At 64.4% G+C, this 46799-nt stretch carries 39 protein-coding genes and 1 pseudogene (1 of these 40 running past the window's edge); 21 read left to right on the top strand and 19 right to left on the bottom strand.

The genetic code is table 11. The features are described from left to right. The 5 genes from BLS48_RS16775 to BLS48_RS16795 form a co-directional block, all read left to right on the top strand. On the top strand, positions 1–763 hold the 3' portion of the coding sequence (locus BLS48_RS16775) for a YihY/virulence factor BrkB family protein (RefSeq protein ID WP_244529635.1). It extends 191 nt beyond the left edge of the window; only the last 763 of its 954 coding nucleotides appear in the window; its start codon lies beyond the left edge, outside the window; the stop codon is at positions 761–763. Between the two features lie 201 nt (positions 764–964). After that, positions 965–1429, top strand: coding sequence for a cupin domain-containing protein (locus tag BLS48_RS16780; RefSeq protein ID WP_091579326.1), 465 nt, complete (start codon positions 965–967; stop codon positions 1427–1429). A gap of 266 nt (positions 1430–1695) precedes the next feature. After that, positions 1696–2088 (top strand): RidA family protein, encoded by a 393-nt coding sequence (locus tag BLS48_RS16785; RefSeq protein WP_091579329.1) that lies wholly within the window; start codon positions 1696–1698, stop codon positions 2086–2088. 276 nt (positions 2089–2364) lie between these two features. After that, positions 2365–2757, top strand: coding sequence for a RidA family protein (locus BLS48_RS16790; protein ID WP_091579332.1), 393 nt, complete (start codon positions 2365–2367; stop codon positions 2755–2757). Positions 2758–2938: 181 nt separating this feature from the next. Further along, on the top strand, positions 2939–4114 hold the full coding sequence (locus BLS48_RS16795; RefSeq protein WP_091579335.1) for an FAD-dependent monooxygenase: 1176 nt from the start codon (positions 2939–2941) through the stop codon (positions 4112–4114). A 97-nt stretch (positions 4115–4211) separates the two neighbouring features. Here the strand turns inward: BLS48_RS16795 and carB are convergent, their stop codons facing one another. From carB to BLS48_RS16815, 4 genes are all read right to left on the bottom strand, one after another. Beyond that, the gene (gene carB / locus BLS48_RS16800; protein WP_091579498.1) at positions 4212–7715 is read right to left on the bottom strand and encodes a carbamoyl-phosphate synthase large subunit; all 3504 of its coding nucleotides are present in this window, start codon (positions 7713–7715) and stop codon (positions 4212–4214) included. Positions 7716–7956: 241 nt separating this feature from the next. After that, complete coding sequence (locus BLS48_RS16805; RefSeq protein WP_091579501.1) at positions 7957–8856, bottom strand: SH3 domain-containing protein; 900 nt, start codon at positions 8854–8856, stop codon at positions 7957–7959. 267 nt (positions 8857–9123) lie between these two features. After that, on the bottom strand, positions 9124–9882 hold the full coding sequence (locus BLS48_RS16810; protein ID WP_091579338.1) for a metallophosphoesterase family protein: 759 nt from the start codon (positions 9880–9882) through the stop codon (positions 9124–9126). A gap of 91 nt (positions 9883–9973) precedes the next feature. Beyond that, positions 9974–10330 (bottom strand): ArsR/SmtB family transcription factor, encoded by a 357-nt coding sequence (locus tag BLS48_RS16815; protein ID WP_091579340.1) that lies wholly within the window; start codon positions 10328–10330, stop codon positions 9974–9976. 195 nt (positions 10331–10525) lie between these two features. On the opposite strand from BLS48_RS16815, the gene BLS48_RS16820 reads away from it, so the two are divergent. Beyond that, positions 10526–11704, top strand: coding sequence for an MFS transporter (locus BLS48_RS16820; RefSeq protein ID WP_091579343.1), 1179 nt, complete (start codon positions 10526–10528; stop codon positions 11702–11704). A 24-nt stretch (positions 11705–11728) separates the two neighbouring features. Here the strand turns inward: BLS48_RS16820 and BLS48_RS16825 are convergent, their stop codons facing one another. Then, positions 11729–12184 (bottom strand): MarR family winged helix-turn-helix transcriptional regulator, encoded by a 456-nt coding sequence (locus BLS48_RS16825; RefSeq protein ID WP_091579345.1) that lies wholly within the window; start codon positions 12182–12184, stop codon positions 11729–11731. Between the two features lie 208 nt (positions 12185–12392). Between BLS48_RS16825 and BLS48_RS16830 the strand changes: the two genes are divergently transcribed. After that, positions 12393–13187 (top strand): SDR family NAD(P)-dependent oxidoreductase, encoded by a 795-nt coding sequence (locus BLS48_RS16830; protein WP_091579348.1) that lies wholly within the window; start codon positions 12393–12395, stop codon positions 13185–13187. Positions 13188–13256: 69 nt separating this feature from the next. Here the strand turns inward: BLS48_RS16830 and BLS48_RS16835 are convergent, their stop codons facing one another. Continuing rightward, positions 13257–13856, bottom strand: a complete 600-nt coding sequence (locus tag BLS48_RS16835) for a LysE family translocator (protein WP_091579351.1) — start codon at positions 13854–13856, stop codon at positions 13257–13259. 97 nt (positions 13857–13953) lie between these two features. Between BLS48_RS16835 and BLS48_RS16840 the strand changes: the two genes are divergently transcribed. After that, positions 13954–14823, top strand: a complete 870-nt coding sequence (locus tag BLS48_RS16840) for a LysR family transcriptional regulator (RefSeq protein ID WP_091579353.1) — start codon at positions 13954–13956, stop codon at positions 14821–14823. Positions 14824–14891: 68 nt separating this feature from the next. Here the strand turns inward: BLS48_RS16840 and BLS48_RS16845 are convergent, their stop codons facing one another. From BLS48_RS16845 to BLS48_RS16855, 3 genes are all read right to left on the bottom strand, one after another. Further along, positions 14892–15542 carry a dihydrofolate reductase family protein gene (locus BLS48_RS16845; RefSeq protein ID WP_091579356.1) on the bottom strand — a complete coding sequence of 217 codons (651 nt, stop codon included), beginning with the start codon at positions 15540–15542 and terminating at the stop codon, positions 14892–14894. Between the two features lie 119 nt (positions 15543–15661). Continuing rightward, on the bottom strand, positions 15662–16504 hold the full coding sequence (locus BLS48_RS16850; protein ID WP_091579358.1) for a protein-L-isoaspartate O-methyltransferase family protein: 843 nt from the start codon (positions 16502–16504) through the stop codon (positions 15662–15664). Between the two features lie 84 nt (positions 16505–16588). After that, positions 16589–17947, bottom strand: coding sequence for an Nramp family divalent metal transporter (locus BLS48_RS16855; RefSeq protein ID WP_091579361.1), 1359 nt, complete (start codon positions 17945–17947; stop codon positions 16589–16591). Between the two features lie 234 nt (positions 17948–18181). Here BLS48_RS16855 and mntR point away from each other — a divergent pair, with 234 nt between their 5' ends. Both mntR and BLS48_RS16865 read left to right on the top strand, forming a co-directional pair. Next, a complete protein-coding gene (gene mntR / locus BLS48_RS16860) occupies positions 18182–18637 on the top strand; it encodes a manganese-binding transcriptional regulator MntR (RefSeq protein ID WP_167365116.1) in 456 nt (151 codons plus the stop codon). Positions 18638–18737: 100 nt separating this feature from the next. Continuing rightward, positions 18738–18926, top strand: coding sequence for a hypothetical protein (locus tag BLS48_RS16865; protein WP_091579367.1), 189 nt, complete (start codon positions 18738–18740; stop codon positions 18924–18926). A gap of 183 nt (positions 18927–19109) precedes the next feature. Here BLS48_RS16865 and BLS48_RS16870 read toward each other — a convergent pair whose 3' ends face one another. Next, complete coding sequence (locus BLS48_RS16870; protein WP_244529636.1) at positions 19110–21176, bottom strand: hypothetical protein; 2067 nt, start codon at positions 21174–21176, stop codon at positions 19110–19112. Positions 21177–21371: 195 nt separating this feature from the next. Here BLS48_RS16870 and ypfJ point away from each other — a divergent pair, with 195 nt between their 5' ends. Together ypfJ and BLS48_RS16880 are read left to right on the top strand one after the other, a co-directional pair. After that, a complete protein-coding gene (gene ypfJ, locus BLS48_RS16875; RefSeq protein WP_091579373.1) occupies positions 21372–22295 on the top strand; it encodes a KPN_02809 family neutral zinc metallopeptidase in 924 nt (307 codons plus the stop codon). 299 nt (positions 22296–22594) lie between these two features. After that, positions 22595–23860, top strand: a complete 1266-nt coding sequence (locus BLS48_RS16880) for a TCR/Tet family MFS transporter (RefSeq protein WP_091579375.1) — start codon at positions 22595–22597, stop codon at positions 23858–23860. 31 nt (positions 23861–23891) lie between these two features. On the opposite strand, the gene carA is transcribed toward BLS48_RS16880, so the two are convergent. Further along, the gene (gene carA, locus BLS48_RS16885; protein WP_091579378.1) at positions 23892–25097 is read right to left on the bottom strand and encodes a glutamine-hydrolyzing carbamoyl-phosphate synthase small subunit; all 1206 of its coding nucleotides are present in this window, start codon (positions 25095–25097) and stop codon (positions 23892–23894) included. Positions 25098–25374: 277 nt separating this feature from the next. On the opposite strand from carA, the gene BLS48_RS16890 reads away from it, so the two are divergent. Then, positions 25375–25824, top strand: coding sequence for a GatB/YqeY domain-containing protein (locus tag BLS48_RS16890; RefSeq protein ID WP_091579503.1), 450 nt, complete (start codon positions 25375–25377; stop codon positions 25822–25824). A 144-nt stretch (positions 25825–25968) separates the two neighbouring features. On the opposite strand, the gene BLS48_RS16895 is transcribed toward BLS48_RS16890, so the two are convergent. Then, positions 25969–26970, bottom strand: coding sequence for a hypothetical protein (locus tag BLS48_RS16895; protein ID WP_091579380.1), 1002 nt, complete (start codon positions 26968–26970; stop codon positions 25969–25971). 317 nt (positions 26971–27287) lie between these two features. Between BLS48_RS16895 and BLS48_RS16900 the strand changes: the two are divergent. Continuing rightward, positions 27288–28002, top strand: a pseudogene (locus tag BLS48_RS16900) (DNA helicase). A 19-nt stretch (positions 28003–28021) separates the two neighbouring features. Here the strand turns inward: BLS48_RS16900 and BLS48_RS16905 are convergent. Then, positions 28022–28975: a hydrogen peroxide-inducible genes activator gene (locus BLS48_RS16905; protein ID WP_091579383.1), complete on the bottom strand. Its 954-nt coding sequence runs from the start codon at positions 28973–28975 to the stop codon at positions 28022–28024. Between the two features lie 315 nt (positions 28976–29290). On the opposite strand from BLS48_RS16905, the gene katG reads away from it, so the two are divergent. Both katG and BLS48_RS16915 read left to right on the top strand, forming a co-directional pair. Further along, positions 29291–31486: a catalase/peroxidase HPI gene (katG, locus tag BLS48_RS16910; protein ID WP_091579386.1), complete on the top strand. Its 2196-nt coding sequence runs from the start codon at positions 29291–29293 to the stop codon at positions 31484–31486. A 186-nt stretch (positions 31487–31672) separates the two neighbouring features. Then, positions 31673–32230 (top strand): GNAT family N-acetyltransferase, encoded by a 558-nt coding sequence (locus BLS48_RS16915; protein ID WP_091579388.1) that lies wholly within the window; start codon positions 31673–31675, stop codon positions 32228–32230. Positions 32231–32236: 6 nt separating this feature from the next. Here the strand turns inward: BLS48_RS16915 and BLS48_RS16920 are convergent, their stop codons facing one another. Further along, positions 32237–33274, bottom strand: coding sequence for a DmpA family aminopeptidase (locus BLS48_RS16920; protein ID WP_091579391.1), 1038 nt, complete (start codon positions 33272–33274; stop codon positions 32237–32239). A gap of 3 nt (positions 33275–33277) precedes the next feature. Then, positions 33278–33694: a MerR family transcriptional regulator gene (locus BLS48_RS16925; RefSeq protein WP_091579394.1), complete on the bottom strand. Its 417-nt coding sequence runs from the start codon at positions 33692–33694 to the stop codon at positions 33278–33280. 107 nt (positions 33695–33801) lie between these two features. Here BLS48_RS16925 and BLS48_RS16930 point away from each other — a divergent pair, with 107 nt between their 5' ends. Further along, on the top strand, positions 33802–36057 hold the full coding sequence (locus BLS48_RS16930) for a heavy metal translocating P-type ATPase (protein WP_091579506.1): 2256 nt from the start codon (positions 33802–33804) through the stop codon (positions 36055–36057). 163 nt (positions 36058–36220) lie between these two features. Then, a complete protein-coding gene (locus BLS48_RS16935) occupies positions 36221–37762 on the top strand; it encodes a hypothetical protein (protein WP_143019439.1) in 1542 nt (513 codons plus the stop codon). Positions 37763–37785: 23 nt separating this feature from the next. On the opposite strand, the gene BLS48_RS16940 is transcribed toward BLS48_RS16935, so the two are convergent. The 3 genes from BLS48_RS16940 to BLS48_RS16950 form a co-directional block, all read right to left on the bottom strand. Further along, positions 37786–38970 carry an MFS transporter gene (locus tag BLS48_RS16940; protein WP_091579400.1) on the bottom strand — a complete coding sequence of 395 codons (1185 nt, stop codon included), beginning with the start codon at positions 38968–38970 and terminating at the stop codon, positions 37786–37788. Between the two features lie 155 nt (positions 38971–39125). Then, on the bottom strand, positions 39126–39335 hold the full coding sequence (locus BLS48_RS16945; RefSeq protein ID WP_091579402.1) for a DUF2061 domain-containing protein: 210 nt from the start codon (positions 39333–39335) through the stop codon (positions 39126–39128). Between the two features lie 106 nt (positions 39336–39441). After that, positions 39442–41106 (bottom strand): Na/Pi cotransporter family protein, encoded by a 1665-nt coding sequence (locus BLS48_RS16950; protein ID WP_091579405.1) that lies wholly within the window; start codon positions 41104–41106, stop codon positions 39442–39444. Between the two features lie 387 nt (positions 41107–41493). Here BLS48_RS16950 and BLS48_RS16955 point away from each other — a divergent pair, with 387 nt between their 5' ends. The 3 genes from BLS48_RS16955 (at position 41494) to rpoD (ending at position 46453) form a co-directional block, all read left to right on the top strand. Further along, positions 41494–41862, top strand: a complete 369-nt coding sequence (locus BLS48_RS16955; RefSeq protein WP_091579408.1) for an RcnB family protein — start codon at positions 41494–41496, stop codon at positions 41860–41862. 155 nt (positions 41863–42017) lie between these two features. Continuing rightward, complete coding sequence (dnaG, locus tag BLS48_RS16960; RefSeq protein ID WP_091579410.1) at positions 42018–43979, top strand: DNA primase; 1962 nt, start codon at positions 42018–42020, stop codon at positions 43977–43979. A 452-nt stretch (positions 43980–44431) separates the two neighbouring features. After that, positions 44432–46453: an RNA polymerase sigma factor RpoD gene (rpoD, locus tag BLS48_RS16965; protein ID WP_091579413.1), complete on the top strand. Its 2022-nt coding sequence runs from the start codon at positions 44432–44434 to the stop codon at positions 46451–46453. Positions 46454–46509: 56 nt separating this feature from the next. Here rpoD and BLS48_RS16970 read toward each other — a convergent pair. Further along, positions 46510–46799, bottom strand: a 290-nt coding sequence (locus BLS48_RS16970) for an IS30 family transposase (RefSeq protein WP_143019440.1), incomplete at its 5' end; no start/stop codon positions are given.

The following is a 46799-nucleotide window of genomic DNA, read 5'->3' on the forward strand; positions in this document are numbered from 1 at the left end:
TCAGACAGCCCTCGAAGGGGCATCCAGCAAATCATCGGGGACCCTGGCGGCCATCGTTGGCGTGGCCACCTTGCTCGTCACCGCCTCTGCGGTCTTTGGCGAGATGCAGCAGGCCCTGAATGCAATATGGAAGGTTGAAACGAAGGGGAGTTCGCTGTCGCGTCTCTTGCGTGCGCGTGCAGCAAGTCTCGGCTTGGTCGCCGCACTCGGCTTTATGTTGCTGGTGTCCCTGGTGGCGAGCGCCGCGATCTCGGCTCTGGGCAACATGATCAGCGCTCAATTGCCGTTCGGCGAATTTGTTCTGAGCGCGATCAACACCTTAATTTCCTTTTCCCTGATCTCCGTGATGTTCGCCGCTATCTACAAAGTCTTGCCGGATCGTGTCTTGGAATGGCGGGATGTCGGGATCGGTGCTGTCGTGACCGCCGCACTGTTCACATTGGGGAAGTCGCTTATCGGTTGGTATATCGGCACAAGTGCGATCGCATCGTCATATGGTGCGGCCGGAGGGTTGCTCGTCATACTGCTCTGGGTCTACTATTCATCGGAAATCTTTCTGCTCGGTGCAGAGTTGACCCGCGCCTATTCCGTTCGACATGGCAGTAGGTCCGACCTGAACGGTCTGGTTCAAAATGCGTCCACTTCAGAAAAAACTGTTTCAATTCGCCAAAAGCCCAGCTCTTCGGGTGCCGTTGCGTTGTTGGCGGTGGCGTGCGCGAGTGCAACGATGACAGCCTTTCTGCTGGGGCCTCGTCGCCCATAGCGTCAACATCGACAGACCATGCGTGTGATGGTGCGCTGTGGGACGGCGAGGAGGAGGGCGAGGTGACGCTGCAGTCATGAGGTTGCTCCTTCAAGGGCAGCGGGTGCTCCAACGCGGCCTGGCAAACCCAGTACCGCAAGGTGGCTCTGTGCCTGCGCCTGCCGTGAACTAGACTGCGGCCATCAATCCGAGGGAGCAGCAATGCCCAAGATCGACCTGTCAGCCGTGCCCGTGCGCAAGGGCTCGGGCTATCCCGCGCCCTTCGATCAACCCTGTGCGACCCGCACGCGGCGGCGGTTAGGCGATGCCGGTGGCCTCACCGATTTCGGCGTCAACCTGATGACATTGCCGCCCGGCGGCTGGTCGAGCCAGCGGCACTGGCACAGCCATGAGGACGAGTTCGTCTATGTGCTGGAAGGCGAACTGACGCTGGTCGAGGACGGCGGCGAGACGCTGCTGCGCGCCGGCGATTGCGCGACCTTTGCCAGGAACAGCGGCAATGGCCATCACATGATCAACAGGTCTTCCACGACGGCGCGCTATCTGGAGGTCGGCTCACGCAACCCGGACGATGTCATCACCTGTTCCGACATCGACATGATGAGCCCGAGTTCCGACGGACGTTTTTTGCACAAGGATGGCACGCCCTATCCGGGGCAGGGGTGACTGGAGCCATGCCTTTCCTTCTCCCCTTGTGGGAGAAGGTGGCCTCGCAAAGCGAGGTCGGATGAGGGGTGTTCCAGCTTGGCAATACGGTCATTTGTGAAAGTAGTTCAGGGCGAGAATCAGCAACGCCCCATTTCTTCCAACACCCCTCATCCGACCCGGCGCTAGCGCGCCGTGCCACCTTCTCCCACAAGGGGAGAAGGGAGAACGGCGCTGGCGTTCGGCTGGCGGCGCGATAAGCTGCCCTGAAACTCGGGGAGATCACTATGAAGAAGGAAGTCATCGAAGTGCCGGTGCTGTCGGCGGCCGTGCGTGCGCTGGGCGTGCCGCTGTCGCTGGTGACCAGGGCCGCGGGGCTGGTCTTCGTGTCCGGCACGCCGCCGCTCGATATCTTCACCGGCAGGCTGGTCAAGGGCGACATCGAAACGCAGACCGAAGCGTCGCTGACGGCGCTGAAACATTGCCTGGAAGCGGCCGATACCTCGCCGGAAAACGTGGTGATGGTGCGCATCTACGCCGTCAATTCCGGCTTCTACAACGCCATCAACCGCGTCTATGCCAGGCATTTTCCCGAAAATCCGCCGTCGCGGACCTTCGTGCCGGTGGCGTCATGGCCGATGGAGTTCGACATCGAGATCGAGTGCGTGGCGGTGGCGTGAGCGCTGGACCATGCGTCGGCGCTGGCGTTCCGCCAGTGCCGGGATAAGCTCCCTAAAATCAGAGGTTATCGCAAAGACCCCCTCATCCGGCCGCTTCGCGGCCACCCGTGCCGGGGCGAGTCACTTGCCTCGCCCGTCCTTCGGACCCCCGCTGGGGAGAAGAGACTGGCGCCCGCGCTGGCAATCTCCTCTCCCCTCGGGGAGAGGTCAGCCGAGCGAAGCGGAGGCTGGGTGAGGGGGTCTTTGCGCCAGCCTGACCAACAAAGGAAGATTGCCATGAAGAAGGAAGTCATAGAGGTGCCGGTCATGTCGGCCAAGGTGCGGGCGCTCGGCCTTCCCTGTTCGACAGCGGTGAGGGCCAACGGCTTCGTGTTCATCTCGGCGACGCCGCCGGTGGACATGGTGACCGGCGAGATGGTGCGCGGCGACATCGAAACGCAGACCGAGGCGTCGCTGAAGGCGCTGAAACATTGCCTGGAGGCGGCCGGCACCTCACTGGAGAACGTGGTGATGGTGCGCATCTATGCCGTCAATTCCGGCTTCTACAACGCCATCAACCGGGTTTATGCGAAGTATTTTTCGACCAACCCGCCGGCGCGCAGCTTCGTGCCGGTGGCGTCGTGGCCGATGGAGTTCGATATCGAGATTGAGTGTGTGGCTGTGGCGTGAGGGTAGGTTCTCGCCCCCTGATTTCAGCATCGTTAGTGGTCGCGGATGGCGTGCTCGTTATGCGGGCGGCCTTCCAGCATGTTGCTGATTTTGCCTGCCTTGTGCGCCGGCGCCAGGGCGCCCATAGTCAAGGGCGGCCGGATTGCCGGCTAGGACTGACAATGCCTGAGCAGCCGGAGCCATGAGCACGAGCCCGCTACGCGTGGCGGTCGTTGGCGGCGGCATTGGTGGCGCCGCCACGGCTTTCGCCCTGCATCAACGCGGCATGGAGGTTCGTCTCTATGAGCAGGCGGCGGCCCTGGCCGAGGTCGGCGCCGGCGTCGCCATCCAACCGAACGGTGTGCGGATGCTTCGGCGCCTCGGCCTTGGCGACGAGCTGATCCGTTTGGGGGCGAGATGGGTCGACCCACAGTTTCGGCGCGCCGATGGCGCCTATGCCGCGGCGATGTGGCCGCCCGAGCTTGCCGGCAAAATCGAGTTCCAAGGCATGCACCGCGCCGATCTGCTGGCCATGTTCGTCGACCGGCTGCCTGCTGATCGTGTGAAGGCTGGCCACAGATGCATCGGCTTCGAGCAGGATGACGGGCAGGCCGTGATCACTTTCGCCAATGGTTTGCGCGCCACGGCTGACGTCGTGATCGCGGCCGACGGCATCCATTCGACCCTTCAGCAGTTCGTCGTCGCCCCGTCCGCCCCGCTCTATTCGGGATCGGTCGCCTATCGCGGCGTGATCCCGGCGGGGAGCGTCTCGTGGCCGCCGGGAGCGATGCGCAACTGGCTCGGTGCAGGCAGGCATTTTCTTGTCTTTCCCGTGCGCGCCGGCCTGCTCGTCAACTATGTCGGCTTTGTCACGACCGATGAGCCGTTGAAGGAGTCGTGGTCGGCGCGGGGCGATCCCTCCGCGCTTGCCCGGGAGTTCGCCGGCTGGGACCCGATGGTCGAGACGATTATCGCCCAGGTGAAGACGACGTTTCGGTGGGGCCTGTTCGATCGCGAGCCGCTCGCAAACTGGACTCGCGGGCGCCTGACCCTGCTGGGTGACGCCGCCCACCCGATGCTGCCGCACATCGGACAGGGAGCCAATCAGGCCATCGAAGACGCCGTTGCACTGGCGACGGTGCTGAGCCATGCGGACCGCAAGTCAGCCCCCCAGGCGCTGCTGGTCTACGAACAGCTGCGACGCGAGCGGACTGCCGGCGTCCAGCGCATGTCGCGCGTGAGTGGTGCCCGCTATGACGCAGCCAGCGGCGACTTGCATGCCCGCGACCGCAAGCTTGACGCCCAGCGGCAGGAACGCGCCTGGGTCTGGAATTACGACGCTTATGCGGAAGCCGAGACCGCCGCCGCTTCGCTCTAGAGCATGATCCCGAAAAGTGGAATCCGGTTTTCGGGAAAGATCATGCTCAAACAAAGAGATAGAGCCCCATCCCGATTCCATCGGGATGGAACAGGCTCTAGGCAAAATACTCCTGCAGCGGCCTGACCTCCAGGCTCCCCGCCTTCAGCGCCGCAATCGCTTCCGCAACCGCGGCCGCGCCCGACAACGTCGTGTAATACGGCACCTTCTGCATCAGCGTTGCGCGGCGCAGCGACTTGGAGTCCGACACCGCCTTCTGGCCGTCCGTGGTGTTGAAGACGATCTGCACCTGGCGGTTGCGGATGGCGTCCTCGATGTGGGGGCGGCCTTCCAGCACCTTGTTGATCTTTTCCGCGACGACGTCGTTTTCGGCGAGGAAGCGCTGCGTGCCTGAGGTGGCCAGCACCTTGAAGCCAAGGCCAGCCAGGCGCTTGACCGCCGGCAGGATGCCCTTCTTGTCCTCGTCGCGCACCGAGACGAACAGAGTGCCGGAGCGGGGCAGGTCGACGCCGGCGCCGAGCTGGCTCTTGGCGAAGGCGAGGGCAAAATCGCGGTCGAGGCCCATGACCTCGCCGGTCGAGCGCATTTCCGGGCCGAGCAGGATGTCGACGCCGGGGAAGCGGGCGAAGGGGAACACCGCTTCCTTGACCGCGATGTGGCCGGGGTTCCTGGGGTCGGGCATGGCGCCGTAATGGGCGAAGGCGTCTTCTAGGGTCTCGCCGGCCATGATGCGGGCGGCGATCTTCGCTATGGGACGGCCGATGGTCTTGGCGACGAAGGGCACGGTGCGCGACGCGCGCGGGTTGACCTCCAGCACATAGACCGTGCCGTCCTTGATCGCATATTGCACGTTCATCAAGCCGCCGACATTGAGCGCGCGGGCGAGCGCGGCCGTCTGGCGTTCCAGTTCGTCGACCAGCTCCGAGGGCAGCGAGTGCACCGGCAGCGAGCAGGCACTGTCGCCCGAATGGATGCCGGCCTCCTCGATGTGCTCCAGGATGCCGGAGACGAAGGTTGACTTGCCGTCGCAGAGGCAGTCGACATCGACCTCGATGGCGCCACTGAGATAGGTGTCGAACAAAAGCGGGTTCTTGCCCAGCAGCGTGTTGATCTGGCCGGTCTTGTCGTTGGGATATTTCTGCTTGATGTCCTCCGGCACCAGGCCGGGCACGGTGTCGAGCAGGTAGGACTGCAGCATGCTCTCGTCATGGATGATCTGCATGGCGCGGCCGCCGAGCACATAGGAGGGGCGAACCACCAGCGGGAAGCCGAGTTCGCCGGCGACGAGGCGGGCCTGCTCGACCGAATAGGCGATGCCGTTCTTCGGCTGGGTCAGGCCGAGCTTGTGCAGCAGCTTCTGGAAGCGATCGCGGTCCTCGGCCAGATCGATCATGTCGGGCGAGGTGCCGAGGATCGGGATGCCGGCCTTCTCCAGCGCGTCGGCGAGCTTCAGCGGCGTCTGGCCGCCGAACTGGACGATGACGCCGACCAGCTCTCCAGAGGCCTGCTCGGCGCGCAGGATCTCCAGCACGTCCTCCGCCGTCAGCGGCTCGAAGTAGAGACGGTCCGAGGTGTCGTAGTCGGTCGACACGGTCTCCGGGTTGCAGTTGATCATGATCGCTTCATAGCCGGCGTCGCGCAGCGCGAAGGCGGCATGGCAGCAGCAATAGTCGAACTCGATGCCCTGGCCGATGCGGTTGGGGCCACCGCCGAGGATGACGACCTTCTTGCGCGACGACACTTTCGCCTCGTTGGCGAGGTGGCCGGCAAACGGCACTTCATAGGTCGAGTACATGTAGGCGGTGGGCGAGGCGAACTCGGCCGCGCAGGTGTCGATGCGCTTATAAACCGGATGAACGTCGAGCTTTTCGCGAATCTTTGCAATCACTTCGGCGTCGGTCTTCGTCAGCGACGCGAGGCGGGCATCGGAGAAGCCCATCGCCTTCAGCATGCGCAGATTGACGGCATCCTGCGGAATGCCATGCTCGCGGATGCGCGCTTCCATGGCCAGGATGCCGGCGATCTGTTCGAGGAACCACGGGTCGATCTTGCACATGGCGTGCACGTCTTCGAGCGACGTGCCCATGCGGATCGCCTGCGCCACCATGCGCAGCCGGTCGGGCGTCGGCGTGCCCAGGGCAGCGCGGATGGCGTTGCGGTCGTCGGCATGGTTGGCCGCCATGGCACCGTGGCCGATGCCGGGGATCTCGATCTCGTCGAGGCCGGTCAGGCCGGTTTCGAGACCACGAAGCGCCTTCTGCAGCGATTCCTGGAAGGTGCGGCCGATGGCCATGACCTCGCCGACCGACTTCATGGCGGTGGTCAGCACCGGCTCGGCGCCGGGGAATTTCTCGAAGGCGAAACGCGGGATCTTGGTGACGACGTAATCGATCGACGGCTCGAAGGAAGCCGGCGTGGCACCGCCGGTGATGTCGTTCTCCAGCTCGTCCAGCGTGTAGCCGACGGCAAGCTTGGCGGCGATCTTGGCGATCGGGAAACCGGTCGCCTTCGAAGCGAGCGCGGAGGAGCGCGAGACGCGCGGGTTCATCTCGATGACGACCAGGCGGCCATCGGCCGGGTTGACGGCGAACTGCACGTTGGAGCCGCCGGTCTCGACGCCGATCTCGCGCAGCACCGCGATCGAGGCGTTGCGCATCATCTGGTATTCCTTGTCGGTCAGCGTCAGCGCCGGGGCGACGGTGATCGAGTCGCCGGTATGCACGCCCATCGGATCGATGTTCTCGATCGAGCAGACGATGATGCAATTGTCCGCCTTGTCGCGGACGACCTCCATCTCGTACTCCTTCCAGCCGAGCACGCTTTCCTCGATCAGCACTTCGGTGGTCGGCGAGGCGTCGAGGCCGGACTGGACGATGTCGTAGAATTCGGCGCGGTTGTAGGCGATGCCGCCGCCGGTGCCGCCCATGGTGAAGGACGGGCGGATGATGGCGGGCAGGCCGACATGGTCGAGCGCCTGGGCGGCGATCGCCATGGCATGGCTGATGTAGCGCTGCTTGCGGTCGCCTTCGCCGAGGTTCCAGCGGGTTTCCAGCGCGTCGAGCGCGGCGTCGAGGTTCTCGGGCTTCTCGGCCTTCAGCGCCGCGCGCTCGGCCTCATGCGTCTTGCGGTCGGCGTTCTTGACGTCGGTGGCGTTGGCCAGCATCGACTTCGGCGTTTCCAGCCCGATCTTCTTCATCGCCTCGCGAAACAGCGCGCGGTCCTCGGCCTTGTCGATTGCCGTGGCGTCGGCGCCGATCATCTCGACATTGTAGCGGTCGAGCACGCCCATGCGGCGCAGCGACAGCGCGGTGTTGAGCGCGGTCTGGCCGCCCATGGTCGGCAGCAGGGCGTCGGGCCGTTCCTTGGCGATGATCTTGGCCACCACTTCAGGCGTGATCGGCTCGATATAGGTGGCGTCGGCCAGTTCCGGGTCGGTCATGATGGTGGCCGGGTTGGAATTGACCAGGATGACGCGGAAGCCTTCTTCCTTCAGCGCCTTGCAGGCCTGGGTGCCGGAATAGTCGAACTCGCAGGCCTGGCCGATGACGATGGGGCCGGCCCCGATGATCAGGATCGACTTGATGTCGGTGCGTCTTGGCATGGCGTAGGTCCGTTCGGCGGGCGGCTTGCACAAAAAACCGGGACGGGAAGACCCGGCCGGTTGTGCTCGCGATTCTGGTATCAGGCTAGGAGGGCCTTATAGGGAAGAGTTTGCCCGATGTAACCCCGAAAATGCGAGCGGAGGCAGTGGGATTAGGCAGTAGGGATTGGGCAGTAGGCAGTAGGGCTTTTCAAGCGCCTTGAACGTACACCCCTACTGCCTATTGCCTACTGCCTAATCCCTAGTCTCCGAACGCCACTGCATCCGGGATCTCAAAGCGTTCGGACACGCCGACGCGGATCATGTTCAGGCTGCCCTCGCGGGTGAAGCGGAAATCGCTGTCCGCGTTCGAGCCGGCGGGCAGGCCGGCGGAGAAGGAGATGATGCGCGTGCCGCCATCGGGCCAGGTCACGGTCACGTCGGCCTTGTCGGTGCCGTTGCGGGTGACGCTCGCTTGGCAGCCGGTCATCGGCTGGCCGACATAGCGCGCGCAGGGGATTTCCACGGCTCCGGAGGCGGCCGCCTCCTGGAGGGGAGGCTGGGCTGGCGTGGGGTCCTGGATCTCTCCGGTCGGCGGGGTTTCATTCGCCGCCAGCGCCAGGCCGTAGGCATCCTGCATGGCGGTGATGGCGGCGGATTCCATTGGCGATTCAGAGGCGGCCTGCCCGTCGCCACCCAGCCGCGCCGAGAGGTCTGGCGGTAGTGCCGGCGCCGACTGGTTGGAGGCGGCGGACCCGGCGGCGACTTCGCCGTTTGCTGCCGGAGCGGCCTCCATTGTCCCGGTCGTGCCTTCGACATAGGCAGCCGGATTGAGGGGGATCAGGTAGCGCGCGGGCGCCCATCCGCTTAGCTTCGGGTTGTCGGTGGCCGCGATCTTGCACCATTTGTGGCCGTTGACGTCGTTGCAGCCGAGATTGGTGACGCTGGCGCCAGCGTCCAGCCGCATCTGGACCTTGGCGATTGCCGATGCGGCGACGCGGACGTTAAGGAGATCGTTCGGCGCCAGGCCAGTCACGATGGAGATGACGATGTCCTGCGCTTCTTCGGCCAGCGCGGGGGCAATGATCGGCGATGCCGCCATCAGCAGCGGGGCGGCAATCAGCGCATGCAGGGTTGTTCGGAGCGTAACTGTGCGCCTCATCATGTGGCCGTGCGCTGATACTCAAGTCACCATGCGGCGGCAGGGTCGAACCGCGCCACATGCCCGGCCGATTTTATAAGGGACGAGGCGGCGCCATGTAAGCCCGAAAATTCAGGGGTCTGTGTGAGCTCGGCCTGTTCCCGATCAGCCTGGGGCATGGGTAGGTTCAGCCGGGGCGGCATGAACGCAAGAGCGTTCAGCCCGGCATGAGCTTCGCTCAGCCTGGCGGCATGAATGCAAGGGCATTCAGCCTGGCATGAGCTTCGCTCAGCCTGGCATGAACCCGGTCCTGAGCGCGTGTGCCCATTCCGGCCGTCCCGCCTGTTCGGCCTGGCGCGCCGCCGCTTCGTGATCGTAGTCGACGGCGATGGAATCGAAGCGGTCGGGCTGGCCGGCGCCACCCAATGTGACAATGCCGTAGCGCGCATGCGGTGAGCCTTGCTCGGAAACATGCGCCGGGGGCGTCGCATCGTCATAAGCGGGGCAACCGATGCTGCCCGGATTGAAGATGATGGGACCGTTGGGGACGCGGATCAGCTCCGCGCGGTGGCTGTGGCCGCACAGCGCGATGCGGCAGGCGGGGTCGAGCGCCTTCAGCCGCCGGCGGATCGCCGCCAGCGGCGCGCGCACCAGTCGGCCATCGACGACCGTGTCGGCGAGGTATTTCTCGTCATGGTCGGGACGGGCGTGGAAGGCGATGACGCCGGGCGCGATCTCCAAGGTGAGGGGCTGCGCAAAAAGCACCTGGCGCTGCGCCTGCGTCAACCGCTCCTGCGCATAGGCGTCCGAAGCCCACATTTCTTCGTCGGCCGGATCGGCGGCGACGCGGCGGTCGTGGTTGCCGCGCACCGTCGGCAGGTTGAGCGCCTGCAGCCGCTCAAACGTCTCGCGCGGCCACAGCGGGCCGGAAACGCTGTCGCCGAGATTGACGGTCAGCTCGGCGCCGCCACGCCGCTTGAGATCGTCGAGCACGGCCTCCAGCGCCAGGACATTGCCGTGGATATCGGCGAGGACGGCGATGCGCATTTGGGGAGCTCCGTGGGGTGACTGGTCACGGGAAGGGGACCTTCCAGGACTTGGGTTCCTCGCCCCCACTCCGTGAGGGAGAGGAAAACCCTCAGGCAGAAATCTCGATGTCGTGGCCGCCGACCGCCGGCAGGGCTGGATCATCTCCGGCCGCCGCGATGACGCTGTCGAGCAGGCCGGGGAAGCGGGCGTCGAGGTCGGCGCGGCGCAGCGTGATCATCCGGCTGGTGCCGACCACTTCGGCGCGGGTGACGCCGGCCTCGCGCAATTTGGCGAGGTGATAGCTCAGATTGGTCTTCGAGCCGAGATCGAGGAACTGGCTGCAGTTCAACGGCACGCCTTCCTTGCTGGCGAGATAGCGCACGATGGCGAGCCGCGTCGGGTCGCCGAGCACGCCAAGCACGATGGGCAGGCTGATCTGGTCGGTATTGGGGTGAGGCAAGGTCATGGCTGGAACCTAAGCACAGTTCCGGCCGATTTCAACGCGTCTGTCCCGCCGTGGCCGCACACACTGTTTCTCCGTTTTGCGATCCATGCTGACACAGGGCTGTCAGGACGGTTCAGCTATTTTTCCCTGGCTTCATTGACAACATGCCCTGTTATGTCCAATTGTTCAATAACTTTTGAACTAAGGATATCAGCCATGGACAAGCGCCTCTTCTGGCTTGCGCTCGGATCGTTCACGATCTCGACCGAAGGCTTCGTCATCTCCAGCCTTCTGCCCGACATCGCCCGGGATGCCGGCATTTCCATCCCGCTGGCCGGCACGCTGATCACCGCCTTCGCGCTCGCCTATGCGGTCGGTACGCCGATCCTGGCGACGCTGACCGGCGAATGGGACCGGCGGCGCGTCATCCTGTGGACGCTGGTGTTCTTCGTCATCGGCAACATTGCCGCGGCCATGAGCTCTTCCTTCGAACTGCTGCTGACCGCGCGCGTCGTCATGGCGCTGTCGTCGGGCCTGTTCGCGGCGACCGCGCAGGGCACGGCGGTGGCGCTCGTCGATGACCACCACCGCGCCCGCGCCATCGCCGTCGTCGTCGGCGGCACCACGGTGGCCGTCGCCGTCGGGGCGCCGCTCGGTGCGCTGGTTGCGACGATCGCCGGCTGGCGCGGTACGTTCTACGCCATCGCCGGGCTTGGCGCGCTTGCGGGCGCCATCCTATGGTACCGGCTGCCGCGCGGCATCGTCGGCACCCGGCTGCCGCTCAGGCGGCGGCTTGCCGCGGCCATGCGTCCCGGCGTGATGCCAATCCTTGTGACGACATTGCTGGCGCTGACCGGTGCCTTCACCGTCTTTGCCTATGTCGCGCCGCTTGCCATCGAGGGCGGCGGGCTCAGCCAGATCGCGCTGCCCGGCATGCTGCTCGCCTTCGGCGTCGGCGCCGTCATCGGCAACATTGCCGGCGGGCAAGCGGCCGACCGCTTCGGCGCCACCCGCACCGTCGGCTGGTCGCTGACGCTGAGCGCCGCCATGCTGGTGATGCTCTCGGTCATCCCGACCTTCCTGCCGCAGCACATCGCCGGGCCGGCGCTGATGGCGATGATGGTGCCGTGGGGCATCGTCGGCTGGGCGTTCCCGCCGGCACAGGCCAGCCGCATCATCAAGCTGGCGCCTGACGCCGCCCCGATCGTGCTGTCGCTCAACGGCTCGGCGCTCTATCTCGGCGTGGCGCTGGGCGCGGTGGTTGGTGGTGGCGTGCTGCGCTATGGCGCGCCGGCCGATCTCGGCCTGGTCGCCGCGGCCTTCCCGATCGTCGGGCTTGGCATCGTGCTCGCCGGCCGCTGGGCGGCTCGGCCTGTCGCGATGCCGGCGGAATAAGGTCTGTCTGCGATGCCGGCCGGCTCAACTGGCCGGCGGCAAGTCAAAATCGAGCGCGGCGATCTCATCCAACGCCGCGCGCAGCCTCGCGGCCTTGTCCTTGCCGATCACATCCTCGAAACGCTGCTGGGCGACCTGCCACAGCTTCATTGCCTCGTCGAGCTTGACCAGGCCCCGAGGCGTCAGCCGCACCCGCTTGATGCGGCGGTCGTCGGGGTCGGCGAATGTCTCGACATAGCCGTCACGGATCAGCGGCTTCAGCGTATGGCCAAGCGCCGACAGGTCCATGACAAGGGCGGCGGCAATGGCGCCCATCGCCGGCTCGCCGCCGATATGGATCTGGTAGAGCAGGCCCTGCTGCGTGGCTTTCAGGCCGGAAGGCGCCTGCACATCATCATAGAACTGGCCGAGCTTGCGCGCCGCGCGCCGCAGCATGGCATTGTTGCAAAGGGTCAGTCCGGGCAGCGCGTCTTTCGACATGATGGGTCCTTGGCGACGGCGACGTGATGTCCGTCCGCTGCCTGACAAATAATCCCGGTTTCGATCATTGACAAGATAGTGGCATATGCCTACTTCACCAATAGTGGTATATGCCACTAAATGAAATAACGCAGCTTTGCCGGCAAGGCGAGGGCGATTGCCCACGGTGCCGGCGGCCAGGCAAATCAATCGAAGAAGGACCAGGACAATGAGTGGACAGAGCAACAAGGGCACGGCGGTCGTCACCGGAGCCTCGTCGGGCATCGGCGCGGTCTATGCGGACCGGCTGGCGGGGCAGGGCTATGATCTGGTGCTGGTGGCGCGGCGCGCCGATCGGCTCGAGGAACTGGCGGAGAAGCTGCGCTATGCATACGGCCACAAGGTCGGCGTGATCAGCGCCGATCTCGCCGACGACAACGACGTCCGCCGCGTCGAGCAGGCGATCGCCGCCGACGACAGCGTGACGCTGCTGGTCAACAATGCCGGCCTTGGTGGTGCGCCGTTGGTGGCGACGGCGGACGCCGATGTCGCCGAGCGCATGATCAAGGTCAATGTCATCGCCTTGACGCGGCTGACCCGTGCCGTCTTGCCCGGTCTGATCGCACGCAATCGCGGCGCCATCGTCAACATCGCCTCGGTGCTCGCCTTCGACACCTCGTTCGGCGGCATCTACAGCGGCACCAAGGCCTATGTCGTCAACTTCACCGAGGCCCTGCAGCGCGAAGTCGCGGGAACCGACGTGACGGTGCAGGTCGTGCTGCCGGGGGCCACCCGGACCGATTTCTGGGAAGCCGCCGGAAGCGACATCAACAACGTTCCGCAGGAGATCGTCATGAGCGCCGACGATCTGGTCGACGCCGCCCTTGTCGGCCTGGCCAGGGGCGAAGCCGTGACCGCGCCGGGGCTTGCCGATGCGGCCAAGCTGGATGCCTTCCTTGGCGCCAGGCAGGGCTTTTTCGGCAGCCTGCACGCCAACAAGCCGGCAGCGCGCTACGCGGCTTGAGGTAGGTAGCGCCGACCTCGCAGGACTTGGGTTCCTCTCCCCACATCCGTGGGGGAGAGGAACCGGATCCTAAGCCGACCGCCACATCGGAATGATCGAGGCAGCCAGCACCAGCGCCAGAACGATGTTGAGCGCGCGCCATTGCCACTCGGTTTTGAGCAGGCGGGCAAGCAGCATGCCGGCCACGCACCACAGCGACAGCGAGGCGGCGGCGGCGAGGCCGAAAGTGGCGCCGAGCAAAAGCGCAAGCTGCAGCGGTCCGCTGGCGAGAGCCGCGAACGAGGCCGCCGCGCCCAGCCCCATCGCCCAACCTTTGGGGTTCATCCACTGAATGCCGGCGCCGCCGAGAAAGCTATTCGGTCTGGCCATGGTCACGTCCAGATTGGGCGGCCCGCTGCGGCCGATCCTGATCGCCAGCCAGACGAGATAGAGCGAGCCGGCGATCTTCATCGCCAGTTGCAGGGAGGGCACGGCAAGCAGCAGGCCGGCGAGCCCGGCGGCGGCGGCGCCCGTCACGGTGGCGAGGCCGGCGGCGCTGCCGACCAGCAAGGGAACGGAACGGCGAAAGCCGAACCGCGCGCCGGATGCCGTCGACAATGTCGTCGCGATACCGGGCGTGGTGGTTGCGACGATGGCAAACAGGACGAGGGGGATGATGGGCTCGAACATGCGGCTTCCTCTGTTAGAGGCCTGCCATCGTAGCTGCGCATCAACTTCAGTAAATACAATGTTTGCCATGGTTGGCATTAGAAGTCATAATGCCAACATGACCCGAAACCTCGACATGGCATTGATCCGCACCTTCGTGACCGTCGCCGACAAGGCCAGCATGACGGCGGCCGCCAACGCGCTGCATCTGACGCAAGGCGCCGTCAGCCAGCAGGTCAAGCGGCTGGAGGAGGCGCTCGGCTCGAGCCTGTTCGAGCGCGACCGGCGCGGCTTGCGGCTGACGCGCGCCGGCGAAAGGCTGTTCGGCAAGGGCAAGCGCCTGCTTGGCCTCAATGACGAGATATGGGCCGAGATGGTGGGCACCCAGGTGGCCGGCCAGGTGCGACTCGGCGTGCCTTACGATCTTGTCGGCACCTTGCTGGCGCCGGTGTTGAAGACCTATGCCGAGACCTATCCACAGGTCGAGATCTCGCTGGTCTGCGCCTCGTCGCCGGAGCTTGTGGCGGCACTTGCGGCCGGAACCATCGACCTTGCGGTGATCGAGGAACGTGTTGGCCCGTCAGCCGGCGAGTGCCTGGCCATCGACCGGCTGGTCTGGGTCGGCGCCAAGGGCGGCGTTGCCCGCGCCAAGCGGCCGCTGCCGGTATCGATTGTTGCCGACACCTGTGCCTTCCGACCAGCTGTGCTGTCGGCGCTCGGCGAGCACGGGCTCGAATGGCGCACCGTGTTCGAGAACGGCAACATCGACGCGACGACCGCGACGGTCCGCTCGGACCTCGCCGTCACCACCTGGCTCGCCTCCACCGTGCCGGCCGATCTCGACATTTTGCCTCTCGACTCCGGGCTGCCACCGCTGCCGAATTTTGCCATCAACCTGCATCTGCCAAGGCATGGCGTCGGTCCCGCCGCGCAGGAATTCGCGCGCCACATCCGCGACGGGCTGGCGCGGCGGCCGGTGGCGGCTTGAAGCCTCTCAGAACTTGGTTTCCTCGCCCCCGTCGATCGGGGGAGAGGAAAGGTGCCAAGGCCGTCCCGCTACTTCCAGTTCTTCCGCCGCTCGAGTTCAGCGCCGGATGGCTCGCCCGTGACAAAGGAGCCGACCTCGATTTCGCCCGCGCGCTCGTAGGTCGCCATGATGACGCCGGTGCTGGAAGTCTGCGACTTGACAAGCTTGAAGGCGGCCGGCATCGCGCTATCGCCGAACAGTCGCTTGCCCTTGCCCAGCAACAACGGGAAGATCATCAGCCGGATCTCGTCGATCAGCCCGTTGGCGAGCAGGGTCTGGATCAGACTGCCCGATCCCTGGATGAGCAGGTCAGGTCCATCCTCCTGCTTGAGGCGGCGCACCGTCGCGACGATATCCGGCCCAAGCGATTGCGTGTTCTGCCAGGTGAGCGAATCCGGCCGATGCGTGGCCACATATTTGGTCGCAGGGTTGAAGGCATCGGCGATCGGATCGTTCTGATACGGCCAATACGCGGCGAAGATGTCGTAGGTTCTGCGGCCGAGCAGCAGCGCGAAAGGTTTGGAGAACAGTTCACCCATTGCCGCGCCCCCCACCTCGTCAAAGTAATGGAACGTCCAGCCGCCGAACTTGAAGCCGCCGACCGGATCTTCTTCCGGACCGCCCGGCGCCTGCATGACGCCGTCGAGGCTGACGAATGTCGCGGCGATGATCTTTCTCATTCTCATGCTCCCGTTTCTTCAATCCACGCCGTCGTGGCCGGACTTCAGCCCAAGGACGGGCGACCGCTCACCGGTCCGACAACGCCATGCGGATTTTTGGCAAAGCCGCCATCGGTGGTTCAACCGTGAGGCTTGGCATCGAGGCTGCGCGATGAGAACCAGACGTCGCCGAAGATCGCTGTCGCGGTGCGGTCCGGCGTCTTGTCCTGCGTCAGCCAGATAGAGCGGCTGCGCGCGGCCTGGTCGCGCGTCGGGATTTTCGCCGCAAGGCTTGCTGCCGACGCGCCGAAGCATGGAATGAACCACGAGCGCATGAATGGATCGCAGGCGAAGCCCTTTTCGGTGCGGGTCACCAGCACCGCCAGAGGGACGCGCTCGGCCGGGCGCCAGGGAAAGATCATGCGGCCGCCGGGGCGCAAGGCCCTCAGCCATCCGGCCGGCGGCGCGACGACGCCGGCGTTGACATAGACGATGTCGGATGGCGGCAAGGGCGTCGTGACGGCATCGCCATGGACGACCGTCGCATTGCCATAGGTTTCGAGGTTTTGCCGCGCGAGACCGGCCAGCTTTTCGTCCAGCTCGAAAGCGGTGACGGTGCCGCCGGGCGAAACCAGCCTGGCCAGCAAAGCGGTGTAGTAGCCGGTGCCGGCGCCGATATGAGAGACGGCCTCGCCGGGTTTTGGCGCAAGTTTGCCGATCCACATGGCATGCAGGAATGGCTCGCCATTGTTGATGCCCTTGTCGGCGTCCAGCGCCACCAGCACGTTCTGGTAGATGTGAGCCGGATCGGCGCTCGGCGTGATGATCTTGCCGCTGCCGGCGACGACGGTCCACGGCCCGGGACCGAGAAACGCTTCACGCGGCACGCTGGCGAAAACCGCTTCCAGGCGCGGGTCGGGCGAGGCCGCATTGGCCGCCATCAGCCGGGCATAGAATTTCCTGACATCTTCGATCTTGCTCATGGTGCGCAGGATGATAGTGCGGATTGCCGGTTTGTCGCGAGACCGCTTGGTGGCAGGGGCGTCGATTTCCCGGCGAGGCCGGACTCAGCCGACCCCGAACATCGTATCGTAGAGCAGCTTGAAATTGAGCACTAGGATGATGGCCGCGACCACCCAGGCGAGTGCGGCAACGCCGCGCGGAATGGCGAGGTTGCCCATCTTCTTCCTGTCGGACACGAACTGCACCAGCGGGATGACCGCGAAGGGCAGCTGCATCGACAGGATGACCTGGCTGAACACCAGCAACTGGCCGGTTCCCTTTTCGCCATAGAGCGCGGTGACGACCACAACCGGGACGATGGCGATGCCGCGCGTCAGAAGCCGGCGTGCCCAGTTCGGGATGCGCAGGCGCAGGAAGCCTTCCATGACGATCTGGCCGGCCAGTGTCGCCGTCACCGTCGAATTCAGGCCGGAGGCGAGCAGCGCCACGGCGAACAGGATCGAGGCGATGCTCAGGCCAAGCAGCGGCGACAGCAGCTCGAAGGCCTGGCCGATCTCGGCGACATCCTGGTGGCCGGTGCCGTGGAAGGCGACTGCCGAGACGATCAGGATCGAGGCGTTGACGAACAGCGCCAGCATCAGGGCGATTGTCGAGTCCGTCGTTGCCCATTTGATGGCGTCGCGCTTGCCCTTGTCAGTGCGTTCATAGGCGCGGGTCTGCACGATCGATGAGTGCAAATAGAGATTGTGCGGCATGACGGTGGCGCCGATGATGCCGATGGCGATGTAGAGCATAGCCGGGTTGGTGACGATCTCGGATGACGGCACGAACATGGCATGCAGGATCGAGCCGGCCGGCGGCGCGGCGAAAAAGATCTGGATGGCGAAGCAGCTGAAGATGATGATCAAAAGCGCGATGACGAAGGCTTCGAGGTAACGAAACCCCTTGTTCATCAGGAGCAGCACCAGGAAGGCGTCGAGCGCCGTCAGCATGGCGCCGCCGACCAATGGAATGCCGAACAGAAGCTGCAGTGCGATCGCGGTGCCGATGACCTCGGCCAGGTCGCAGGCGATGATGGCCAGTTCGCAGGCGATCCACAGCACGAAATTGACGGGGCGGGGATAGTAGGCGCGGCAGGCCTGGGCGAGGTCGCGGCCGGTGGCGATGCCAAGCCGCGCCGCCAGCGCCTGCAACAGGATCGCCATCAGGTTGGACAGCATGATGATGAACAGCAGGGTGTAGCCAAACTGGGCGCCGCCTGCGAGATCGGTCGCCCAGTTGCCCGGATCCATATAGCCCACCGAGACCATGTAGCCCGGCCCCATGAAGGCGAACAGGCGGCGGAACCAGACGCCCGAACTCGGCACGGCGATGGAGGAATTGACCTCGCGCAGGCTTGGCTGGTCGTCGTCCTCGGGCCTGGCAAACTGCCATGTGGATCGGGAGACTTCGGCTTCGGACATGAAAGAACGCTTTCCGCGACACTGGTCGATGCCACCCTAAGCTATGCCATGGCTCAACATTATGCAATATGCTATATTTCATTGTCGGTGCTTTTTAGCTGGCGCTGATCGATGTGCGAAAGGGGCAAACGGGAACGCCGGTTGCACGTGCGGCGGAATGCAAATAAACGGCCTGAAGAATCAGAGCCCGTGCTATAAATGCATAGAGGGGCAAGCCCCCAGGAGGAGCGCGCATTGGCGCTGAAGAACAGACCGGTCCCGCGCGAAAAGCCGCTGCCTGACGCCGACGTTCATTCGGAAGGATTCCGGCATACGCGCGAAGCGCGTCGCAGTGCGCTGGTCGAGGACTATGTCGAGCTGATCGCCGACCTGATCGAGGACGGCAACGAGGCGCGCCAGGTCGATATCGCTGCCCGGCTCGGTGTCGCCCAGCCGACGGTGGCCAAGATGCTGACCAGGCTGTGCGCCGATGGGCTGGTGTCGAGAAAACCCTATCGCGGCGTGTTCCTGACCGATGCCGGCCGCAAGGTCGCGGAGGAGAGCCGCATTCGCCACCAGACGGTGGAGGCCTTCCTGCGTTCACTCGGCGTCAGCGCCGAGACCGCGCGCATCGATGCCGAAGGTATCGAGCACCATGTCAGCGCCGAGACGCTGGAAGCGTTTCGCAAGGCGATGACGGCGACGCGCTAAGTCGCATCAGCCATTTCCAAAAGAGAGGCTGCCGGAACCGCCTGATGTTATGCACGTTGCTCCTGACATCGCGCGATTGTCGTGCGGCAAGGAGGAAGCAATGGGCATTGAACAGGCACCGACCGCGAAGGGCAAGCAGGCGGCAAAGGGATTGAAGCAGGCGGCGGCGAAGGACGAGCGCAAGACCGAGGCCGAAACCGGGCACCCGCTGAAGAAGGGCGCCGCGCGTTTCGAGGAACGCTCGAAAAGTTCCGACGGCAAGAGCGCCGGGGCTAAACAGAAGGGCTAAGCGATCTTTTTCAACGAGCTGGAGGCGGCACACCTGCTTCGAGGTCGTCACTGTGCCTTTGATCGACGATGACACCAGCAGATCATGGCTGCCGGGCGCTTGGCCCTTCGCTATGGCTCCGGACGTTCGAGCCCTTTGAAAGGTCCACTGGACCTTTCAATGTTCCTGCGGCAAACCGTTCTCTCACTCCCTGACATCCTGCACCCAGCTGCGCGGGTGGCCATCGACACGGAACTGGAAGATGAAATAGGGCGGGATGCAGGTGCCTTCCCCCGGTTTCGCTTGCGGCAGGTCGTCGTAGCCGGCGGTGCAGATATAGTCCTCGCGGCAGGGATGCGCCTTGTCGCAGGCGCGCAGGCCGGCGGTCTTGGTGAATTCCCTGGTGCAATATTTGTGATCCTTGCCGGAGGCAACGCAGTCGTTGAAGCCGGTCTTGGCGAGTCGGCCACACGTCGCTTCGTCGGGAAGCTTGTCGCAGCTTGCCTTGCGCAGCATGCCGCCGGGAAAGCCGCCGGTCTTTTGTTGCGGATTATCATAGCGCTGGCGCGCGGCACCGTAACCGGCAAGCTTCACCACGGGCTTCTTGTCGCGCGCCGGATCGATGGCGCAGTCCTTGGCGGTAGCCGGCGACAGGCGGCAATATTTGTCGTTGCCCCAGTTCGACATCCTGATCTCGCCGAACTCGACCGGGTCACCGACCGCCGTGCCGGCCTCGCTGACGCAAGTGCCGAAGCCAGGACGGATGGCGCTTTCGTGCACGCCGGCGCAGCGCAGTCCGGCGCCGCAGGTCCAGTCCTTGAAGCTCAAATCCTCGCCGCGATAGCAGATCGAGCCCCAGCCATTGTAGAGGTCGGTGCCTTTCAGCGCCTCGGCATATTTCTGGTCAGGGCGGGCGGCGAAGCCTTTGCTGAAATCCGGATGCCCGCCGGCGGCGAACTGCTCGACGATGGCGCGGCGGCGCGGCAGGTCGGCGAAGAACACCGCCGAGCCCGGCACGAAGACGGCATTGCGGCGCGGCTCGCTGGCGGGATCTGCGCCGGTATAGTGGAAGCCGGCAATGCCATGCGTCTGGTGGCAGCCGGTGCAACTCATCTCGTTGAGCCGCAAATCGAAGCCGGCCACCGACTTGATGGTGGCGAGCGTGTTGCCCCTGGCGACATAGTCTCTCAGCGCCCGGTCGATATCGGCGTCGTCGACCAGCCCGTAGGCGATGTTGTTCTGCGATCGGCTCAGCCCGCCGGGCGCGACCGAGACGGCGCTCTTGGCCAGGAACTTTTCGTCGATGACCAGTCGGCCATGGTCGAGGTCGTAGATGTTGCGGTCGGTGAGCAGCCATTTGGCGAAGGCCGATTTGTCGGCCAGCACGGTTGCCCGGTCGATCTGGTTCTCCATCCTCGATTCGTGGAAGCTCGAAGTGGCCGGATCCCATTTGAAGATCTTCAGCAGGTATTCGGCGTGGCCGCCGAAATCGCGCCGTGTCGAGGCCGACAGGCGCAGCACCTGCATGTTGAGTTCGAGCCGCATGATCTGCGCCGCGTTCAGCATGGCACCGGACAGCGGCCCTTCGTCGGAGCGCAGCCAGGCGGCAAGCTGTTCGGGCGGCAGGTCCTTTTGACCGGCCGCCAGCCAGCGCTTGGCGATTTCGGCGCAGGACACGTCCGTTGCGCGCGGCAGGTCCTTCGAGGCGCGGGTTTTTGCTTGTGTGGGCTTGGCGTTGAAAACGAGACTCATGGTCAGCGGCAGGCGCGAGGAGATGCGCTGCGTGCCCTTTCCATTGGCCGCCTTTTCCGCGACCGAATAATGGAAGCGGTAGATCAGCCGGATCTCGCCGCATTCGGTATGGCCGAGATAGCCGCGATCCATGCGGTTGACGACGCCGGTCAGGTCCAGCGTCGAGCCGTCGTCATCGATGTATTTCGGATTGAACTTCTGGCTGGTGTCGTTCGACTTCGCCATATCAGCGACATAGGGGTCGGGGCTGGTCTTCGGCTCGTCGCCGATCTGTTGCTTGACGGTGTCGCGCACCGTGGCCAGCGCCGGCACCGAAAACAGGCCGCGATTGTCGACGTCGCGGGTGAGGCCGAGGGCGGGCCCAAGCAGGCGGCTGATCGACAGGCCACCGCGCTCCAGCGCCTGCAAGGTGGCGGGATCGGTGACGGCGACGCTGGAATCGAGCGTCACGGCGCCGGCGGCCCGCAAGCCCATGCAGCTCAATGCCAGCAGGAACATCATCCGGCCGATCGTTCGCAAGCGCCCTCGTCCCTCCATTCGCGGGCGATGCTACAGGCCTTCCCCGGGCTCGGCCAGAGTGGTGAAGCGCGCATGCCAGCAACGCCCCAAGTCACGAAAAATGCTGTGACTTGGCGCAACCATTGCGATAATTGTTTGTTGGGTTGAACCGGCCTTGCCGGCACAGCGGGGAAGTCTGCAGCACGAGGAGTTGCCATGCTCTGGAGAGGCCGTCGTCAGAGTGACAACATCGAGGATGACCGCAGCGACAGCGGTGGCGGTATCGGCGGCGGCAGCCCCGGTCAGTTCCGCATCCCGATCGGCGGCCGTGCCGGCGGCGGTGGCAGCATCTTCCTCGTCATCCTGGTGGTGCTTGCCGGATGGTATTTCGGCTTCGATCCGTCGACGATCCTGGGTGGTGGCGATGGCGGACTGGCGCCGGGCGGCGGCGAGGTCACCGACAATAGCGGCGGCCAGGACAGCGGCGCGGGCGCGCCCGCGAACGACGAGATGAAGCAGTTCGTGGCCACCGTGCTGGCCGAGACCGAAGACACCTGGACCGGAATCTTCAAGTCGCAAGGGTTGACCTATGAGGACCCGAAGCTGGTGCTGTTCAGCGGCCAGGTCCGCTCGGCCTGCGGCTTTGCCTCCGCGGCGGCCGGTCCGTTCTATTGTCCCGGCGACCACAAGGTCTATCTCGACATGACCTTCTTCCAGCAGCTCGATCAGCAGTTCGGCGCTTCCGGCGAATTCGCCCGTGCCTATGTCGTCGCGCATGAGGTCGGCCACCACGTGCAGAACCTGACCGGCATCATGTCCAAGTTTGATCAGATGCGGCAAGGCATGAGCGAAGCCGATGCCAATCAGCTGTCGGTGCGCATCGAGCTGCAGGCCGACTGCTTCGCCGGCGTGTGGGCGCACTACACCGCGCAGAAGGGCATATTGGAGCAGGGCGACATCGAAAGCGCGCTGAATGCCGCCAAGCAGATCGGCGACGACACGCTGCAGAAGAAGACGCAGGGCTATGTCGTGCCGGAAAGCTTCAACCACGGCACCTCGCAGCAGCGGCAGACCTGGCTGGCGCGCGGCTACAAGAGCGGCAAGCTTTCGGACTGCAATACGCTGAGCGGGCCGATCTGAGGAGATTGTCTGGAAATTCTGCTCTGTCGGCCATCTAGCGGCTTTTTCTGCGCTTCCGGTGCTCACGGACCAAATGTCCGCTCCGCTCCGGTTCTCGAAACCACGACTATATGGCTCGCCACAGCGAATTTCGAAACAGTCTCGGGCGCGTTTCCCAACGCTGATCTGATGGTAAAGACGCCGTCAGGGAGAGGCAGGATCAACGATTCCTGCCCGTTCCCTTATTGTTCCTTGCGGCGGGCTCGCCTATAAGGTGCGTCCGCCTGCGCCCCAGGGCGAGCAGAGGAGCTTGACCCACTATGATCGACCCCAAAACCGCCAGGCGGGGCCTCGCGCTTGTTTTCACCACGCTGCTGCTCGACATTATCGGCTTCGGCATCATCATGCCGGTGCTGCCCGCCTATCTCAGGGAGTTGACCGGCGTCGGCATCAGCGAGGCGGCGATCGAAGGCGGCTGGCTGTTCTTCGTCTATGCGGCCATGCAGTTCTTCTTCGCGCCCGTCATGGGAGGGTTGAGCGACCGGTTCGGACGGCGGCCGATCCTGCTCGCTTCCGTGCTGACGTTCGCTATCGACAATCTGATCTGCGCCGTCGCCTGGTCCTACTCGATGCTGTTCATAGGGCGCGTGCTGGCCGGCATTTCGGGCGCCAGCTATTCGACGACATCGGCCTTCATCGCTGACATTTCGACCGATGAGAACCGGGCGAAGAATTTCGGCCTGCTCGGGATGGCTTTTGGCGTCGGCTTCGTCATCGGGCCGGTTCTGGGCGGGCTGCTCGGCACGTTCGGGCCTCGCGTACCGTTCTATTTTGCCGCCGGCCTTGCCTTCGCGAATTTCCTGATCGCGCTGTTCTTCCTTCCGGAAACGCTTGATAACAAGCACCGCCGCCGCTTCGAGTGGAAACGCGCCAATCCGGTCGGCACGCTTCTCCAGATGCGCAGGTATGAAGGCATTGGCTGGATCGGGCTTGTCTTCTTCCTGATGACGCTTGGGCACATGATGTATCCCGCGGTGTGGTCGTTCGTCTCCAATTACCGCTATGGCTGGAGCGAGCAGCAGATCGGCTTTTCGCTCGGTGCCTTCGGCCTGTGCGGGGCGATCGTCATGGCGACGGTCCTGCCGCGCGTGATCCCCAGGCTTGGCGAGTGGAAGACGGCGGCAATCGGTCTCGCGTTCACCGCGCTCAGCGCCTTTGGCTACGCCTTCGCGTCGCAAGGCTGGATGATTTATGCGGTGATCGTCGTCGGCTGTCTCGAAGCGCTGGCCGACCCGCCGCTCAGGAGCCTTGCCGCCGCCAAGGTGCCGCCTTCGGCGCAGGGCGAACTGCAGGGTGCGATGACCTCGATCTTCTCGATAACCTCGATCATCACGCCGCTGCTCTATACGGCGATCTTTTCCTGGTTCACGGGGTCGAACGCGCCGGTCGTGTTCGATGGCGCGCCCTATCTCGTCGGCGCATGTTTCCTGATGCTGGCGCTCCTCGTCTTCATCACGAAAGTGGCCAGGCCGGCGGCGCTCGGAAATGTCACGACCGGGGTGGCGAAAGACGGAGCACAGATATGAACCGTGAGGGGGGCAGCGCTAACGGATCGAGCTAAGCCCGCTCGGCCAGCAATTCCTCGCCGCGCTTTTGGCGGATCAGGTTGACGAAGCGGCGGAACAGATAGTGCGAATCCTGCGGGCCGGGCGAGGCCTCGGGGTGATGCTGGACCGAGAACACCGGACGGCCGGTGAGCGCGATGCCGCAGTTCGAGCCGTCGAACAGCGAGACATGGGTTTCCTCGACGCCCTCGGGCAGCGAGTCGGCGTCGACGGCAAAGCCATGGTTCATCGAGACGATCTCGACCTTGCCTGTCGTGTGGTCCTTGACCGGATGGTTGGCGCCGTGATGGCCCTGATGCATCTTGGCGGTCTTGCCGCCCAGCGCCAGCGCCAGCATCTGGTGGCCGAGGCAGATGCCGAACACCGGGATGTCGGTCTTGAGCAGGTCCTGGATGACCGGCACAGCATAGTCGCCGGTGGCTTCCGGATCGCCGGGGCCGTTGGAGAGGAAGATGCCATCCGGCTGCATGGCGAGGATCTCCTCGGCGCCGGTGCTGGCCGGCACCACGGTGACCTTGGCGCCGAGACCGGCGAGCAGGCGCAATATGTTGCGCTTGACGCCATAGTCGATGGCCACGACATGCATGGACGGCGCGTCCTGCTCGCCAAAGCCTTCGTTCCACACCCATGGCGTCTCGCGCCAGACGGAGGACTGGCCCGAGGTGACCTCCTTGGCGAGATCGAGCCCGATCAGGCCGGACCACGCGGCGGCGCGGCGCTTCAGATCGTCGAGGTCGAACACGCCGTCGGGCGCATGCGCGATAACGGCGTTCGGCATGCCCTTTTCGCGGATCAGCGCGGTCAGCGCGCGGGTGTCGATGCCCGACAGGGCAACGATGCCGCGCTTCTTCAGCCACTGGTCGAGGCCGGCGCCGGCGCGATAGTTGGAGGGGTTGGTGACATCGGCCTTGAACACCGCACCGACGGCGCCGGCGCGGACGGCCGGATTCAGATCCTCGATGTCCTCGTCATTGGTGCCGATGTTGCCGATATGCGGGAATGTGAAGGTGACGATCTGACCGGCATAGGACGGGTCGGTGAGGATCTCCTGATAGCCGGTCAGCGCGGTGTTGAAGCAGACTTCGGCGACGGCGGAGCCGGTGGCGCCCAGGCCGCGACCCTCGATGACGGTGCCGTCGGCCAGCACCAGAAGGGCGGTCGGCTTGTCGGTGGTCCAGGCGGGCGTCATCTCGGCCATAGCGGCACTCCTATCGGGCTGTGCGTTTCAATCGGCCCGGCAGGCCATCCGCGCAGCAAACCGCGCAAAGCAGCGAATTCGCGGCTTCCACGCACCTAATCTTCAGTTCATGCAAGGCCCAGTACATAGGGGAACGGGGCAGAGCGGTCAATGATGATGCGAAATGCCGCTTGGATTTATTTCATCAAGCAATATCAGAGGCTTGCCCTGACATATCAGGGTTTGCGTTGGCTTGTCCCCGGCGCTATTGTCCGCGCCGATCGAAGGAGAAAGCACCATGCGCGGAAAAATCGCCGAATCCCTGAAGAGCGCGATGAAGGCGCAGGACAAGCACCGGCTGCCGACGCTGCGGCTGATCCAGGCCGCCATCCACGACCGCGACATCGCCAATCGCGGCGCCGGCAAGCAGCCGTCCAGCGACGAGGAGATCCTGCAGATTCTGGCCAAGATGGTGAAGCAGCGCGAGGAATCGGCCAAGGCATTCGACGACGGCAAGCGGCCTGAGCTGGCCGCGCAGGAGCGCGGCGAGATGGAGATCATCCGCGACTTCCTGCCGACACAGCTCGACGATGCGGCAATAGCGGCGGCGGCGCGCGAGGCGATCGCGGCGACAGGAGCCGCCAGCCAGAAAGACATGGGCAAGGTGATCGCCGCGCTGAAGCAGAAATATGCCGGCCAGATGGATTTCGGCAAGGCGAGCGGCATCGTCAAGGGCCTGCTGCAGTAGGGCGATTTCCCGCTCTCTGCCGGCGGTTCACCTGTCGAACATTGAATACTCCGCAGAGTTCATGCCGTGCTCGATTTTCTGCGCTGAACGGGAGCGCCTAGCCAACACAGTGCGTGAGGTTCGCGGTCTATCGGAGCGCGAACTTCAAGGTTCCTTGCAAATCGGCACCGGCTGGGGCGGCGGTGCCGGATGATCCTTCTTGTACTGCGCGATGATTGGCTCGAGGGTTTTTCGCGGCCAAAATTTCGGAGAGCCGATTTCCTTCAGGCAGGATGCATTCCAATAGGGCCCGGCGCCTGACAGCGAACGACCGGTCGCCGCCGCTTGGGCGACGGCGGCGATGTCGCGTGATTCAGGATAGATATAGAGCGTGGTCGGATTGTCCTTCACCATCGGGACGATCCGCTCCGCGTCCGCCGGTGACCAACTGGTGCAGCCATTGCTGCGGCCGCCGGCATAGTCCACCAGCTTGCCAAACGGCACGTAACCATCATGGTCGGCGTATGAGCGGTTCGGACTTTTCCGAAGACACATGCCGCGCAGCACCTGGGCCGCGTGGCCGCCGATCACCCGCTGTCTGGCATTGGCGGTTTCGCCTTCGCCGTCAAATTGCACGAAGGTGCGCTGGAAAACCGCGTCCTGTTTCGCCCCGACGCGGTAGTAGCCCTTGAACGACGTTTTTTCCTCGCCGGTCATGTAGGCCCCGCCGGCCGTCAATTCCGAATCCATCGCGTTGCCGAAGTTCTTCGCGCACCGTCTTCCATTCGCGAAATCGACGACGCCTTTCAAGTTCCGGCCGCCGCCGTGACCCGCCGAAACCGCGCGAAACGACTGGTTGGCTTCGCAGATGATGTAGTAGCGGCGGCCCAGTTCGCCATTGCCCAGATCGCCGGGGCGTGTCGCGTCCATGGCGAAGTAGCAGGGATTCTTGACGGCGCCTTCTCCCACCTTCTTCAGGTAAAGCGCGCGGGCCCGCTCAAGCACCACTTGTGCGATTTGACCTTCGCCTTCGCCGACATGGACCTGCAGCCATGCCGGAACGCCCGATGGCTGCAATGCGGCAAAGGACCGGACTGATGCCGTCAAGGCGATAACGACGAGGACGAGGCCGGTGACGACACCAAGCGGGACAGATCTCAACCGCACCGGATCATTCTCCTGTCGAGGCCGTTTTGCGGTTCCTTGCGGGTTGCCGCCATGAATCGATCATAAATGGCCTCGCGCCAATCGGCGAAACACATCTTGTTCAGCGCACCGCACGCCGATGCCGAAATTGCCCGCTGTGAACATCCTCGATTTTCGATCTTCAAGAATTGGGCTATGATTTGATTCTGGCGCGGCCCGCGCCTCCTCCCTCCACCGGGAAAGCATCATTCATGCAGGGCTATCCGATCACCGAACCGACTGTTCGAGCACCAGGCATAAGGAGGGGTTGCGAAAAAGGCTCGCACCAGGAGGTTGTGATGAAGCTATCCGCGCCTGTCCACCATCTGAAGCGTCAAGCCAGATTGTTGTCCCGCGAGGGCAAGATTCCGCTCCACGAGGCGCTTGATCGTGTTGCGGCACAAGAAGGCTTTGCCAGCTGGAGCCTGCTTGCAGGCAAGGCAGCCGAAACGGCGCCTGCCGGCGGATTGTTCGCGCAACTGGCGCCCGGCGACCTGGTTCTGGTCGGCGCGCGACCAGGGCACGGCAAGACCCTTATGAGCCTCGAACTCGCGGTGGAGGCCATGAAGTCCGGCAATCGGGGTGTTTTCTTCACGTTGGAATATACGCAAAAGGATGTGCTGGACCGGTTTCGCGCCATCGGTGTGGAGCCGGCGCATTTCAACCACTTGTTCGAATTCGACAATTCCGACGCGATCAGTGCCGACTGACATCGTCAGGGCGTTGCGGGTGGCGCCGCGCGGCACGCTGGTCGTCATAGATTATCTGCAACTGCTCGATCAGAAGCGGGAAAACCCGGACCTGATGGCGCAGGTCCGCACGCTGAAGGCCTTTGCGCGCGACAGGGGATTGATCCTCGTCTTCATCTCTCAGATCGACCGCTCATACAATCCGGCGACGAAGCCGTGTCCCGATATCGGCGATGTCCGGTTGCCGAACCCGCTGGATCTGTCGCTGTTCAACAAGACGTGTTTCCTGAACAAGGGTGAAATCAGGTTCCAGGCAGCGCGCTGACGATCTGGTCCGGCAGCCCTCATTGCGCTGCCGCCGGCAGGTTGAGGGGCTGCGCGACCGGTGCCGGATCGTGCTGCTCGCGCATTGCGTCGGCCGACTGGCGAACCACTTCGGAAATTCTCAGGAGCTGCCTGGCGATCGGGCTTGTCTTGCGCCAGATCATGCCGATCGTTCGCGAGGGCTGCGGGCTGGCGAAGCGGGCGATGGAGACAGATGCCGAGCGTGTCTCCACCGGCACGGCCATTTCCGGGATCAAGGTGACGCCGACGCCGGCGCCGACCATCTGGACGAGGGTCGAAAGCGAGCTGCCGTCCAGCAACTCCCTTGGTCGCGCCGAATGCATGTTGCAGAACGACAGCGCCTGGTCACGGAAGCAATGGCCTTCTTCCAGCAGGAGCAGCCGCATCTCGCGCAGCATTTCGCGATTGGGTACCGGCTTGCCCTCGTCTTCGCCGGGCCGGACCAGCACGAAGTTCTCGGCGAACAGCACGATTTCCGACAGTGAAGGTTCCGACACCGGCAGCGCGACAATGGCCGCGTCGAGCCGGCCGTCGGCCAGCTCCTGGATCAGCTTCTGCGTCTGCGTCTCACGCACGTGGATATCGAGGCCATCATGCATGCGGGCGAGGTTGCCGATGATGGCGGGCAGAAGATATGGCGCGATCGTCGGGATCACGCCGATGCGCAGCCGTCCCACCAAATGGTCGCGCGAGGCCCGCGCCAGGTCCGCCAGTTCGTCCACCGAACGCAGGATGTCGCGGACGCGGAGCGCGAATTCCTCGCCGAAATTGGTCAGCCGGACCTGGCGCGCGCCTCTTTCGAAAAGCTCCGTGCCCAGCGTCTCTTCCAATTCCTTGATCTGCACCGAGATCGCAGGTTGCGAGATCGCACAGGCATCCGCCGCGCGACCGAAGTGGTTATGTCGCGCCAGCGCTTCGAAATAGCGCAACTGCTTCAGCGTCAGGTTCGCCATAATGTCATCTTATCGCTGTAATCAGGAAATCCAACTTAAACTAATCAAGCTCGTTTGCTATAGGAGATGCAAGGGAGATAGGAGCAGCCGGTGTCACACAGGCCCGATCTCATGGGCATGAGTGGTGCGATCGGGCCTGTTTTGTTTTCAAGACAGTCTTGTCCAAGGCAAGCTCCCGGCAGTAGGACATTTTGCATATTCGGGCTCCTGGCCATTGCGCCGGCCATGGAGCGGACCGTCTTCCAAGGGCATTCCTGACCCTTGTTCACGCAGCAGTTGAGGCACCGCCCAACACAGCCACGATCGGAGAAAGACATGGACGCCAACACCGACGACAACAGCAAGGGCAAATGCCCGATCGTGCACACTGCCGTTGGCAGGGTCAACCGCGACTGGTGGCCGAATCAGCTCAATGTCCAGGTTCTCCATCAGCAGTCGCCGCTGTCCGATCCGATGGGGGAGGCGTTCGACTATTCCGAGGAGTTCAAGAGCCTCGACCTCGACGCCGTGATCAAGGACCTGCATGCGCTGATGACGGATTCGCAGGAATGGTGGCCGGCCGACTTCGGCCATTACGGGCCGCTGTTCGTCCGCATGGCGTGGCACAGTGCCGGCACCTACCGCATCGCCGACGGTCGTGGCGGCGCCGGTGCCGGCCAGCAGCGCTTCGCGCCGCTGAACAGCTGGCCGGACAACGTCAATCTCGACAAGGCCCGCCGGCTGTTGTGGCCGATCAAGCAGAAATACGGCCGCAAGATCTCCTGGGCCGACCTTCTGATCCTCACCGGCAACGTCGCGCTGGAATCGATGGGCTTCAAGACCTTCGGCTTCGCCGGCGGCCGCGCCGACGTCTGGGAGCCCGAGCAGGACATCTACTGGGGTCCGGAAGGCAAGTGGCTGGCCGACGAGCGCTACGCTGGCGACCGCGACCTGCAGAACCCGCTCGCCGCCGTGCAGATGGGTCTGATCTACGTCAACCCGGAAGGCCCTAACGGCAATCCGGATCCGCTGGCCTCGGCGCGCGACATTCGCGATACTTTTGCCCGCATGGCCATGAATGACGAGGAGACCGTCGCGCTCATCGCCGGCGGCCATACCTTCGGCAAGACCCACGGCGCGGGCGATGCAGCCCTTGTCGGCGCCGAGCCGGAAGCCGCCGATATCGAGCTGCAGGGCCTCGGCTGGGCCAGCAAGTTCGGCACCGGCAAGGGCGCCGACGCCATCGGCAGCGGCCTGGAAGTGACCTGGACAACGACGCCGACCAAGTGGAGCAACAATTTCTTCGACAATCTGTTCGGCTTCGAATGGGAACTGACCAAGAGCCCGGCCGGCGCGCATCAGTGGACGCCGAAGGGCGGCGCGGGCGCCGGCACGGTGCCGGATGCGCATAATCCTGGAAAGCGTCATGCGCCTTCGATGCTGACCACCGACCTCGCGCTGCGGTTTGATCCTTCCTACGCGACGATCTCGAAGCGCTTCCACGAAAACCCGGATCAGTTCGCCGACGCGTTCGCGCGTGCCTGGTACAAGCTGACCCACCGCGACATGGGCCCGCTCGCCCGCTATCTCGGCCCGCTCGTGCCGAAGGAAGAGCTGCCCTGGCAGGACGTCATTCCGGCGGTCGATCATGTGCTGATCGACGAACAGGATGCCGAAGCGCTCAAGGCCAAGATCCTGGCGTCCGGCCTGTCGGTATCGCAGCTTGTCTCGGCGGCGTGGGCGTCGGCTTCGACCTTCCGTGGCTCCGACAAGCGCGGCGGCGCCAACGGCGCTCGCATTCGCCTGGCACCGCAGAAGGACTGGGCGGTCAACCAGCCGGCCGAACTCGCCAAGGTGCTCGACAAGCTCGAAGCCATTGCCAAGGACTTCAATGCCTCGCAGACCGGCAACAAGAAGGTCTCGCTTGCCGACCTGATCGTTCTCGGGGGCAATGCCGCCATCGAGAAAGCCGCGAAGGATGCCGGTCACAGCGTGGACGTCCCCTTCTGGCCGGGCCGCATGGACGCCTCGCAGGAGCAGACGGACATCCATTCCTTCGCGCCGCTTGAACCGACCGTCGACGGCTTCCGCAACTATGTCAGCGGCAAGCAGCGGCTGACCGTCGAGGAGGCGCTGGTCGACCGCGCGCAGCTGCTGACGCTGACGGCGCCGGAGATGACCGTTCTGGTCGGCGGCCTGCGCGTTCTCGGCGCCAATGCCGGGCAGTCGAAGCATGGCGTCTTCACCAGGCGGCCGGAAACGCTGAGCAACGACTTCTTCGTCAACCTGCTCGACATGGGCACGGAGTGGAAGGCGACATCGGACGCCAAGGACGTGTTCGAAGGCCGCGACCGCAAGACCGGCGAAGTCAAGTGGACCGGTACCCGCGCCGACCTCATCTTCGGCTCGCACTCGCAGCTGCGTGCGCTGGCCGAGGTCTACGCGACTGCGGACGCCAAGGCGAAGTTCGCCCGCGATTTCGTCGTGGCATGGACCAAGGTGATGAACGCCGACCGCTTCGACATCGCCTGAGCCGGCAAATGCAATCCGGCGCGGCTCAACAGCCGCGTCAGGGTGCCGACGGCTCCGGCGACATAGACCAGGGCCGCGTTTCCAGCGATGGGAACGCGGCCCTGTCGCAAGAAGCTACGCCCCGGTGGTACGTTCCTTCCCGAGCGGCGCTGCTATTCTGTCGGCAAGCGTCTCCGCCGGTGCAACATGGTCGAAATCGTCAAACCCGCGCTTGAGCATCTGCCATCCTACAAGGCAGCACTCGAGCGCGGCTGGTCGCCGGACAATGTGCGGCTGCTCGAAGCGACGCGCGAGCAGCTTGCCGCGATTGAAAAGGATCCACTGGCCTTTCTCGCCGACCTCGACGATCCCGAAGCCAGGGGCGGCCCGATCACCTTGCCCGACGGCAAGCAAGTGCCGCGCCTGCCGGGCTTCCGCCGCTGGATCTGGGATGGCGAGGCCGCTGGCTCGATCGGCTTACGCTGGCAACCGGGCACGGCAGAGCTGCCGCCGCATGTGCTTGGCCATATCGGCTACGCGGTGGTGCCTTGGAAGCGGCGGCGCGGCTATGCGACCGAAGCGCTGCGGCTGATGCTGGACGAGGCGAGGGCGGTCGGCCTGGTCCATGTCGAGATCACCGCCAAGCCGGGCAATCCGGCGTCGCACAAGGTGATCCTGGCCAATGGCGGCAAGCTCGTCGGGCGCTTTTTCGAGGACGCCGCCTATGGCGGGGCGGAGAGCCTGCGGTTCCGGATCGAGCTGTAGCTCGCCTTATCGCCTTTCGGCCTGATCGCGCAGCCAGTCGGCGAGCGACGCGCGATGCGAACCGGCCCGGCCCGTGAAGGCGTCGGCTGAAAGCATGGAGTTCAGCACGGCTTCCTGCGTGGCCTCGGTCGCCGCCCGGAAAAGCAAGTCGATGCGCGCTTCGTTCAGGGTCACCATCGGCACCAGGTCGCGGGTTTCATGGTGATCGACCAAATTGCCGGTGCTGAAGGCTATGGCGATATCGCCGCTGCCATGGCCCCAGAAGGAGCCAAGCCTGGCGATGCCTGCTCCGGCGCGGCGCGCCACTCTCTCGAGCTGGCGGTGTTCGAGCGGCACGTCGGTTGCCAGCACCACCATGATCGAGCCGCGTTCGGGCTGGTCCGGTTGCCTGGGATCGGGCCTGCGCCCATCGGGCAGAGTAAGGTCGCCGGCCTTGCCGAAATTCGACAGGACGAGAACGCCAAGATGGCGTTCGCCAGCCAGAGTGATCTTTCGCGACGCCGAGCCGATGCCGCCCTTGAAACCGAAGCAGCTCATCCCCGTCCCGGCGCCGACATTGCCCTGTTCGACCTCGCCTTCGTGGGCGTCCGCCAGCGCGGCGAGGGCGTGCTCCTCGGTTATCGCCAGAGCCTGGATATCGTTGAGCGGGCCATCATTGCATTCGCCGACCAGCGGATTGACGGTTCCGGTGGAGCGGCCGATATCCGGGTTCAGGCGGATCGCGTCGCGGATCAGCGCCGTGGCGCAGATGCCGACCGAGAGCGTGTTGGTCAACAGGATCGGCGTTTCGATGGTGCCGAGTTCCTGCACCTGCGTCAGGCCGACAGTCTTGCCGAAACCGTTGATGACATGGCTTGCCGCCATCACCTTCTCGCGAAACAGATTCCCGCCATGCGGCAGGATCGCGGTCACACCGGTGTTGATGTCGCCGTTGCGGAGTGTGCAGTGACCGACGCGTACGCCAGGCACGTCGGTGATCGCGTTATGAGCGCCCGCCGGCAGGATGCCGCAGGTCAAGCGGTAGTCAACGACAGTCCTGGTCATGTGTCAGATGTGCTCGTCGGCACACAGCGCGTGGTCGGACAGCGCGCGGATGACGTAGCAGTCGCCGACCGTCTTGCCGTCGCAGCAAGAGGTGATGCGCTCCAGCTCGGTTTCCAGCCGCTTCAGCTGGGCGATCTTTTCCCGCACGGAAATCAGTTGTTCCTCGGCGATCCGGTCGGCGTGGCCGCAGGGCTGCTCGGGGTGGCCGCTCAATTCGATCAGCGAGCGGATGTCCTCGACGGCAAAGCCGAGGTCGCGGGCGTGACGGATGAAGGCCAACCGCTCCAGCTCCTGCCTGGAATAGCGGCGCTGGTTGCCTTCCGAGCGCTCGGGCGCCGCGACCAGGCCCATCTGCTCGTAGTAGCGGATGGTCGGCACCTTGACCCCGGTGCGGCGGGAGAGATCACCGATCGAAAACATGAATGCTGCCTCTTGAAGCTCTAGTGACTAGAGCAATTATAGTGACTGACATCAAGGTTCAAGACATGCGGGCAGATGGTTCGCCAGCGCGACAGACAGGTGACGTGATGACGGCTCCCCACGAGCAAACACCATTCAGGCAGACGCGGTTCAGGATCGGCGGCATGGACTGCGCCTCCTGCGCGGCCAAGATCGATACGGCGGTGCGCCGCCTCGACGGCGTCGCCGATGTCTCGGTTTCCGTGACCGGCGCCAGCATGACCGTCAGCCACGGCGGCTCGCTCAACGACGACAAGGTGCTGCAGCAGGTGGCGCGGCTGGGCTACGGCATCGTCAAGGCCGAAGCCGGGACCGATGGACGCGCATCGCCGGCGGCCAAGGCGCATGACCATGCCGACCATGACGATGAAGGCCACGATCACAGGCGCCATGACCATGGCGGCCAACAGGTCGCCAAGGAGGCCGCGGGCTCATCTCATCTCCACGGCGATGCCGAGCCGGGGCAGGCATGGTGGCGCTCCCGCCGCGCGGTGCTGACGCAGGCTTGCGCGGCAGCGCTTGTTGCCGCTTTCGGCATCGGCCATTTGTTCCCTGTGGCCGAGCGCTGGGTTTTCCTGGCCGCGCTGCTGGTCGGCCTGGTGCCGATCGCGCGGCGCGCGCTGATGGCGGCATTGGCTGGTACGCCGTTCTCGATCGAGACGCTGATGACCATTGCCGCCGCCGGCGCCGTGGTGATCGGCGCCACGGAAGAAGCGGCCGCTGTGGTGGTGCTGTTCCTGATCGGCGAACTCCTGGAAGGTGTCGCCGCCGGCCGCGCGCGGGCCAGCATCCAGGGGCTTGCCGACCTGGTGCCGAAGACGGCGCTGGTCGAGCGGCCGAACGGCACGATCGAAGTTCCCGCCGACCTGCTTGTGGTCGGCGACGTGATCGTGGTGCGGCCGGGTGACCGCATTCCGGCCGATGGCGAGATCGTCGAAGGGTCGAGCGATATCGACGAGGCGCCGGTGACCGGCGAGAGCACGCCGAAGCGCAAGGGAATCGCGGAAGCCGTCTTCGCCGGTACGATCAGCAGCGACGGCGTGCTCAAGGTTCGGGTCAGCGCCGCCGCCGCCGACAACACCATCGCCCGGGTGGTGCGTCTGGTGGAGGAGGCGCAGGAATCCAAGGCGCCGACCGAGCGCTTCATCGACCGTTTCTCGCGGTACTATACGCCGGGGGTGCTGGCGGTCGGTGCGCTGGTGGCACTGCTGCCACCGCTCGTCGCCGGCGGTGACTGGAACGAATGGATCTACAAGGGCCTGGCGATCCTGCTGATCGGCTGCCCCTGCGCGCTGGTCATCTCGACGCCGGCGGCGATCGCCGCGGGTCTGGCGACCGGCGCGCGGCGTGGCCTGTTGATGAAGGGCGGCGCGGTGCTGGAAGGCTTTCGTCGGATCACCGCCGTCGCCTTCGACAAGACCGGCACGCTGACCGCGGGCAAGCCGGTGGTGACCGACATTGTGGCGTATGGGGGCGATGAACGGACCGTGCTGGCGCTGGCGGCGGGACTGGAGCAGGGCTCCAGCCATCCGCTGGCGACGGCCATCCTGGACAGGGCCAAGGCCGACAAGGCGCCGGTGCCGCCGGCACTGGTTGCCAAGGCGATCCCAGGCAAGGGTGTCGAAGGCAGCGTCGGCGGCGTCGCCGTCTTCCTTGGCTCCGGCCAGGCGGCGAGCGAGCGCGTGGTGATGACCGAAGCGCAACGCCTTGCCATCGACAGCCTCAACGGCCAGGGCAAGACCGTCTCGGTGCTGGTTGCCGATGGGGTGGTGGCAGGGCTGATCGCCATGCGCGACGAGCCGAGGCCGGATGCGGCGGCCGGCATCATCGCGCTGAAGGCCGAAGGCATCCGCGCGGTGATGCTGACCGGCGACAACCGCCGCACGGCGCAAGCCATTGCCGCTTTGCTCGGCATCGAGGCGCGGGCAGAGCTGTTGCCTCAGGACAAGCAGCGCATCGTCGGTGAATTGCAGCGCGAGGGGCTGAAAGTGGCCAAGGTCGGCGACGGCATCAACGACGCGCCGGCGCTGGCCGCCGCCGATATCGGCATCGCCATGGGCGGCGGCACCGATGTGGCATTGGAAACGGCTGACGCGGCGATCCTGCATGGCCGCGTCACTGATGTCGCGCGCATGGTGCGGCTGTCGCGGGCGGTGATGGCCAATATCAGCCAGAACATCACCGTGGCGCTCGGGCTGAAGGCGGTGTTCCTGGTCACCACCATTGCCGGCATCACCGGCCTGTGGCCGGCGATTCTGGCCGACACCGGCGCCACCGTGCTGGTGACCGCTAACGCCATGCGCTTGCTGCGCTGGCGGGGGTGAAGGCTACTCGGCGGCGGCCTCTGGGCCGCGCCTCCGATCCGTCGGTTGGGCGATGTTGGTTAGCACTTTGCTGACGCGGCGTCGAAAACCGGAGCGGTTTTCGCCATATGCGTGCAATTCATTCGTTCTACAGTTGCAGGCCTGAACCTGTGCCGGAGGCGAGATGAAACTTGGCGTAGTCTTGGGGTTGGCCGCAGGCTGCCTGTCATCCGTGGCCTTGGCTGATATGAAGCAGGAGCCTTATCCCCTTGCCATGGCGCGTGGCCTGCGTGAAGGGCAGACGCTGGAGGCCTTCCTGCTGACCGTGATGTCGCCGTTCAGAACCGGCGCGGGCAGCGAGGGCACACTGACGCGCGAAATGGTCGACCGTCTGGGCGCGCGCGGTGAGGCCGCCGCCAAGACGGCGACCCTCGGGCAATTCATCAAGCTTGACCTGAACCAGGACGGGATCGTCTCCAAGGCCGAAATAGAGGAGCTTCGTGCCCGGCCCGATGGAAGCGTCATCGTTTTGCTCTCCAAAGCCTTGCTCTTGGCGGATGCCGATGGCGACGGAAACATATCCGTTCTGGAAGCCTACATGAATGCCAAGGCGGCACCACAACCCGCCGGGCGTGGCAATCTTTCCGACTACCTGGCCCTGGGCGATGGCAGCAAGGTGACAGCATCCCAGATCATGGAACAGGCAATGACCGTGTTCCGGTCCATCGATCTGGACGGCAACACCATTCTGTCCAGGGATGAGATTGCGAAAGTCGCCGCGCGGATTCCCCAAGCTGTCAGGCGAACCGTTGTTTCCGAGCGGTCAAACGACATCGCCTCATGTGACTTCCCGCGCCCCTCCGCCGCGGCCGAAACAGTACTGCTGGGCACCTATGAAGGCGATGCCATGGCCAATGTCCATGCCGGCAACCCCGATGACGAGACCACCACGTCGAGCATAACCATCCAGCCCGGGAAGACGCCGCTCTACATTGTCGCAACCAGCTATGAAGCACAGATCTGGGCGGTGTCCGGAGCCGTGGAGCGGGTTGAAAAACTGGTCGTTGCCGCGCCCCGGGGCGGTGCGCACTCCGGCGTCGTCGGGCTCGCCAGGGATCGGGTGTCCTTCGCCGGCAAGGCCGGGCAGACCTGCATGAACTATTTCTACAAATCCGGTACGCGCGAGACAGCACAGGCCAGAAAGACCTTCGAGGCCAGGCTGGGCGATGATGTCGACCATGTTGGCGGCATCTACAGCCTTTCCAGTGTGTCCTTGCCGGACATGACGTTCGAAAACCTGGCGCCGACCGCGTCGTCGCGCGTGGCGCCCGCAGATTTCGACGCGGCGAGCTGGAACAGCGGGTTGCGCTTCACACCCAGGGGACTGGTCCGCTTCGATCCGGCCAGCGTCGTCGCCAGCGAACCGGTAAAGCCATACGAGGTGCTGCCGCAGGAATTCGGGCTTTCGCAACTGGTCCATAGCGGCCATCTGGAACAGCTCAAGCCGGGTGTGTTCAGGATCGCGCGGCCCATACCCCGGTTCCCTGCCGGTCTGGCCGGCGCGCATGCCGTACAGTTCGTGCTGGCCAAGGGTGTGCCGATGCCAGGTGGCGGTCCCGGCCATTCCTGCGTGATTTCCGAGGGCACCGACGAGGCTGTTGGTCAGTCGGCGGTGGCATGCCGCATGATACGACCCAACCTTGACCCGCTTGCCAAGTTCAAATGAGTTGAAGCAGGTTGTCTCGTGCGCTATTCCGCAGCGGCCGTCAGCGGCGGCGTGGCGTTGCTGCGCCACTCCCAGACATACGAGCCGAGCGCCACCGCGACGGCGACCAGCATCGCGAAAGCGCCAAGCAATGGCAGGCTGCGGTAGCCGAAGCCGGCATTGAGCATGGCGGCGCCCAGCGACGCGGCCAGCGCGATGCCGACATTGAAGCCTGACGGAATGAGCGACGAGGCGAGGTTCGAGGCGTCGGCCGTCCAGGCCAGGATGCGGGTCTGGATCGGCGTGCCGATGGCGAAGTTGAGACCGCCCCAGACGATGATGGCGACAACCATCGGCACCGGATAGGGGCTGACGGCATAGATGACGGCAAGCGTCACTGCCTGCAGGGCCAGCATGGTGATCAGCGACGGCATAAGCTTCCAGTCGGAGAGCTTGCCGCCGAGGAAGACGCCGAGCGTGGCACCGACGCCGTTGAGCAGCAGTACCCAGGGCACCAAGCCCTCGTCGAGGCCGGTGACCTCCAGCAGTGTCGGCGTGATGTAGGTGAACAGTCCGAACTGGCCGATCATCAGCATCAGCATGAGGATCAGCGAGGTCCAGACCTGCTGTCGCGCCAGCACGCGAACCTCACGGGCAAGGCCGGTGGGCTTGGCCGACGATCCCGTGGTGCGCGGCAGAAGCGCCGCCATGGCAAGCGTTGCCGCCACGCCAAGCGCGCACATCACCCAGAAGGTCGCGCGCCAGCCCCAGATGTTGCCGATCGCGGTACCCGCCGGCACGCCGATGACGTTGGAGACGGTGAGGCCCGACAGGATGACGGCGACCGCCATGCCGCGCTGGTCCTCGCGCACAAGGCCGACCGCGACCACCATGGCGACGCCGAAATAGGCGCCATGCGCTACCGCAACGGCAATGCGCAAAAGCAGCATCGAGGTGAAGTCGGGCGCCAGCGCGCAGGCCGCCTGGCCGATGGTGAAGGCGAGGGCGAGGCCGAGCAGCAAGGTCTTGCGCGACAGCGATTTGGTGGCGAGCGCCAGCAGCGGGCCGCCGATGGCGATGCCGCAGGCGTAGCCGGAGACGAGATAGCCGGCGGAGGGGACCGAAACGCCAAGCCCTTCCGCCACTTGCGGCAACACGCCGGCGATGACGAATTCGGTGGTGCCGAACGCGAAGGCGGCGATGAACAGGGCGATGAGCGGAAGCGACATGGCGGGGAGCGATCCTCGAGTGCGGGCCTCAAACCATGGATGGGCCTCGCGGGCAATCCAGAAATTATGGACGCCGCTTTAGCTTTTCTTGATCGATTCGCGTGTCACCACCGCGCGGTGGCTGGGCAAGGCGGCGCCCCGTCGCGCCGGGGTCGTTACGCCGGGGTCTTGCGTCCATATGGAATCCTGAGCCACGCCCGTTCGTGGAAATAGTAGAGCAGCGATTTGGTGACGACCTCGGTCAGGCCGATGGTGGCGGCGAGCTTGAGGCTTCCGGTCACGACCAGCGAAATGATCATCGTGTCAATGGTGCCGGTCACGCGCCAGGAAAGCGCCTTGGCGAAACTGCGCGAATGGGTGTCCATCGATTTCCTCCGAAAGGCTGGGCCAACCGACCCTTATCCCGACTGATGGAAACAGAGCAAAGATATTTTGCCGCCGAAACGAGGACGGGCGCGCGATGGCTGTGAATCAGCTCGCCTTCAGCCGCGACCCGGTGAGCAGGCCACGCTCTTCCAGCACGGGATAGGCCATCGAGGCGAGCAGGGAGTTGATCTGCTTCAAGTCGCGGATGGTGTCGAGGTGGATCGAGCTGGTCTCGACGCTCTTGGCGGTGCCGTCGCGCAGACGCACGAAATGGCTGGCGCTGGTTTCCTTTTCGCGATCGCGCAGCTGGTCCTTTTCCAGCACCAGCTGGCGGGCGGTTTCGGGATCGCGCGATACCAGCACGTTGAAGGCAAGCCGCGCATTGGCGAGCACCGAGGCGTGGAAGGCGCACAGTTCGCGCCAGCCTTCGTCGGTGAATTCCAGCCCGCGGTCGAGCTTCTTCTTCACATGCACCAGCATGTTGCGCACGATGATGTCGCCGACCTGCTCCAGCTTGACGCAGGCGCCGATCAACTCCTGGCAGCGCAGCGCCTCGTCCTCGGTCAGCGGGTTCTTGGTGACCTTGGCCAGATAGAGCTTGATCGCCGCGTGCTTGCGGTCGACACGGTCGTCAAGGGCTGCCAGAGCCTTGATCTTGTCGGCGTCGGCGCTCTCATAGAGCTCGATGATACGCTTGAGCATGATCTCGACCGTCTCGCAGACCCGCACCACCTCGCGGGTGGCGTTGGCCAGAGCCTGGCTCGGCACGTCGAGCGCGCTTTCGTTGAGCGCCGACAGCTCGACAATGTCGAGCGTGCCGGCCGGCGCCGGCCTGGTGCCCAGCGCGACGATCTTCTCCGAGGCGCGGTAGACGAACCCGGCCAGCGGCAGGCCGGCCAGAAGGATCAGCACATTGAACAGGATGTGGGCGTTGACGATCTGGTCGGCCGCCGTCGAACCGAGGAAGGCGAAGTGCGGCCTGAAGATCATGACCACGATCAGCATGACCAGCGAGCCAAGCCCGCGCATCAAGAGGTTGCCGATCGGGACGACACGCACTTCGGGGCTCGACGAGCGGGTCAGCATCGGCGCGATGATCGAAGAACCGAGATTGACGCCGAGGATGAGAACGACGCCGAGTTCCGGCGTGATCAGGCCACGGCCGGCCAGCGTTGCCATCAGGAGAACCGCCGCGATGCTCGACTGGAACAGCCAGGTGATCAGTGCCGCCAGCAGATAGGCGGTGATGGAATCGCTGGAAAAGTAATTGATGATGACCGGCAGGAGCTGGCTGTTGCGCAGCGGCTCCGATGCCTGGCCGATCATTTCCAGCGACAGGATCAAAAGGCCGATGCCGACCAGGATGCGGCCGGACTGGCGCCAGTCGCGCCGCTCGGTGGCCATGAACATCACCGTGCCGGTGATCAGGCAGAGCGGCACCAGCAGCGTGAGATCGAAGGTGAGCAGCTTGACCACCAGCGCCGAGCCGATCTCGGCGCCGCGCACGGCAAGCTGGCCGGCGGCGCCCGAGACGATGCCGGAGCCGGCGAAGGAGCCAACCAGCAGCGTGACGGCGGTGGAGCTCTGCAGGGCGATGGCGAGGCCGGTGCCGGCCAGCACCGCCATGATCGGATTGCGCATGGTGGCGCGCAATTTGTGGCGCAGCACGTCGCCATAGGCGCGTTCGACGCCGGTCTTCACCATGCGGGTGGCAAACAGCATCAGCGCCACCGCGCCGGCCAGATGCAGAAGGACGACGGAACCGCTCATTGCGGCGCCCGCACGCAGGCAGGGGACGCGACGCGATGAGCGTGGCGAACGAGGTGAAAAACAGGATTACGAATCATGATCATAACAGTCGTCGATAATAGCTCGAATATTTTAGCCGGATAATAAAATCTTGTCGATTTCAAGGGTCCGTTGCGGCGCGACAGGCCGTGTCGGAAAATGGACGGACGCGCAGATGGTTGCATTGCCAAGCCGCGGTCGCGCCGCGGATCGGCCGGGTTGCCACGCCTTTGGCGCCTGGCTTTGCGACGATGTTCAATTCTCCACGGTAAACTAATGAATTCATTACATAATTGTAATTCTGGTATTCAGTTTCGGTTCATCCTGCGGCGACTATCCCTTGGGCATCGACAACCAAGGAGACTTCTCATGAAACGCATTGTCCTTTCCGCCCTCGCTTTCACGATGCTGGCTGCCACGTCGCTCACCGGCCAGGCCGCGCCGATGAATGCCCCTAGCGCTCCGCAGTCGAACTACAGCCAGGTCGACTGGCAGAAGCCCGGCCACCACGCCGATGTGAAGAAGCGCGTCTTCAAGAAGAAGGTCGTCGTGAAGCGCAACCACTGGCGCTATGGCCAGAAATATTCGAGCTGGAAGCGTCATCAGCCGATCCGCGACTATGGCCGCTACGGCCTGCATCGCCCCGGCCGCGGCCAGGAATGGATCCGCGTCGGCAACGACTATGTTCTGGTCGGCATTGTCTCCGGCATCATCTTCGGCGCACTCGCCGCGCAGTAAATCCCGGCCAGGCCAGCAACCGGCCTGGAACTGAAAAGAGAAGGTGGCCCGCAAAGGCCGCCTTCTTTTTTGCCCTGTGGAAACCGGGTATGGTCCGCATTAGGGGTCGTCGGCCCCGACAGGCATGATTATATGAGCGGGAAACGAGTTACCCGATGCGCTTTCCGCCCGCCTTCCTCGACGAGATACGCGACCGCGTGCCGATTTCATCGGTTATCGGCCAGCGTGTCGCGTGGGACAGGAAGAAGACCAACGCGCCGCGTGGCGATTATTGGGCCTGCTGCCCGTTTCATGGCGAGAAGAGCCCGTCCTTCCACTGCGAGGACAAGAAGGGCCGCTACCATTGTTTCGGCTGCTCGGTCTCGGGCGATCATTTCAAGTTCCTCACCGAACTCGACGGGATGAGCTTTCCCGAAGCGGTCGAGAAGATCGCCGACATGGCCGGCGTGCCGATGCCTGTTCGCGATGCGCAGGAGGAGCGGCGCGAGAAGGAACGCGCCAGCCTGACCGACGTCATGGAGATGGCGACCGTCTTCTTCCAGGAACGGCTGCAAGGGCCTGAAGGGGCGAAAGCCCGCGCCTATCTGCGCGACCGTGGGCTGACACCGGCGACGCAGCAATCGTTCCGGCTCGGCTTCGCGCCCGACAGCCGCAATGCATTGAAGGAGCATCTCGCCGCCAAAGGCGTTCCGAAGGCCGACATCGAGGCCTGCGGGCTGGTGCGCCACGGCGACGACATTCCGGTTTCCTATGACTGGTTCCGCGACCGCATCATGTTCCCAATCCCGGATTCGCGCGGCAAGATCATCGCCTTCGGCGGGCGGGCGCTGGCGCCCGATGCCTTGGCCAAATACATGAACTCGCCCGACACCGAGCTCTTCCACAAGGGCAATGTGCTTTATAATTTCGCCCGCGCCCGCCAAGCGATGGCCAAGGGGGCGCTGGCCAAGGGCGGCACGGTCATCGCCGTCGAAGGCTACATGGACGTGATCGCGCTGGCGCAGGCCGGCTTCGAGAATGTCGTGGCGCCACTCGGTACCGCGCTGACAGAAAACCAGCTCGAGCTGCTTTGGCGCATGGCGCCGGAACCGATGCTGTGCTTCGATGGCGACAAGGCCGGGCTGAAGGCGGCGTGGCGGGCCGCCGACATGGCGCTGCCGTCGGTGCAGGCCGGCCGCTCGGCGCGCTTCGCGCTGCTGCCGGAAGGCAAGGATCCCGACGATCTGGTCAAGGCCGAGGGGCCGGACGCGTTCCGGGCCGTACTGGCCGACGCGAGGCCGCTGGTCGACCTTCTGTGGATGCGCGAGACGGCGGGCGGCGTCTTCGACACGCCGGAGCGGCGGGCGGAGCTGGAGAAGACGCTGCGCGAGCTGACCAGCCGCATCCGCGACGAAAGCCTGCGCTACCACTATCAACAGGAGATGCGCGAGCGCGTGCTGAGCTTCTTCGGTTCGCAGCGCGGTGCGCGCCATGGGCGTCAAGATGGCGGCCGGCCAGGCGAGCGCGGCCAGGGCAAGGCGGCCGCACCCGGCGGACAGTTCGCCAAGAGCGGTGGCGGCCGCATCGCGATCACTCAAAGCCTCGGCCAGTCGGCGCTGGTCAAACGCGGCAGTGAGGGGATGTCGATGCGTGAGGCGACGATCATCGTCGCGCTGGTCAACCATCCGGCGCTGATCGACGAGAATTTCGCTCATATCGAGTTTCTTGATCTCGCCAACTCCGACCTGCAGCGGCTGCACGCCGCCATTCTCGACGCGATGGCGCATGACATGGCCAATGACCGCCACGCCGTGATCGCGACAATCGAGCGCGCCGGCTGTGCCGAGATCTGGGAGCGCGCCGTCGGCCTGATCCGGCGGGCGCGGCAGTGGCCGGCGCTGGAGACCGCCGCGCTCGAAGATGCCCGCGACGCTTTCAGCCAGGCGCTGCACTTGCAGCGCAGCGCGCGTACCTTACATAAGGAGCTGAAACAGGCGGAAGCGGCGCTCGCCACCGATCCCACGGACGAAAACTATCGGCACCTGATCGAAATTCAGGCGCAATTTCAGGATGTACAGGCGACGGAAGCGCTGATCGAAGGATTCGGCGTGTCCTCGGGCAGGGCCGGGCGGGCTTAGAGCATGATCCCGAAAAGTGGGAAACATCATGCTTCCACCAAAAGAAAGATAGAGCCGATTCCGGCCCACCGGGGCGGAATCGGCTCAGGCACGAAGAGTGAAATGTGAAAGCGTTGTTGCGCGTGCGATCGGCGCGTGGCGGGCTAAGTCGGGTAATTGATTCGCTTTTTTCATGCGAATCATGCGAGAGGCGCTTGACCTTCAGACAGAATGGCGGAATCAGGTCGATTCGAAACGTTAACCCGCACCCGCGTCGACGGGAAATGCAGCGATGTGAGGTACTGGTCACTGGACAGGTAGGCTGCCTGCCACAGATATCAGGGTTAATCTGGACTTAACGTAGATGCAGTTACTGGCCCGGTGAAGCGCGTTCACAAGCGAGCGCATCCGATTTGACTGGTTCGGCAGCTTACGCGGCCTCGATGTTCGGCCGCTAGGAGAAGAAAAAGACTATGGCGACAAAGGAAAAGGAAGAGGTCGAAACCGAACGCGAAGGCGCCACCGATGGCCCTCTGCTCGACCTTTCCGATGATGCTGTCAAGAAGATGATCAAGGCCGCCAAGAAGCGCGGCTATGTCACCATGGACGAGCTGAATTCGGTGCTGCCGTCGGAGGAAGTCACCTCCGAGCAGATCGAGGACACGATGGCGATGCTGTCCGACATGGGCATCAACGTGGTCGAGGACGACGAGCAGGGCGAGGAGCCGGAAGGCGGTGATACCGCCGCCGACGCCGAGGAAGACGCCAACGAACTGGCTGAGCAGACCGGCACCGCCGTTGCCGCCACCACCACCAAGAAAGAGCCGACCGACCGCACCGACGATCCGGTGCGCATGTATCTGCGCGAGATGGGCTCGGTCGAGCTTCTGTCGCGCGAAGGCGAAATCGCCATCGCCAAGCGCATCGAGGCCGGCCGCGAGACGATGATCGCGGGCCTGTGCGAAAGCCCGCTGACCTTCCAGGCGATCATCATCTGGCGCGACGAGCTCAACGAATCGAAGATCCTGCTGCGCGAGATCATCGATCTCGAAGCCACCTATGCCGGCCCCGAAGCCAAGCAGGCGCCGGTGGTCGAGCGCATCGAGGAGGCCAAGGTCGAGGAAAAGCCGCGCCGTTCGCGCGACGAGGAAGACGACATCACCAATGTCGGCGCCGACACGCGCGGCCTGGTCGATGACGACGAGGAAGACGAGGACGAGGCGAGCCTGTCGCTGGCGGCGATGGAAGCAGAACTGCGCCCGCAGGTGATGGAGACGCTCGACGTCATCGCCGACACCTACAAGAAGCTGCGCAAGCTGCAGGACCAGCAGGTCGAGAACCGGCTGGCCGCCGCCGGCACGCTGTCGCCCAGCCAGGACCGCCGGCTGAAGGAGCTGAAGGACCAGCTGATCAAGGCGGTGAAGTCGCTGTCGCTCAACACGGCGCGCATCGAGGCGCTGGTCGAGCAGCTCTACGACATCAACAAGCGCCTGGTGCAGAATGAAGGCAAGCTGCTCAGGCTGGCCGAAAGCTATGGCGTGCGCCGTGAGGAGTTCCTGAAGGAATATCAGGGCTCGGAGCTCGACCCGAACTGGACGCGCTCGATCGGCAACCTGACCTCGCGCGGCTGGAAGGAATTCACCAAGAACGAGAAGGACGCCATCCGCGACCTGCGCGCCGAGATCCAGCATCTGGCGACCGAAACCGCGATCTCGATCCTGGAATTCCGCAAGATCGTCAACCAGGTGCAGAAGGGCGAGCGCGAAGCGGCGATCGCCAAGAAGGAAATGGTCGAGGCCAATCTGCGCCTCGTCATCTCGATCGCCAAGAAATACACCAATCGCGGCCTGCAGTTCCTCGACCTGATCCAGGAAGGCAATATCGGCCTGATGAAGGCGGTCGACAAATTCGAATACCGCCGCGGCTACAAGTTCTCGACCTACGCGACATGGTGGATCCGGCAGGCGATCACGCGTTCGATCGCCGACCAGGCACGCACCATCCGCATTCCGGTGCACATGATCGAAACGATCAACAAGATCGTGCGCACCTCGCGCCAGATGCTGCACGAGATCGGCCGCGAGCCGACGCCGGAGGAACTGGCCGAAAAGCTCGCCATGCCACTCGAAAAAGTGCGCAAGGTGTTGAAGATCGCCAAGGAGCCGATCTCGCTCGAAACGCCGGTCGGCGACGAGGAGGATTCGCATCTGGGCGATTTCATCGAGGACAAGATGGCGATCCTGCCGATCGACGCGGCGATCCAGGCCAATCTGCGCGAAACCACGACGCGCGTGCTGGCCTCGCTGACGCCGCGCGAGGAGCGCGTGCTCAGAATGCGCTTCGGCATCGGCATGAACACCGATCACACGCTGGAAGAGGTCGGCCAGCAGTTCTCGGTCACCCGCGAACGCATCCGCCAGATCGAAGCCAAGGCGCTGCGCAAGCTCAAGCACCCGAGCCGGAGCCGCAAGCTGCGCAGCTTCCTCGACAGCTGATATTTCACGAACAACCACGATTTGAAGGGCGCCAATGGCGCGGTGGGTTCAATAGGTCATTGCAACACCTTCTGTAGCCTATCGGCGGGCGTTTCGAAGTCCAGGATTTTTCGGGGGCGCTGATTGAGCCGCAGGGCAACGGCGTTGAGTTGGTCCTGCGAGACGTGGGAGAAGTTGGTAGCTCTGGGGAAATACTGCCTGAGCAGACCGTTGGTATTTTCGTTGCTGCCGCGCTGCCAGGGACTGCGCGGATCGCAGAAGTAGACCTGTAGGTCGGTGGCAACGGTGAAGCTCTTGTGCCGAGCCATCTCCTTGCCCTGGTCCCATGTCAACGAGCGCCGCAACT

Origin of the sequence: Mesorhizobium qingshengii, from assembly GCF_900103325.1 — a bacterium.
Classification (GTDB): Bacteria; Pseudomonadota; Alphaproteobacteria; order Rhizobiales; family Rhizobiaceae; genus Mesorhizobium; species Mesorhizobium qingshengii.

What these genes read in the sequence shown, in the direction of transcription:
- BLS48_RS16890 (WP_091579503.1), top strand. Translation starts at nt 25,375, where the DNA reads ATGCGCGGAAAAATCGCCGAATCCCTGAAGAGCGCGATGAAGGCGCAG.
- carB (WP_091579498.1), bottom strand. Translation starts at nt 7,715, where the DNA reads ATGCCAAGACGCACCGACATCAAGTCGATCCTGATCATCGGGGCCGGC.
- BLS48_RS16785 (WP_091579329.1), top strand. Translation starts at nt 1,696, where the DNA reads ATGAAGAAGGAAGTCATCGAAGTGCCGGTGCTGTCGGCGGCCGTGCGT.
- BLS48_RS16935 (WP_143019439.1), top strand. Translation starts at nt 36,221, where the DNA reads ATGAAACTTGGCGTAGTCTTGGGGTTGGCCGCAGGCTGCCTGTCATCC.
- BLS48_RS16840 (WP_091579353.1), top strand. Translation starts at nt 13,954, where the DNA reads ATGACCCGAAACCTCGACATGGCATTGATCCGCACCTTCGTGACCGTC.
- BLS48_RS16940 (WP_091579400.1), bottom strand. Translation starts at nt 38,970, where the DNA reads ATGTCGCTTCCGCTCATCGCCCTGTTCATCGCCGCCTTCGCGTTCGGC.
- BLS48_RS16850 (WP_091579358.1), bottom strand. Translation starts at nt 16,504, where the DNA reads ATGAGCAAGATCGAAGATGTCAGGAAATTCTATGCCCGGCTGATGGCG.
- BLS48_RS16920 (WP_091579391.1), bottom strand. Translation starts at nt 33,274, where the DNA reads ATGACCAGGACTGTCGTTGACTACCGCTTGACCTGCGGCATCCTGCCG.
- carA (WP_091579378.1), bottom strand. Translation starts at nt 25,097, where the DNA reads ATGGCCGAGATGACGCCCGCCTGGACCACCGACAAGCCGACCGCCCTT.
- BLS48_RS16810 (WP_091579338.1), bottom strand. Translation starts at nt 9,882, where the DNA reads ATGCGCATCGCCGTCCTCGCCGATATCCACGGCAATGTCCTGGCGCTG.
- rpoD (WP_091579413.1), top strand. Translation starts at nt 44,432, where the DNA reads ATGGCGACAAAGGAAAAGGAAGAGGTCGAAACCGAACGCGAAGGCGCC.
- BLS48_RS16925 (WP_091579394.1), bottom strand. Translation starts at nt 33,694, where the DNA reads ATGTTTTCGATCGGTGATCTCTCCCGCCGCACCGGGGTCAAGGTGCCG.
- BLS48_RS16945 (WP_091579402.1), bottom strand. Translation starts at nt 39,335, where the DNA reads ATGGACACCCATTCGCGCAGTTTCGCCAAGGCGCTTTCCTGGCGCGTG.
- BLS48_RS16820 (WP_091579343.1), top strand. Translation starts at nt 10,526, where the DNA reads ATGGACAAGCGCCTCTTCTGGCTTGCGCTCGGATCGTTCACGATCTCG.
- BLS48_RS16865 (WP_091579367.1), top strand. Translation starts at nt 18,738, where the DNA reads ATGGGCATTGAACAGGCACCGACCGCGAAGGGCAAGCAGGCGGCAAAG.
- BLS48_RS16915 (WP_091579388.1), top strand. Translation starts at nt 31,673, where the DNA reads ATGGTCGAAATCGTCAAACCCGCGCTTGAGCATCTGCCATCCTACAAG.
- BLS48_RS16805 (WP_091579501.1), bottom strand. Translation starts at nt 8,856, where the DNA reads ATGAGGCGCACAGTTACGCTCCGAACAACCCTGCATGCGCTGATTGCC.
- BLS48_RS16815 (WP_091579340.1), bottom strand. Translation starts at nt 10,330, where the DNA reads ATGACCTTGCCTCACCCCAATACCGACCAGATCAGCCTGCCCATCGTG.
- dnaG (WP_091579410.1), top strand. Translation starts at nt 42,018, where the DNA reads ATGCGCTTTCCGCCCGCCTTCCTCGACGAGATACGCGACCGCGTGCCG.
- BLS48_RS16780 (WP_091579326.1), top strand. Translation starts at nt 965, where the DNA reads ATGCCCAAGATCGACCTGTCAGCCGTGCCCGTGCGCAAGGGCTCGGGC.
- BLS48_RS16830 (WP_091579348.1), top strand. Translation starts at nt 12,393, where the DNA reads ATGAGTGGACAGAGCAACAAGGGCACGGCGGTCGTCACCGGAGCCTCG.
- BLS48_RS16855 (WP_091579361.1), bottom strand. Translation starts at nt 17,947, where the DNA reads ATGTCCGAAGCCGAAGTCTCCCGATCCACATGGCAGTTTGCCAGGCCC.
- BLS48_RS16930 (WP_091579506.1), top strand. Translation starts at nt 33,802, where the DNA reads ATGACGGCTCCCCACGAGCAAACACCATTCAGGCAGACGCGGTTCAGG.
- katG (WP_091579386.1), top strand. Translation starts at nt 29,291, where the DNA reads ATGGACGCCAACACCGACGACAACAGCAAGGGCAAATGCCCGATCGTG.
- BLS48_RS16790 (WP_091579332.1), top strand. Translation starts at nt 2,365, where the DNA reads ATGAAGAAGGAAGTCATAGAGGTGCCGGTCATGTCGGCCAAGGTGCGG.
- BLS48_RS16880 (WP_091579375.1), top strand. Translation starts at nt 22,595, where the DNA reads ATGATCGACCCCAAAACCGCCAGGCGGGGCCTCGCGCTTGTTTTCACC.
- BLS48_RS16825 (WP_091579345.1), bottom strand. Translation starts at nt 12,184, where the DNA reads ATGTCGAAAGACGCGCTGCCCGGACTGACCCTTTGCAACAATGCCATG.
- BLS48_RS16795 (WP_091579335.1), top strand. Translation starts at nt 2,939, where the DNA reads ATGAGCACGAGCCCGCTACGCGTGGCGGTCGTTGGCGGCGGCATTGGT.
- BLS48_RS16955 (WP_091579408.1), top strand. Translation starts at nt 41,494, where the DNA reads ATGAAACGCATTGTCCTTTCCGCCCTCGCTTTCACGATGCTGGCTGCC.
- BLS48_RS16950 (WP_091579405.1), bottom strand. Translation starts at nt 41,106, where the DNA reads ATGAGCGGTTCCGTCGTCCTTCTGCATCTGGCCGGCGCGGTGGCGCTG.
- ypfJ (WP_091579373.1), top strand. Translation starts at nt 21,372, where the DNA reads ATGCTCTGGAGAGGCCGTCGTCAGAGTGACAACATCGAGGATGACCGC.
- BLS48_RS16835 (WP_091579351.1), bottom strand. Translation starts at nt 13,856, where the DNA reads ATGTTCGAGCCCATCATCCCCCTCGTCCTGTTTGCCATCGTCGCAACC.
- BLS48_RS16845 (WP_091579356.1), bottom strand. Translation starts at nt 15,542, where the DNA reads ATGAGAAAGATCATCGCCGCGACATTCGTCAGCCTCGACGGCGTCATG.
- BLS48_RS16905 (WP_091579383.1), bottom strand. Translation starts at nt 28,975, where the DNA reads ATGGCGAACCTGACGCTGAAGCAGTTGCGCTATTTCGAAGCGCTGGCG.